At 69.0% G+C, this 57,671-nt stretch carries 39 protein-coding genes and 1 pseudogene (2 of these 40 cut by a window edge); 14 read left to right on the top strand and 26 right to left on the bottom strand.

All coding sequences use genetic code 11. From position 1 onward, the window contains the following. The 3 genes from AC1Q5B_RS05830 to AC1Q5B_RS05820 form a co-directional block, all read right to left on the bottom strand. Positions 1–2,248, bottom strand: the 5' portion of a protein-coding gene (locus tag AC1Q5B_RS05830) for a TonB-dependent receptor (RefSeq protein WP_492630769.1). Its footprint begins 1,163 nt before the window's first position; 2,248 of the gene's 3,411 nt are visible here — the first part of the coding sequence; it begins with the start codon at positions 2,246–2,248; the stop codon falls past the left edge of the window. Then, the gene (locus AC1Q5B_RS05825; protein ID WP_492630768.1) at positions 2,245–11,679 is read right to left on the bottom strand and encodes an SdrD B-like domain-containing protein; all 9,435 of its coding nucleotides are present in this window, start codon (positions 11,677–11,679) and stop codon (positions 2,245–2,247) included. Before AC1Q5B_RS05825 ends, AC1Q5B_RS05830 begins: the two co-directional genes overlap by 4 nt. Before the next feature lie 715 nt (positions 11,680–12,394). Beyond that, positions 12,395–12,565, bottom strand: coding sequence for a VOC family protein (locus tag AC1Q5B_RS05820; RefSeq protein WP_492630767.1), 171 nt, complete (start codon positions 12,563–12,565; stop codon positions 12,395–12,397). Between the two features lie 446 nt (positions 12,566–13,011). Between AC1Q5B_RS05820 and AC1Q5B_RS05815 the strand changes: the two genes are divergently transcribed. The 3 genes from AC1Q5B_RS05815 (at position 13,012) to AC1Q5B_RS05805 (ending at position 17,021) form a co-directional block, all read left to right on the top strand. Further along, complete coding sequence (locus tag AC1Q5B_RS05815; protein WP_492630766.1) at positions 13,012–15,576, top strand: TonB-dependent receptor; 2,565 nt, start codon at positions 13,012–13,014, stop codon at positions 15,574–15,576. An 83-nt stretch (positions 15,577–15,659) separates the two neighbouring features. Then, entirely contained in the window at positions 15,660–15,860 is a 201-nt protein-coding gene (locus AC1Q5B_RS05810) for a hypothetical protein (protein ID WP_492630765.1), read from the top strand. A gap of 3 nt (positions 15,861–15,863) precedes the next feature. Continuing rightward, complete coding sequence (locus AC1Q5B_RS05805; protein WP_492630764.1) at positions 15,864–17,021, top strand: cytochrome-c peroxidase; 1,158 nt, start codon at positions 15,864–15,866, stop codon at positions 17,019–17,021. 4 nt (positions 17,022–17,025) lie between these two features. On the opposite strand, the gene AC1Q5B_RS05800 is transcribed toward AC1Q5B_RS05805, so the two are convergent. Together AC1Q5B_RS05800 and AC1Q5B_RS05795 are read right to left on the bottom strand one after the other, a co-directional pair. Then, a complete protein-coding gene (locus tag AC1Q5B_RS05800) occupies positions 17,026–19,491 on the bottom strand; it encodes a mechanosensitive ion channel domain-containing protein (protein ID WP_492630763.1) in 2,466 nt (821 codons plus the stop codon). A 63-nt stretch (positions 19,492–19,554) separates the two neighbouring features. Beyond that, positions 19,555–20,109 carry a DUF6630 family protein gene (locus AC1Q5B_RS05795; protein WP_492630762.1) on the bottom strand — a complete coding sequence of 185 codons (555 nt, stop codon included), beginning with the start codon at positions 20,107–20,109 and terminating at the stop codon, positions 19,555–19,557. Between the two features lie 152 nt (positions 20,110–20,261). On the opposite strand from AC1Q5B_RS05795, the gene AC1Q5B_RS05790 reads away from it, so the two are divergent. From AC1Q5B_RS05790 to AC1Q5B_RS05780, 3 genes are all read left to right on the top strand, one after another. Then, on the top strand, positions 20,262–20,861 hold the full coding sequence (locus AC1Q5B_RS05790) for a fasciclin domain-containing protein (protein ID WP_492630761.1): 600 nt from the start codon (positions 20,262–20,264) through the stop codon (positions 20,859–20,861). A 352-nt stretch (positions 20,862–21,213) separates the two neighbouring features. Beyond that, entirely contained in the window at positions 21,214–21,462 is a 249-nt protein-coding gene (locus AC1Q5B_RS05785) for a DUF3297 family protein (RefSeq protein ID WP_492630760.1), read from the top strand. 79 nt (positions 21,463–21,541) lie between these two features. Further along, positions 21,542–21,916 carry a YciI family protein gene (locus tag AC1Q5B_RS05780; RefSeq protein WP_492630759.1) on the top strand — a complete coding sequence of 125 codons (375 nt, stop codon included), beginning with the start codon at positions 21,542–21,544 and terminating at the stop codon, positions 21,914–21,916. 1 nt (position 21,917) lies between these two features. On the opposite strand, the gene AC1Q5B_RS05775 is transcribed toward AC1Q5B_RS05780, so the two are convergent. The 10 genes and pseudogenes from AC1Q5B_RS05775 to AC1Q5B_RS05730 form a co-directional block, all read right to left on the bottom strand. After that, the gene (locus AC1Q5B_RS05775) at positions 21,918–23,858 is read right to left on the bottom strand and encodes an alpha/beta hydrolase family protein (protein ID WP_492630758.1); all 1,941 of its coding nucleotides are present in this window, start codon (positions 23,856–23,858) and stop codon (positions 21,918–21,920) included. A gap of 97 nt (positions 23,859–23,955) precedes the next feature. Further along, entirely contained in the window at positions 23,956–25,332 is a 1,377-nt protein-coding gene (locus AC1Q5B_RS05770; RefSeq protein WP_492630757.1) for a phospholipase effector Tle1 domain-containing protein, read from the bottom strand. Between the two features lie 23 nt (positions 25,333–25,355). After that, positions 25,356–26,012: a hypothetical protein gene (locus tag AC1Q5B_RS05765; RefSeq protein WP_492630756.1), complete on the bottom strand. Its 657-nt coding sequence runs from the start codon at positions 26,010–26,012 to the stop codon at positions 25,356–25,358. An 88-nt stretch (positions 26,013–26,100) separates the two neighbouring features. Then, positions 26,101–26,508 (bottom strand): VOC family protein, encoded by a 408-nt coding sequence (locus AC1Q5B_RS05760; protein ID WP_492630755.1) that lies wholly within the window; start codon positions 26,506–26,508, stop codon positions 26,101–26,103. Positions 26,509–26,518: 10 nt separating this feature from the next. Beyond that, positions 26,519–26,944: a YciI family protein gene (locus tag AC1Q5B_RS05755; RefSeq protein ID WP_492630754.1), complete on the bottom strand. Its 426-nt coding sequence runs from the start codon at positions 26,942–26,944 to the stop codon at positions 26,519–26,521. Positions 26,945–27,057: 113 nt separating this feature from the next. Next, on the bottom strand, positions 27,058–29,157 hold the full coding sequence (locus tag AC1Q5B_RS05750; RefSeq protein WP_492630753.1) for an SMP-30/gluconolactonase/LRE family protein: 2,100 nt from the start codon (positions 29,155–29,157) through the stop codon (positions 27,058–27,060). A gap of 68 nt (positions 29,158–29,225) precedes the next feature. Beyond that, positions 29,226–30,962: a prealbumin-like fold domain-containing protein gene (locus AC1Q5B_RS05745; RefSeq protein ID WP_492630752.1), complete on the bottom strand. Its 1,737-nt coding sequence runs from the start codon at positions 30,960–30,962 to the stop codon at positions 29,226–29,228. 318 nt (positions 30,963–31,280) lie between these two features. After that, positions 31,281–32,054: an energy transducer TonB gene (locus AC1Q5B_RS05740; RefSeq protein ID WP_492630751.1), complete on the bottom strand. Its 774-nt coding sequence runs from the start codon at positions 32,052–32,054 to the stop codon at positions 31,281–31,283. Positions 32,055–32,068: 14 nt separating this feature from the next. Continuing rightward, positions 32,069–33,049, bottom strand: coding sequence for an isoaspartyl peptidase/L-asparaginase family protein (locus tag AC1Q5B_RS05735; protein ID WP_492630953.1), 981 nt, complete (start codon positions 33,047–33,049; stop codon positions 32,069–32,071). 201 nt (positions 33,050–33,250) lie between these two features. Further along, a pseudogene (locus AC1Q5B_RS05730) lies at positions 33,251–33,814 on the bottom strand (cyanophycinase); the annotation flags it as partial. 313 nt (positions 33,815–34,127) lie between these two features. Between AC1Q5B_RS05730 and AC1Q5B_RS05725 the strand changes: the two are divergent. The 3 genes from AC1Q5B_RS05725 to AC1Q5B_RS05715 all read left to right on the top strand — a co-directional run bounded on the left by AC1Q5B_RS05725 (position 34,128) and on the right by AC1Q5B_RS05715 (position 38,946). Then, positions 34,128–34,721: an RNA polymerase sigma factor gene (locus AC1Q5B_RS05725; protein ID WP_492630750.1), complete on the top strand. Its 594-nt coding sequence runs from the start codon at positions 34,128–34,130 to the stop codon at positions 34,719–34,721. After that, on the top strand, positions 34,699–35,757 hold the full coding sequence (locus AC1Q5B_RS05720; protein ID WP_492630749.1) for a FecR family protein: 1,059 nt from the start codon (positions 34,699–34,701) through the stop codon (positions 35,755–35,757). The genes AC1Q5B_RS05725 and AC1Q5B_RS05720 overlap by 23 nt, the downstream gene beginning before the upstream one ends. 99 nt (positions 35,758–35,856) lie before the next feature. Further along, positions 35,857–38,946, top strand: a complete 3,090-nt coding sequence (locus tag AC1Q5B_RS05715) for a TonB-dependent receptor domain-containing protein (protein WP_492630748.1) — start codon at positions 35,857–35,859, stop codon at positions 38,944–38,946. Between the two features lie 271 nt (positions 38,947–39,217). Here the strand turns inward: AC1Q5B_RS05715 and AC1Q5B_RS05710 are convergent, their stop codons facing one another. Together AC1Q5B_RS05710 and arfB are read right to left on the bottom strand one after the other, a co-directional pair. Beyond that, positions 39,218–39,778 carry a lysophospholipid acyltransferase family protein gene (locus tag AC1Q5B_RS05710; protein WP_492630952.1) on the bottom strand — a complete coding sequence of 187 codons (561 nt, stop codon included), beginning with the start codon at positions 39,776–39,778 and terminating at the stop codon, positions 39,218–39,220. 40 nt (positions 39,779–39,818) lie between these two features. Continuing rightward, the gene (gene arfB / locus AC1Q5B_RS05705) at positions 39,819–40,253 is read right to left on the bottom strand and encodes an alternative ribosome rescue aminoacyl-tRNA hydrolase ArfB (RefSeq protein WP_492630747.1); all 435 of its coding nucleotides are present in this window, start codon (positions 40,251–40,253) and stop codon (positions 39,819–39,821) included. 124 nt (positions 40,254–40,377) lie between these two features. Between arfB and AC1Q5B_RS05700 the strand changes: the two genes are divergently transcribed. Continuing rightward, a complete protein-coding gene (locus AC1Q5B_RS05700) occupies positions 40,378–40,938 on the top strand; it encodes a DUF2059 domain-containing protein (RefSeq protein ID WP_492630746.1) in 561 nt (186 codons plus the stop codon). Positions 40,939–41,052: 114 nt separating this feature from the next. Here AC1Q5B_RS05700 and ung read toward each other — a convergent pair whose 3' ends face one another. The 5 genes from ung to rhlB all read right to left on the bottom strand — a co-directional run bounded on the left by ung (position 41,053) and on the right by rhlB (position 46,042). After that, positions 41,053–41,760 (bottom strand): uracil-DNA glycosylase, encoded by a 708-nt coding sequence (gene ung, locus AC1Q5B_RS05695; RefSeq protein ID WP_492630745.1) that lies wholly within the window; start codon positions 41,758–41,760, stop codon positions 41,053–41,055. Between the two features lie 4 nt (positions 41,761–41,764). Next, positions 41,765–42,604, bottom strand: a complete 840-nt coding sequence (locus AC1Q5B_RS05690) for a response regulator (protein ID WP_492630744.1) — start codon at positions 42,602–42,604, stop codon at positions 41,765–41,767. Between the two features lie 15 nt (positions 42,605–42,619). Then, positions 42,620–43,564 carry a permease-like cell division protein FtsX gene (ftsX, locus tag AC1Q5B_RS05685; RefSeq protein WP_492630743.1) on the bottom strand — a complete coding sequence of 315 codons (945 nt, stop codon included), beginning with the start codon at positions 43,562–43,564 and terminating at the stop codon, positions 42,620–42,622. Further along, entirely contained in the window at positions 43,561–44,247 is a 687-nt protein-coding gene (gene ftsE, locus AC1Q5B_RS05680; protein ID WP_162111233.1) for a cell division ATP-binding protein FtsE, read from the bottom strand. The genes ftsX and ftsE overlap by 4 nt, the downstream gene beginning before the upstream one ends. 103 nt (positions 44,248–44,350) lie before the next feature. Then, positions 44,351–46,042, bottom strand: coding sequence for an ATP-dependent RNA helicase RhlB (rhlB, locus tag AC1Q5B_RS05675; protein WP_492630742.1), 1,692 nt, complete (start codon positions 46,040–46,042; stop codon positions 44,351–44,353). A gap of 226 nt (positions 46,043–46,268) precedes the next feature. On the opposite strand from rhlB, the gene trxA reads away from it, so the two are divergent. Both trxA and rho read left to right on the top strand, forming a co-directional pair. After that, positions 46,269–46,610 carry a thioredoxin TrxA gene (gene trxA / locus AC1Q5B_RS05670; RefSeq protein ID WP_062350453.1) on the top strand — a complete coding sequence of 114 codons (342 nt, stop codon included), beginning with the start codon at positions 46,269–46,271 and terminating at the stop codon, positions 46,608–46,610. Positions 46,611–46,820: 210 nt separating this feature from the next. After that, positions 46,821–48,518: a transcription termination factor Rho gene (gene rho / locus AC1Q5B_RS05665; protein ID WP_492630741.1), complete on the top strand. Its 1,698-nt coding sequence runs from the start codon at positions 46,821–46,823 to the stop codon at positions 48,516–48,518. 82 nt (positions 48,519–48,600) lie between these two features. Here the strand turns inward: rho and AC1Q5B_RS05660 are convergent, their stop codons facing one another. Beyond that, positions 48,601–49,380, bottom strand: coding sequence for an energy transducer TonB (locus AC1Q5B_RS05660; protein ID WP_492630740.1), 780 nt, complete (start codon positions 49,378–49,380; stop codon positions 48,601–48,603). Between the two features lie 71 nt (positions 49,381–49,451). Next, a complete protein-coding gene (locus AC1Q5B_RS05655) occupies positions 49,452–50,324 on the bottom strand; it encodes an energy transducer TonB (RefSeq protein ID WP_492630739.1) in 873 nt (290 codons plus the stop codon). A gap of 73 nt (positions 50,325–50,397) precedes the next feature. Between AC1Q5B_RS05655 and AC1Q5B_RS05650 the strand changes: the two genes are divergently transcribed. Further along, complete coding sequence (locus AC1Q5B_RS05650) at positions 50,398–52,194, top strand: monovalent cation:proton antiporter-2 (CPA2) family protein (RefSeq protein WP_492630738.1); 1,797 nt, start codon at positions 50,398–50,400, stop codon at positions 52,192–52,194. On the opposite strand, the gene AC1Q5B_RS05645 is transcribed toward AC1Q5B_RS05650, so the two are convergent. Together AC1Q5B_RS05645 and AC1Q5B_RS05640 are read right to left on the bottom strand one after the other, a co-directional pair. Beyond that, positions 52,191–55,487, bottom strand: a complete 3,297-nt coding sequence (locus AC1Q5B_RS05645; RefSeq protein WP_492630737.1) for an ankyrin repeat domain-containing protein — start codon at positions 55,485–55,487, stop codon at positions 52,191–52,193. The two genes, AC1Q5B_RS05650 and AC1Q5B_RS05645, sit on opposite strands and share 4 nt — an antisense overlap. Then, positions 55,480–55,737, bottom strand: a complete 258-nt coding sequence (locus AC1Q5B_RS05640) for a YcgL domain-containing protein (RefSeq protein ID WP_492630736.1) — start codon at positions 55,735–55,737, stop codon at positions 55,480–55,482. The genes AC1Q5B_RS05645 and AC1Q5B_RS05640 overlap by 8 nt, the downstream gene beginning before the upstream one ends. 161 nt (positions 55,738–55,898) lie before the next feature. On the opposite strand from AC1Q5B_RS05640, the gene AC1Q5B_RS05635 reads away from it, so the two are divergent. Then, on the top strand, positions 55,899–57,671 hold the 5' portion of the coding sequence (locus tag AC1Q5B_RS05635) for a S9 family peptidase (protein WP_492630951.1). Its footprint extends 594 nt past the window's final position; 1,773 of the gene's 2,367 nt are visible here — the first part of the coding sequence; it begins with the start codon at positions 55,899–55,901; the stop codon falls past the right edge of the window.

Here is a 57,671-nt window from a genome sequence, read left to right as displayed (position 1 = left end):
TCTCGCCGCCGATGCTGAAGCGGTCGCTGGCGCGGTAGCCCACGCCGAAGCGCAGCATGTCCGACGACAGCTCGGTGCCGATCGGCAGGCCGCTGCCGACGTCGTTCGGATTGCCGGTGCTGATGATCGGCAGGCCGGTCAGCGGATCCAGCGGCTGCTGGCCGTAACCGAGCGCGCCACCGCCCGAACCGGTGGCGTAACCGCCCGACAGGCCGCCGATGTTGCCGTAGCCGCTGCCGGTGGCCCAGGTGTAGTACGCGCCCACGGTCTCGCGGATGGCGCGGTAACCGAAATCCAGCGTCAGCTTGTCGGTGACCTTCACGCGCGTGCCCGCGCTCGCGGCGTCGCGTTCGCCGCCATCGGGATTGCGGTCCTCGCTGCGCAGGCCCTCGGCGTACAGCTCGAAGCGGTCGGTCAGGCGCCAGCGCGTGGTCAGGCTGTACTCGCCACGGCCGCCGTACAGCGGCGACGACGGATTGTTGAACGCGGGATCGGACTGGCCGGCGAACAGCTTCAGGTCCAGCGCCTTGCCGGCGTGCCCCAGTTCGACGCGCCAGGCATCGCCTTCCACCAGCCCGCTCAGGCCCTGCAGGCCCGGCGTGCCGTACTGGTTGACGCTGTTGGTGTTGACCTCGCTGCGCGTGCGCGCGGCTTCCGCCACCAGCCAGGTGTTGGCGCCCAGCTTGTAGCCGACGTTGGCGCTGCCCATCTCGAAGGCGGCGAACGGATTGCGGTCGTCCACGTAGGAGCCGCCGATCTCGCCGCGCTCGCCGACGCGCAACTGCGCATCCGCGCCCAGTACCAGGAACTTCTCGGTGCCCTGGTCCAGTTCGTAGGTGATGCGCAGCGATACCGGATTGAGGTCGCTGTCGAACGAGGGCAGGAAGCTGTTGAGCAGGATGCGGCCGGAGAACGGCTCGAAGCTGTAGTCGATCAGGCGGCCCAGCGGACGCACCGAGACGATGCGCGAGGGCTGGTTGCGGTCGCGCACGACCACTTCCACGCGCTCGCTGCCTTCCAGCACCGCGTTGTTGCGCAGGCCGTACGGGCCGCTGCCGGCGGCCGGCAGTTCCTCGATCACCTGGCGCAGCGAGTCCTCGATGGCGAAGACGTTGCCGCGGACGCGCGCGTTCTCGAAATGCCAGCCCAGGCCGGTCGCGGTGCGGTTGTAGGTGCCCAGCACGCGCTGGCCCGCCTGCGTGCCGAAGTCCACGCCGGTCTGCGTGGCGATGTTGTCGCCGGTCTGGAAGTCGCCGTAGAGCAGGTAGCTGCGGTCCTTGTCCACGCGCACGTACAGGCGTTCGGCCGAGCGCGCGTCGAAACCGCGCAGCGACGCGTCGCCGTAGACCGGATAGAACTCCTCCGGCTGGATGTCGCGCAGCAGGCGCGCCCGCACCTCTTTGTCCGAATCGTAGGCCGCGGTCAGCAGGTACTCGCCCTTGATCGTGCCCTTGACGAAGAACGCGGCGCGCGCGGCGCCGTTCGCCTTGCCGCTGTTGAACTGCTTCTCCCAGCGGCGGATCTCGCGCTCGAAGCCGTCGCCGCGCTGGGTGCCGTTGACGAGGTTCTCGCCCTTGCGGCGGAAGTTGATGACGCCTTCGATCAGGCCGGTGGCGATCAGCTCGCGCATCTCCGGCACGAAGCCAACGACGCCTTCGGCGCTGTGGCTGCCCGAGGTCACGCGCAGCAGCACGTCCTGCGGATCGTGCGGCGCCAGCAGTTCGAACTCGGCACGGCCGTCGCGGACGGCCAGCTGGATGCCGGGCGTCACTTCATCGGCGTCCAGCCGGCCCGGACCGAACTCGTCGGTGCGGCCATCGGCCAGCTTGATGCGGCCGCCGCTGTGCTCGATGGTGGCGAAGGACTCGCCCGCCATCGGCTTGCCGTCGGCGCCGTACAGCTGCACGACCACCTTCACCGGCGACTGGCCGTCGGCCGGCACGCCGTCGCGGTCGACCTCGACCACCACGCGGTCGACGCCGGCGTTGACGCTGTAGTCGACGTTGCCGGGCTGCGCGTACAGCGGTTGCGGCGCGCGGTCCTGCGATTCGGGCGATTGCGGGTACAGCGGCGTGGCCTGGCCGAGTACCGGCGTGAAGCGCTGGTCGCCGGACACGGCCTGCGCGTGCACCAGCACCGGCGTCACCGCCAGGGCCAGCGCCAGCGCGAGGGGATGGAACGAAGGACGCGAAGCACGCATGGCACGGGATTCCAGTGAGGTCGACGGACGCGGGGCGATGCGGCTCATGGCTGCACCTCTCCGTTGCCTGCCTCATCCGTGCCTGTAGGCCTCGGATCGACGATCGGCCGCTGGTTGGCCGAATCGGTGCCCTGTTGCGGCGCGCGCGCGGGCTTGCTCTCGAAGCGCAGCGGTTGCTGGTTGCGCTCGGTCTCCGGCGCGCGGATCTCGCCCTGCGTGCGGCGCGCCTTCACCTGCTCGATCACCGGGTTGGAGCAGCTGCCCTCGATGAAGTCGGCGCGGTGCAGCTCGCCGTTCTTGAGGTCGATGAACAGGCTGTCCGCATCGCCCAAGTTGCGGTTGCTGCTGGTGGTCAGGCGCGAGCCCACGGGCAGGGTCGAGGCATCGACCTTCAGCGTGTGGCTCTTCGGCGGCAGGCCGCAGTAGCTGTACTTGCCTTCCGAATCGCTCACCATCCAGGTGCCGTCCTCGAAGTACATGCGCACGCCGGGGATGCCCAGCTCTTCCTTGTCCTGCACGTGGTTGACGTTGCAGTCCACGAAGATCTTGCCCAGCACGCAGCCTTCGTCGGCGAACACGCCGCCGCTGACGATCACGCGGTACTCGGCCGGGTTGGACGGCACCACGCCGCCGTTCGGGTACGGCGTCAGCGTGGTCGGATCGACGCAGCCGCCGTCGATCGAACAGCCCCAGGCACGCGCCCGGTTGATGCCGTCGCCCTGCTGGCTGCCGACGCCCACGCGCACGCGGTAGGTCAGCACCTTCTGCTGGCCGACGGCGAGGTTGCCCACGTCGAACACCAGCGTCGGGCCGGGTTTGCCCTGCGGATTGGCGATGCCGGCGTTGTCGACGCGTGCGGTGCCATCGATGAAGGTGAAGCCATGCGGCAGGCGGTCGATCACGTTGACCGTGCCCATCGCCGCACCCGCGGTCTGGCGGATGGTGATGGTGTAGACCAGGCTGTCACCCACTTCCACCGTCTTGCGGTCGCCGGTCTTGGTGATGACCAGGCCCGGCGCGATCTGCGGATCCAGCGGGATGTGGTTGTGCACCGGCACCGCCACGCCCGAACCCAGCGTCAGCTCCAGGTAGTAGGTCGTCGACGTGCCCACCGGACCGGTCGGCGCGGTCGCGTTGGTCTGCACCGGATAGCCTTCGCCCGGCGTGGACGGCGGCGTCAGCGGCGAGGTTTCCGCGGGGATCATGCCGGACTGGAACGTGTAGCCGGCCGGCGGCGTCACCGCCAGCTGGAAGCGGCACGAAGCGGGTGCGTTCGGACCCAGCAGGAACTGGTAGAAGCCCTCTGCGCCCACCGTCATCGACACCGACGTGCCCTGCACGGTGTAACCGCCCAGCGTGGCGTTCAGCACGTGCTGCTCGGGCGCATAGCCCGCGCAGGTGCCGATCGGCGTCAGCGTCACGCGCGAACCGGGGACCGGCGAACGCGTCGTCGCGTCGTAGACCACGCCGCCCGGATTCAGCGGCAGGCTCTGCTGCGGCAGGTTGGCGCCCGGCGCCAGCACCACGGCCAGATGCGTGTTGCCGCCGTCGTTGCTGCGGCACGAACTCGCGGTGCCGTTGGCCGCCGCGTTGGTGGCGTCGCAGGGCACCGGCGGACCGGCGACCGTTTCGCCGCTCACCGGCAGGCCCCACACCACGCCCGTCGCCGGATCGCGGAAGCGGATGTTCAACGGCACGCCCGGCACCTGGTCGGCGATGGAGTACGTGCCGTCGGCGCCGGTGGTCGCCGTGCCGACGATCTGGCCGCTGCCGTCGACGACTTCCACCCCCCAGCCGGACAGGCGGCGGTCGCCGCTGTCGATGCGGCCGAAGTCGCTGCCCTGGTCGAACCACACCGTGCCCGACACCGAGGCCGACAACTGCACCGGCGTCGGCAGGCGGCACGCGTTCTGCGTGATCGCCGGGTCGCACACCGGCAGGTCGGCCGGATTGCCTTCGAAGTCGGCGCGTTCGTCCGGCGTCGGCGTGCGGAATTCGTTCTCGCCACCCCCTTCGACGATCACCGCGTTGTTCACCGGCGAAGCGGTCGCGGCCGCCGCGGCGACGCGCACGGACGCCACGATCGTGTCGGCCGAGGTCGCGCCCGCGCCGATCACCGTGCTGCTGGCGCAGCGGAAGCGGTTGTCGCCGACGGCGCCGGTGCAGGTCCAGCCCATGCCCGCCGGCGTGGCGGCCAGCGTCAGGCCGGCCGGCAGGCGGTCTTCCACCACGTACTCGCCGGCGCTGGGCTGCTGCCCGATGTTGCGCACGCGCAGCGTGTAGGTGGCGGTGTTGTTGACGGTGAAGATCGCCGGCGTGGCGGTCTTGCTGACCACCAGGTCGGGCGAATCGCCGATCTCGCCGAAATTGTTGTCGATCGACTCGCCACCCGGCGGCAGCACGATGCCGCTGATCGCCGACGGCGTGGTCGTCACCGGCGTCGCGGTGCCCACGACGGTGCCGTCGATGGTGCCGGCGCTGGTGATGCCGTTGAGCGTCTCCGGCGGCTGCGTCGGTTCGGTCACGGTGTAGGTGCCCGGACGCAGGTCGTCGAAGCGGTAGCGGCCGTCGGCGTCGGTGGTGACGGTGACGTTGACGGCCTGGCCCAGGTCGTCGGTGCCGGTCAGCACCACCTGCACGCCCGCGTAGCCGCCCTCGCCCGCGTCGATGACGCCGTTGTTGTTGCCGTCGTTGTAGACGCGGCCACCGATCGTGCCGGCCGGGACTTCGCCGAAGTCGTTGCCGGTGACGTCCTCGCCCACGCCCAGCGTGATGCCGCTGATGACGGACGGCGTGGCGGTCGGCAGCGTGGCGGTGCCGCCGCCGGTGCCGGCGTTGGTGATGCCGTTCAACGTGCCCGCGGGTTGCTCGGGTTCGGTGATCGTGTAGGTGCCCGGCGGCAGCTCGGTGAAGGCATAGCTGCCGTCCGGCTGCGTGGTCACTTCACGCGTGATGGTGTTGCCCGCCAGGTCGGTGCCGGTCAGGCGCACGACGACGTTGCCGATGCCGGTCTCCGACGGATCGATGACGCCGTCGTTGTCGCTGTCGCGCCACACGCGGCCGCCGATGGAGCTGTTGAGCGGGATCTCGCCGAAGTTGTTGCCGATCGAGTTCGCGCCCGGCGTGGTCAGGTCGATCGCGCTGATGGCGCTGGGCACGGTGGTGATCGGCGTGGCGGTACCCGACGGCGTGCCGCCGACGGTGCCGGCCACGGTCTGGCCGTTGCTCGTGCCGGTCGGCTGCGTCGGTTCGGTCACCGTGTAGGTGCCGGGACGCAGGCCTTCGAACGCATAGTCGCCGTTGGCGTCGGTGGTGGTGCTCAGCGACACGGTCGCGCCGGTGTCGTCGGTACCGGTCAGCGTGATGGTCACGCCGTCGATGCCGGTCTCGGCCGCGCCCGACTGCAGGCCGTCGTTGTCGGCGTCGAAGAACACGCGGCCCGACAGCGACACCGCGAGCGTCTCGCCGAAGTTGTTGTTGATCGACGCGCCGCCTGCGGGCAGCACGATGCCGGCCACCGCGCTGGGCACGGTCGCGACCGGCGTGGCGGTGCCGCTGGCGCTGCCGCCGACGGTGCCGGCCACGGTGATGCCGTTGATCGTGGTCACGCCGCCGACCACCGGCTGTGCCGCCTGCTCGCTGACGGTGTAGGTGCCGGCCAGCAGGTCGTCGAAGCGGTAGTTGCCGTTGGCGTCGGTGACGATCGCCGCCACCGTGTTGCCCAGCGCATCCACGGTGCCCGCGGGCAGCGAGACGCTGACGCCCGCGATGCCGTTCTCGCCCGCGTCGCGCACGCCGTTGTTGTTGGCGTCCAGCCACACGCTGCCGCCCAGCGACGCGGCGCGTTCGCCGAAGTCGTTGCCGCTGGAACCGCTCGCCGGCAGGTTGGTGACGGTGATGGTGTTGGTCGGGTTTTCCTGGCCGTCCGCCAGCCCGGTGGGCTGCGTTTCGACGATGCGGTAGTTCTGGCCGGTGATCGCACCGCCATAGCTGTAGCCGCCGTTGGCATCCGTGGTCAGGGTGACCGGCGGCGGGTCGTCCGGCGTGCCGAACACGCCATCGGGACCTGCGCCCTCGATCACCACGGTGACGCCCGGAATGCCCGGCTCGCCGGCATCCTGGCCGCCGTCGTCGTCGCGATCCAGGTAGACCGTGCCGCTGATGATCGCGTTGGCGAGCTCGCCGAACAGGTAGCCGGTCGCCGCCTGGCCTTCGCTGATGACGATGCCGTCGATGACGTTCGAGGTCGTCGCAGTGCCCGGCGTCGCCGCATTGCCCGGCGTGTGCCGGCCGTCGATGTAGCCGGTGGGCTGCGTCTCGGTGATCGTGTAGCTGCCGGTGGGCGGCAACAGGTCGCGGAAGACGTAGGCGCCGCTGGCATCGGTCTGCACGGTGACGTTGACCGGATTGCCGAGCACGTCGGTGCCCGTCAACGTCAGCGTGACGTTGGCGATCGGATTCTCGCCGGTATCGAAGTTGCCGTTGTCGTTGTTGGCCGGCGTGGCCGAGAAATCCTCGAACACCACACCCGCCAGCGAGCCCAGCGTTTCGCCAAAGTCGCGGCCGGTGACGCCGGCGGACGGCAGCGCGTTGACGTCGATGACGTTGGTCGGGTGCTCGGTACCGTTGCCGTAACCGGCCGGCTGCGTCTCGGTGACGCGGTAGTTCTGGCCGACCACCAGGCCGGTGAACTGGTACGCGCCGTTGGCGTCGGTCTGCAGCGTCACGGGAGCCGGATCGTCGCCGTTGCCGAAGATGCCGTCCGCGCCCGCGCCGGTCAGCGTGACGGTCACGCCCTGCAAGCCGCCGTTCGGGCGCGAATTGACCGTGCCCGCATCGCCGGCGTCGAAATCGCCGTTGCCGTTGCGGTCGACGTAGACGCTGCCGCTGATGGCGGCCACCGCGTCCTCGCCGAAGTTGAACAGCGTGCCGTCCGTGCCGGCACCCAGGTCGATGTTGCTGATGCGGTCGGTCGTCGGCGCGTCTCCGCCGATACCGGTGCCCGGCGTGCAGCCGGTCGCGCATGCCGCGCCGCCGATCAGGCCGGGATTCACCGCGCTCGGACGGTTCTGGTAACTGCCTGCCGGCAGTGCTTCGCGCAGCGTATAGACGATCAGCGGATCGAGGTTGGTGAAGCTGTAGGCGCCGGCCGCATTCGTCGTGGCGGTGGCCACCACCGTGCCGGTGGCGGCATTGAGCAACTCCACCGTCGCGCCGGCGATCGCACCGTCGCCGCCGTTCTGCACGTTGTTGAAGTTGGTATCGACGTAGACGAAGCCCGACAGCGAGGGACGACGCACTTCGGGGAAGTTGTAACGCACGCCGGCGTCGTTGGCGCCGACCGGGATGGCGGCGATCACCGAGTTGGGCGTACCCGCCGAATACGTGCCACCGAGCGACGGCGCACTGCCGCCCGCAGTGGGCGGATCGATCGGACCGTTGACGTAAGCGGCCGGCTGAGTCTGGGTGATGGTGTACCCCGACGCATCGGAAGGCGACAGGTTCTCGAAGCGGTACGCGCCGTCCGCAGCGGTGACCAGGCTGAGGTTCACCGCGTTGCCGTAGAGGTCGGTACCGGTGAGCACGACGGTGACGCCGGGGATGCCAGGTTCGCCCGTGACCGTCTGCTGCGTGCCGCCGTTGCCGGCCGTACGATCACGGTCCTCGAACACCAAGCCCTCCAGCGACGAACGCGTGACGCCGAGCGGCACGGTCGTGGTGTTGTTGCCGGGGATCGGATCGACCTGCTCGGTCGCGATGGTCGCGGTGTTGTTCACCGTGCCGCCGGTCGGATAGATATCCCAGCGCGAGGGCACGACGATGCGCACGCGACCGGTGGCGGTGACGTCGCCGAGGGTGCAGGTGACCGTATTGCCGGCCTGCGCGCAGGTGCCGGTGCCGAGCGGCACTTCGCCGCCGCCCGGGTTCGGGCCCACCTTGCGCCACGTGATCGGCCCGGTGACCACCAGGCCCGCCGGCAGCGTGTCGGTGACGACGGTGCCGGTGCCGTTGAGCGGGCTGTTGCCGGTGCGGTCCAGCGACAGGCTGGCGCCCGGGCCGTTGTTGACGCCTTCCACCACGTAGAAGAACGGCTGGCGCAACGCCACGCTGGTGACGGTCGGCGGCAGCGCGACGCCCGGATCACTGTCGGGCAAGGCGACGACGGTCGTCTTCGTCACGGCCATGTCGGCGCGCGCGCGGATCGTCGTGTCCTGGTCGGCGGTGTTGTTGAGCGGGTTGGTGTCGGTTTCGGCAGAGGTGACGCTGACGGTATTGCCCAGCGTGTCGCCGGCCGCGCCCGGGGCGGTCTCGTACTGGAAGCGCAGGTACAGCCGGCTCGTCGTGCCGCTGGCGACCACGCCCGGCTGGTTGGGGGCGAAGCCCGCGCCCGGCATCAGGCAGCTCAGCGTCAGCGGCGCGCCGGTCGTCGGATTGCTGCCGGTGGTGACGGTGCAGTCGCCCGCGACGAACGTGCCGGTAGGCGTGGCGGACGCGCCGATGTAGCGCACCGTGCGGCCGGGCTGCGGGGTCAGGGTGTCCTCGATGCGGACATCGGTGGCCAGCGACGGACCGTTGTTGTTGACCGTGATGCGGTAGGTGATCAGGTTCTGGCTGAGGTCGTTGGCGTTGAAGCCCAGCGGATCCACGCCGCCGACGAAGCCGACGTCTTCCTTGTTCGCGATCAGGTCCACGGTGCCGCTGTTGAACGGCAGCGTGGCGGCGCGCTGGTCGTCGCCGGCGGAGGTGTCGAGGTTGTAGTCGAAGCTGCCGTTGGCGTCGCTGCCGGTCGCCGGGTCCGGCGTGCCGTCGTTGTTGCGGTCGAAGTAGAAGTCGGCCAGGTTGGTGAAGGTACGGCCGGTGTTGCCGACGTTGACGTTCGGGCGGATCACCACCGTCATGCTTTCGGTCTGGCCGTTGCCCATCGAGAGCGGCGCGCAGGTCAGCGTGACCGTGGCCGTGCCGCCGGTGGGATTGGCGTACGACGTGCCGCCGCTGGCCGGCGCCGTGGTGACGCCCGCGCCCGGCGTGGCGGTGCAGGCGGTGGGCGCGGCGCCCGTGCGCGTGGCCGACACCAGCACGAAGCCGGCATCGTTCGCGGGCAGCGTGAACACGTCGCGGAACACCACGCCCGGCGCGGTCGACGGGCCCTGGTTCTGGTACGACATCACGTAGGTAGTGTTCACGCCGGCCTGGCCGGTCGCGCTCGAGGTGATGTTCTTCGCCGTGGTGCGCACGTTGGCCACGCGGTCGACCTGCAGCCAGTCCGAGGCGCTGTTGTTGGCGGTGTTCACCTCGCCGACGGAACCGGGCACGGCGGCGTCGATGCCGACGCCCGCCGTGTTGCAGAACGCATTGTTGATCGGCACGCCGCCGCAGGTGCTGGCGCCGGTGCCGGCGCTGTCGAACAGCGCGCGCTGCACCGTCAGCACAATGACCGCGCTGGCGCCGCTGGCGAGCGGGTTGGTGCCCGAGCGGCAGATCACCGATGCCCCGGTGGTGCAGGTCCAGCCGGGCGGCACGGTGGTGGCGGTGACGGTGGTGCGGCCACTGACGAAGCCGGGGATCGCGTCGTTGACGACCACGCCGGTGGTGCTGTCGGGACCGTCGTTGGTGACCGTCAGCGTGTAGGTCACCGTGGTCTGGCTGGCGCTCAGCACGTTGTCCGCCGTGCCGGGGCCGTTGGTCTGCTTGGCGATGCGCAGGTCGGCGCGCTCGTTGGTGGTGCGGGTGCCCGCGCCGTTGCAGTCGTTGCTGGCGTCCGGGTCGGTATTGACGCCGTTGCCGGTCAGCGGCTCCAGCGAACCATTGGAGCCGCCCGTACACGCCGTGTTGGTCAGCGAACCGGCGGCGCGCGCACGGCTGATGATCTGCAGCTGCGGCGCGTTGGCGTTCACCGCCAACGGCAGCGAACCGGCGTTGAGGTCGCAGGTGACGCGCTGGCGCGCCGGCGGCACGGCATACGGATTGTCGACGACACAGGTCCACGGGCCGGCGGCGGAGATGAACTCCTCGCCCGCGGCCAGTTCGTCCACCACCTGCACCTGGCCGGTCGCGGCGCGCGGACCGAGGTTGCGCACGACGATGTTCGAGGTCATGCGGCTGTCGGTGTCGCTGCCGATGCCGTCCCAGACGGTGATCAGCGCGGGCGTCTTCGCCTTGGTCAGCGACAGGTCCGCGCCATCGGCGAGCACGGTGAACGTGGTGGTGCCGGTGTTGTTGTTGGTGCCGTTGCCGGGGCTGTTCGGGTCGGCCGTGGCGGAGGTGATGGTGGCGGTGTTGGTGACGTCGCCGCTGCTGTTCGGACCCGTCGACGGGACGGTGGCCACGATGGTGATGGTCGCCACTTCACCCACCGGCATGTCGCCGCCGGTGCGGTTGCAGGTGCGGACGCTGTTGGCGGCGTCACTGCTGCAGGTCCAGGCCGCCGGCGCAGTGCCACCGGTGATGACGAAACCGGCCGGCAGGGCATCGGTGATGCTCGCGCCCTGCGCGGCGCTGGGCCCGGTGTTGCGCGCGGTCAGCGTGAACGTGACGGACTGGCCGGCGATGGCCGGGGCCGGCGCAGCCGACTTGGTGAGCGACAGGTCGGCACCCGGCGTGATGGTGGTGCTGACCTCGGCATCGTTGTTGTCGGGCTCCGGATCGGGCGTACCGATCGCCTCGATCACCGCCGCATTGGTGATGTTGCCGCTGCCGGCATTCACCCGCGCGCGGAAGCTGAAGGTCGCCGTGCCACCCACGGCCAGCGTGCCGGCATGGGTGGCGGTGGTGGTACCGGCATTGAACGTCCAGCCGCTGCCGCTGAAGCTGTTGGCGACGTAGGTCGTCGCGGCCGGCAGCGTGTCGACCACGCGGAAGTTCGTCGACGGACTGGGGCCCGCGTTGGTGACGGTCAGCGTGTAGGTCACTTCGCCGCCGCCGACCACCGGGTTCGGCGTGGCGGTCTTCTGCAGGCGCAGGTCGCCCGACACCGTCAGCGTGGTCGCCTGGCTGCGGATGTTGTTGGCGGTGTTGGTGTCGCCGGCGAAGAACGGGTGGGCGGGCGTGAGGCTGGAGATCGGGGTGCCGGGCGGTGGCGTGTTGGCGCCGAAGCCGACCGCACCGCGCATGGTGACCGTGCCGGGCGACTGTCCGGCGGTGTTCACGCCGATCTGGAACGTCACCGGCGAACCGCCGGCCAGCGTGCCCTGAAGCGCGCCATGGTTGCAGACGATGCGGGTGGGGACGCCCGCATCGGCCGCGCAGAACGCCGGCAGGGTACCGGCGGTGGTGCCCGCCGGCAGGTCGAAGATGCTGACGGTGTTGTTGGCGACGTCGCCTGCGCCGTTCTCCAGCGTGACGCTGTAGACCACGTCGCTGCCGGCGGGAACCGGGTCGTAGCCGCTGTCGGACAGGTCGGTGAGCTGCAGGTCGGCAGCGAAGGCCGGCACCGCCAGCAGGCTGCCTGCCACCATCAGCGCCCGGGCGAGGCCGCGCATGATGGAACCGGTGGAGCGAGAAGAGCACGAGGTTGCGGGCACCGCGCCACACACAACCGTCCAATGGCCATCGGCGACGCGCGCCGATCCGACTTCCTGATTCACTGGCAATCCCCTGTAACAACGCTATCGCCCGGAGGCGTCCCCTACAGCGCGCCGGTCCCCCGACTGCCGCGTCCCCCGACGGGCCGGCAGTCCTGACCGATGTGCTGTTCGAGTCAGATTTGGACGGCGTCCGGCAAGGACGCACGTCACGAATGTGACTCCGTAATGTGAATTATGCCGCACTCTGGCGGCAGGGGAACCCCATGCAAGCCGCATGCCGGCCCCCGGCCCATGCCCGCGAAGGCCGGAAACGCCGGCCGCACAAGGCCTCGGGGGCCCTTGAGGCGGTGCGCCACACGGGTGTCAACGGGGCGGTTCGCCCGGGCTGCGGACCGGCAACAGCGACGCCAGGCCCTGTTCCGACACCGAGCGCACAGGCAGATCCTGCCCCCGGGAAGGGGGATCGCGATGCCCGCCTCCCCCCCCAGCGCGGCACGCAGGCGGCCGATCAGGTCGCTACGGATCGTCGAACGCGCGGGCCCACGCCCGGATCGCGAAGTCGAGCGTGCTGGCGCCGAGGCCGGTGGCCCGCACGCGGGGCGCCGGGTCGTCGGGTCGTCGGCGATGCCGGTCTGGCCCGCCGCAAACGATCGCCACACCTCACGCAGCATCAACCGCCGCCAGCCGGTCCCTTCGGTTCGAGGGTGTTGCCGTCGGGATCCTTGACGTAGAGCGACAGGTCATCGCCTTCCGCCCCGACGTTCATCTCCGCCCGACCGTCCGGCACGATGCCGAAGCCGGCGAAATGCGCGAACAGCGCCGACGCGTCGAACGACGCCATGCGCAGGCAGAGAGGGTCCGCATTGCGACGCTTGCTGCCGGCGGGCGCACCACCTCGCGCACGAGTGTTCCGTCGATGTCGACAAGATCGATCATCAGCGCGCCTGCGCGAAGATGCACGAGCCCCGGATGCTCGCGCCGCCGCTCGACACGGCAGCCGCGCGCGTCGCCGTAGAACGCGACGCTGCACGCGAGGTCACGCACGCGCAGCACGATGTGGTCAAGCCGTTGGGCATCGAAGGGTCGCGTCATCGCAAACGCCTGGAAGGTTGCAGATGCGACGATCCATGCGCGGTGGTTTCGACATCGCATGCAGCATCGGCGGCGTTGACGCAACTGAACCTAGCGCGCACAATCCGCGCCGATCAGCCAGCACCGAGTCGCTTCTCAGAAGTTCTCACCGCCAGCGGAACGTGCCCTCCGGGCCCCACCCGCTCCGAGAACTCGATGAAACTCCTGACTCTGGCGATCCTGTCGGCGTTGTCCGCCGGCGCGCACGCGACCGACCCCGCACCTTCCGATGCTCCCGCCTCGTCTTCCGCCACACCGTTGGCGAGCCCGCCGGAGTACCTCAAGCCCACCACCCTGGACACGCTGAAGGTCGTGGGCAAGCGCCTGTTCCCGTACCAGGAAGGCATGGTGCTCAACGAGCGCTATATCGAGGACCAGGTAAAGGGTAACGGCGACATCGGCACGTTGCTGCGGATCAACCCGAACGTGCAGTTCGACGACTCGGCCTTCGCCTCGTCCAACCGCATGGGTGAGATCCGCCCCGCGAACATCAGCATCAACGGTGGGCAGTACTACCAGAACCTGCTGCAGCTGGACGGCACCAGCTTCAACAACGACATCGATCCGCAGGCGACCAATCCGCACGATCTTGCCGATGTGCCCAGCGCCACCCAGGGCATCGCACTGGACACCGAGCTGATCGGCCGATTGACCGTCTACGACAGCAACGTGCCCGCCAGCTACGGCGGGTTCAGCGGTGGCGTGGTGGATGCCGAGAGCCGCAAAGCTCGCGACGCGTTCGGCGGCAAGATCTCGTTCCGGATGTCGCGTTCGGTATGGAATGAAATGATCCTGCCCGACGGCGATGACATTTCGCAGTCCTCGACGTACACGAACCAGCCGGTGTACGACAAATACCGGGTGTCGGCGATGTTGGAAGGACGCGCCGGAAACGGCCTGGGCTGGATCGCCAACGTGATCCGCACCCGCTCCGACATACCGCTGCGCGGCTACTCGGCCGGAAACGTCAGCGTCAGCGACGAACTGATCAAGGAGCAGCGCCGCGAGAACACCAGCGCCAGCGTGAGGCTGGACTGGGCCGGCGACGGTGTCGCGCTGTCGGGCAGCTTCACCCACGCGCCAACGGACGAGCGCTACTTCACTCAGAACGCCAGGAATTCTTACTTCGACCTCAAGCAGGGCGGGCCCGTCGGCAGCCTGCGGATCGGGCTTGAGGTGGGCGCGTGGGACCTGGACCAGGTCTTGAGTTACAGCGACCTGGACAGCTCGCGCCGCGTGCCGGAGGGCGTGAACTACTGGAAAGCCTGGGCACGTTCGCCGGCGTACGACTGGGGCGTCAACAACAGCAGCTTCGAAGGCAACTGGGGCGACATCGACCAGCGCAACCGGAGCATCGGCTACTCGCTCACTACGCGTCGCGATGCGCTGGCGTGGGGCAGCAGTCGCCACGCGCTGCAGTTCGGCCTGCAGTACCGCGACCGTCTGGGCACCTATCACCGCCTCAATGACCATTACAGCTTCCTCAGCCCCGGCCGCACGACGTCGTGCACGGATGCGAATGGCGTCGTCGATGCCGAGGCCTGCTCGCTGTCGCCGGTCTACACCACCGTCAGCGGCACAGGCGCGGTGGCGGCGGGAAGAGGCCAGTTCTTCCGTACGCGCAACCTCTACAGCGCGGGCTACTTCGAGGCAAAGCTCAGGGAGTGGGGCGTGTTCGCCGAGGACGACATCCGACTGGGCCGCTGGAGCTTCCGGCCCGGCATCCGCGTGGATGGCGACGACATGATGGACAAGACCACCGTGGCGCCGCGCTTCGCGATGTCCTGGGACGTGGCGGGCAACCAGGACACGTTGCTGACTGCCGGTGTGAACCGCTACTACGGCCGCAGCTTCTTCACCTACAAGCTGCGCGAGGGGCGCGACAACCTCCAGACGACCTACACCCGCACCGCGCCGTCGCTGCTCTGGTCGGTCAGCCGACGGTACACGGCGAACAACCGCTTCGAGGAACTGGACATCCCCTACAGCGACGAGTTCAACGTTGGCCTCAACCAACGCTGGGCCGGGCTGGACATCAATCTCAAGCATGTCCGGCGGGACGGACGCGACGAAGTACTTCGTCGCCGCGTACCGAGCGATGATGGCAGCGGCTACTACTCCGCGAATGTCTACGAGTACGTCAACGCCGGCCGCAGCCGCAGTGATACCAGCACCCTGAGCCTGGGCCTGCAGCGTCCCTTCGAATGGCACGGCAGCGAAACGCACCTGCAGTTCGCCTTAGACCACACCGATGTGCGCCGCAATTACGTGGATTACGAGAGCAGCTACACGGACAGCGCCTACAATCGCCTGGTCCGCTACGAGGGCAGCGTGATCCATGCTTACGAATTGCCGCAGGCGAGTTACAACCGCCCCTGGACGGCGCGGCTTTCGACCCAGACGCGCATCCCTGCATGGGGCCTGATGTGGAGCAACTTCCTGCGCTATCGCGCCGGCTTCACCGGCTTCACGGTGACAGGGGCCGAGGACTACCAGGGCGAGACGATCGACGTGATCGAAAGCTACGACGCCCCACGCACCTTCACCTGGGACACGACGCTGGAGTACCGCCTGTCACTTCCGCGCCAGCAGTCAGCCTATGTGCGCGTCGAAGCCATGAACGTCTTCAACCGACGCAACCCGCTGAGCGGGAGCATCGGCGCGACCTCCTACTACGAGCCCGGCCGCAGCTACTGGCTGGAACTCGGCTACCGCTTCTAGGCCGGGCTATGCGGCAACGATCCTTTCTTCCCCACGGGCTCCTGTGGTCGCTGCCCGCCGTGGTGTCGGCGCACGTGGTCCTGATGCTCGCCGCCTCCGGGTCCGACCCGGCATGGCGCGATGGCCGTTTCGCGCTGTTCGCGATGGGTTGTATCGGCATGTCGGCCTGCGCCGGGCTGTGGGCGCTGCGGCGTCTTCGCGCGTGGCCCCTCGCATTGCGCGCGTTCATCGCCCTGGTCCAGGTGCCGCTCGCGATCGGCGGCCTGTTGCTGGCAGGAGCCTGAACGATGCGCGCCTGGTGGCCTTCCACCCTGTTCGTCATCCCGGGCCTGCTGCTGGTCGCCGCGACGGCCGCGCAGTCGCGGACGGAAACGGCGACCGCCGAGCAGTCCCTCGCCGAGTGCCGCCAGCGCATTGCCGTCAGTGCGCCCCGCATCGATGCCGATTGCCTGCGCCGGGTGTATGCGCGGCCCATCGCCGAGTGGCCCGCGCCGACGGTGGATGCGGGCGTGGCCTGGCAGGAACTCGCACCGCTGCCCGACGCGGCGCCGGCACCGGCCGACAATCCGCAGACGCCGGAGAAGGTCGCGCTGGGCAAGCGCCTGTTCGAAGACCCTCGCCTGTCGCGCAGCGGCCAGATCGCCTGCGCCAGTTGCCACGACCGGCAACTGGGCTGGGGTGATGGTCGTAGCGTGTCGTTCGGCCACGATCGCCAGACGGGCAAGCGCAACGCGATGAACGTGGCGATGGCGGGCTTCTCATCCCCGTTGTTCTGGGACGGACGCGCGGCAACGCTGGAAGCGCAGGCGCTGCACCCGATCCAGGACGCCACGGAAATGGCCTTTACGCCACGCGAACTGGAGACGCGCCTCGACCGCGAGACCGACTACCCTGTCGCGTTCGCGCAGGTGTTCGGCGAGCACAGGGTCACGATGGCGCGCGTGGCGCAGGCGCTGGCGAGTTACCAGCGCAGCCTGGTGCCGCGCTTCAACCGCTTCGATCGCTTCCTCGAAGGCAGGCGCGACGCGCTGGACGACCAGCAACTCTGGGGCCTGCACCTGTTCCGCACCCAGGCGCGCTGCATGAACTGCCACAGCGGCCCTGCGCTGACGGACAATCGCTTCCACAATCTGGGCCTGCACTTCTACGGCCGGTCGAAGGAAGACCTGGGACGTTACCGCGTGACCGGCGATCCTGCCGACAGCGGCAAGTTCCGCACGCCGACGTTGCGCAACGTCGGCCGGACCGGCCCGTACATGCACAACGGTGGCTTCATGGAACTGCGCGGCGTCGTGAACATGTACAACGCCGGCATGCCGAGGCCGACGCCCCGGCCCGGCCAGGAAAGCGACCCGCTGTTCCCGCAGACCGATCCACTGCTGCAGCCGCTCGACCTCCACCGCACCGAACTGGAAGCGATCACCGCGTTCCTGCAGACGCTCTGATCGCCTAAGCCCCGGTCCCGCTGCTGTCGCCCGGTCGCGACAGCGCGCGCAGCAGATCCTCGGACACCGAGCGGACGTGGACATCCTGCTGCGGGAACGGAATCTCGATACCGGCGCCGTCGAGCGCAGTATGCAGCCGCATCATCAGGTTGCTGCGGATGGCGGACCAGTCGTCGTAGCGCCGGCTCCAGGCGCGGATGGCGAAATCCAGCGAACTGGCGCCGAAGCCGGTGAACAGCACGGAGGGCGCCGGATCGTCGGCGATGCCGGGCGTGGTGCGCGTGGTCTCCTGCAACAGCTGCATCACCCGCGTCACGTCGGACCCGTACGCCACCCCGAGGTCCACGTCGATGCGACGGTTCTGGTCGACCAGCGTCCAGTTGGTCACCTTGTCCGACAGCAGCAGACCGTTGGGCACGACCACGTCGGCACCCTCGTAGGTCCGCACGGTGGTGGCGCGCATGCCGATGTTGCGCACACGGCCCGCCGTGCCGCTGATGTCGACCGCGTCGCCCGGTTTCACCGGTCGCTCGAACATCAGGATCAGCCCGGACACGAAGTTCTTCACCACGTCCTGCAGGCCCAGACCGATGCCCACGCCGAGCGCGCCGAACATGAAGGCCAGTTGGCCGATCTTGAAACCCGCCGCCGACAGCGCCGCCAGCAGGCCCAGCATCAACAGCACGTAGTAACTGAGCGAGGCGACGCTGTTGTCCACGCCGCGCGGCAGCGACATGCGCGGCAGCACCTCCTCGCGCAGCAGCGCACGCAGCGTGCGCGCCACCCAGACCGCCAGCACCACGCCGATGCAGAACACCAGCACGTGGCCCAGGCTGATCGACAGCTCGCCGTATTCGAACCGGTGCGTCACGATCGCCTTCGCCACGTCGTAGACCGGCCGGAAGATGCGGAAACGGTTCATCGTGTAGACGATCCAGCCGATCACCGCCGCCACGCGCGCCCAGCGCGAGAGCGTGTCGAGCAGGTTGCCGCCATGCCGGCGCATCAGCCACAGCCGACGCACCTCGGGGCGCGCGCCCAGCCGGCGCAACAGAGCGTCCAGCACCGTCACCGCCGCATACAGCACCAGTGCGAAGTAGCCGCTCTCGATGATGCCGGCCGTCAGCATTTCCGCCAGCGACACGTTGCCCAGCACGTTCGCGGCGATCGCCGCCGACAGCACGGCGACGCCGCCCCACGCCAGTCCGTGCACCAGGCGCCCCGCACGACCGGCCACGCCGGCGAAGCGCTCGCCGCGCGAACGCCACAGCAGCCAGCCGGTCGCCAGGAGCGCCAGCGTGGACAGCCCCAGGTAGTAGAGGCGGTACAGGTAGTCGCTGGCCACCAGCAGCACGGCCAGATGCTGCAGCAGGTAGAACGCGGTCGCCAGATACGGCCACGGACCCAGCAGCCGGCGCCCCCGCTGCGGCATCAGGCGCAGCACGGGTATCAGGGCGACCAGCATCGCCAACTGGTGGACGAACAACGGCGCGTTCGGTTCGAACACCAGCACGCCGATCATCGACAGCAGGAGCCAGGTGGAGAAGGGACGCCCCAGCACGCGCGCCTCTGCCTCCGTCGCCAGCACGACGGTCGGATCGACACCGCGACGGCGATGCCGCCACGCGACCCACAGCAGGACCGGCAGCAACAGCAACTGCAGCACATGCAGCAGCCGCTGGTTGCCGACGTCCGCCGCCGCGTATTGCGCGACGAAACTGTTCTCCTGCTGGATCTCCCGCTTCAGGCTGCCGGCCACGTCATGGCGGAGCACGGTGGTGTCCTGCACGCGCCACAAGGGCGGCGCATCGAGACGGAACAGGCGCCGGTCGCTGTAGGCGATGGCGTCGTCCACGGCCTGCTGTCCGGCCTGGATGCGCGCGGCAAGCAGGTTGGCGCGCTGACCCAGGCGGATCTGTTCGGACAGGGGCGAGGACAGCGCCTGCTCGGCCTGCTGGAGTTTCGCCGACACCGCGTCCACGCGCGTACGCAACGCCTCCGGCGTGCTGTCCCCCGGCATGCCCTGCCGGGTGAGTTCCCAGTCGGCGCGCCGCAACGCCAGCTCGGCCGCATCCTGCGCATACGGCGCGACCGATGCCTGCATGTCGCCGCGCCAGCGCGCGTACTGGCGCGCATCGAACTTCCAGTGCCGCTCCATGCTTTCCAGCCGCAGCACGGGCAGCGTGCGCAGTTCCCCGTAGGCGAACAGGCCGTTCTTCTCCGCCACCGACTTCTCGATGGCCGCCAGCCTCGGCACCAGCCGCCCGAGCGGATCGGCGCGCGCCGCACGCAACGACACTTCTTCCGCGTAGCGCTCGTCGGCATCGGCGCGGCCGGGGACGTCGGCCAGCGCGATGGCTTCCGGCGCCTTCGGCTTGGACGGCGACAGCAGCGTCGTGATGTCCTGCGCATGCGCAGCGTTCGCCGCGAACAACGCCAGGCAGGCAAGGCAGGCCAACAGCACACGCATGACGGGCGATCTCGGGAACGGCGACCCGTCGAGTCTAGCGCGCGTACCGTCGACAGGAAGCGATCAGAACGCGTCGCTGCCCGGCCGGATCTCCACGCCCATCACCGCGGCCAGCTGCTGCATGCCGTCGTCGTCGCGGCGCAGCGCCATCCAGCCTGCGTACGCGTCGCTGCCGGTGTTCCAGTTCCACAGCGTGTAGCCGTGTTCGCGCAGGCGGTCGTAGGCGACGGCCATCAGCGTCGGCACGTCGGCGCCGTCGAGGAACTCCTCGTCGCTGCTGTCGCCGCCCCAGTCGATCTCGATGGCGTAGCGCGCGGCCAGCTGGTTGACGCAGTCGATGAAGGATTCGGTGTCCTTCACGTCGACGTAGAAGCCGGACGTCCAGTCGATCGCGTCCTTCAGCGTCCACAGCACCTGGTCCGGCTCGATGCCTTGTTCGCCGCCGGCGTCGCGGTAACTGGCGAACTGCCGCAACGCGGTTTCCTCGTCGCCGGGATTGATCAGCACCAGCAGGTTCCAGACCAGCGCTTCGGTGTCGTCGAGATCCATGTCGTCTTCGTCGTCGAAGGCATGGCGGAAGTTATCGTCGGGATCGAATTCGTGATCGGGCTGGGTCATGGTGGCGTCGTCCGGAAAGGCGTGTCGCGCACGGGGCGCGACGATGTCGAGGTTCGCTGAATATTAAGGCCACGTGATGCATCCGCGTGTGAGGTGGCGGCGTAGATGTTCCTGCGACAACGAACCCACATCCATGCACCCAGGAGTTGCTCATGAACCGTAACGTCCTTTCCGTCGCCCTGCTCGCCGCCTTCACCGCCGTGGCGTGTTCGCCGAAGACCGCCGAAGCCGATGCCGGCGCCGCACCGGCCCCGGTCGCCGAGGCCAGCGATCCCGCCCCTGCCGACGCCGCCATGCCGGCGGTCGAACAGAAGGATGTGGTGGACACCGCGATCGGTTCGCCCGACCACACCACCCTGGTCAGCGCCGTCCAGGCCGCGGGCCTGGTGGACACGTTGAAGGGGACCGGTCCGTTCACCGTGTTCGCGCCGACCAACGCCGCCTTCGACGCACTGCCCGCCGGCACGGTCGACACGCTGTTGAAGCCGGAAAGCAAGGCCGATCTTACGTCGGTGCTGACCTATCACGTGGTACCCGGCGCGGTGGATGCCGCCACGCTCACCCGGCAGATCCAGGCCAACGGCGGCACCGCCACGCTGAAGACGGTCCAGGGCGGCGAACTGAAGGCGCAGGTGGTGGATGGGGGCGTCACCCTGACCGATGCCAAGGGCAATGTCGCCAAGGTCACCAGCGCCGACCTGAAGGCCAGCAACGGCGTGATCCATGTGGTCGACAAGGTGCTGATGCCGTAATTCCTCGACGGCAGCACCGCCGGGGAGGTCGTGGTGGGCCGCCCCGGCGTTTCTGTTTCCGCCGGATGCAGGGTCTATCGTGGCGGCGCCGGTCCGGATGCCCGCCTGTGCGGCGGCCCACCGCGGATTTCCGGCCGACGCCTCCCGCCACGTTTCCGGGCTTGTACCTGCGCATGCCGGAAGAATTCAGGGCGCGGCGGCACGACGTGCTGCGGAACCATGCACGCGAGGCGTGATGCAGCGTCGGCCGGCTGCGCTGCTGGACACGCTCGCCTGCACCGCGACCGCGTGGCGTGGTGAATGTCGTGCTTCGGGTATCCTTGCCCACCCGTTCTCCGTACGCAGCCTTCCCATGTCCGATACGCCGCCAGACCGCCTCTCCTCCGACCCGCGCAGCCCGTTCCATGACGCCGTGGCGATGGACCGGGGCGTAGGCATCCGTTTCAACGGCGTGGAGCGCGACAACGTGGAGGAGTACTGCCTCAGCGAGGGCTGGGTGCGCGTGCCGGTGGGCAAGTCGAAGGATCGCCGCGGCAATCCGATGACGATGAAGGTCAAGGGCACCGTCGAAGCCTGGTACCGCTCGCCCGCCGCGGAGTGATCGGCGCCGCGCCACAGCACATGGCCTGAACATCCCTGCGTGGCACAATCCCGGCCTGCACCGCACGCCGGGAGGGCGCATGAAGTTCCTGCTGATGATCTACACGGACGATGCCCTGCTCGAAGCGCTGCCCGAGGGCGCCTTCGACCAGATGATGCACGGCTGCATCACCCACGCCGACGACCTGAAGGCGCAGGGTACGCTGCTCGAATCGCAGCAGCTGGAACACGGCGCCACCGCGCGTACCGTGCGCGTGCGCAACGGCAATACCAGCATCGTGGACGGGCCGTTCGCCGAGACGAAGGAAATCCTCGGCGGCTACAACCTGATCGAAGCCGACAGCCTCGACGAGGCGGTGAAGATCGCGCAGGAGTTCCCCTGGATCGGCACCGGCAGCATCGAGGTGCGGCCGGTGCGCGACTTCGACGAAGTGCGCCGGCGCGTCGGCGCCTGAGCTACTTCGCCTTCGCGCCGCCGAGGTGGCGCGAGAGGAAATCGAGCAGGCGCGTGTAGTACGTCCGCTGGTTGGCTTCGGTGTAGAAACCATGGCCTTCGGTGCGCACGTACAAGGTCTCCACCGGCACGCCCGCAGCCTTCAACGCCTTCTCCATGCGCTCGCTGTGCGCCTGCGGGGCGATCTCGTCCTTGCCGCCCGCCGCCAGGAACACCGGCACGCGGATCTGCGCCGCCAGCGTGGTGGGCGAGATCCCGGCCAGCGCGGCCCGGTCGTCGCCGACCCAGTCGTTCATGAAGTTGCCGATCCACTTGGCGCTGCGCGACTTCTGCCGATGCATCAGCTCCAGGTCGTACACGCCGACGTAACCGGCAGCGCATCGGTACAGCGACGGCTCCTTCGCCACGCCCATCAGCGCGGCATAGCCGCCGTAGCTGGCTCCATACAGGCAGATCCGCTGCGGGTCGGCGATCTTCCGCTCGATCGCCCAGCGCGTCGCATCGGTCAGGTCGTCCTGCATCGCCCTGCCCCATTCGCGCGCGGCGGCGTGCATGTGGGCACGCCCGTAGTTGCCGGAGCCTCGGAAGTTCAAGCGCAGCACGGCATAGCCGGCGCGCGCCAGCATCTGCGCTTCGTCGTCGACCTCCCACCGGTCGAAGATCCCGATCGGACCGCCATGCGGCATGACCACCAGCGGCAACGGCGCCTGGCTGCCGACCGGACGCGTCAGGTAGCCGTGCAGGGGCAGGCCGTCGCGCGCCTTCAGCGACACCAGTTCGCTCGGCGCCAGCGTCGCCGGATCCAGCCAGCTACGGCGACTGAAAATGAGGTCGGCGGCGTTGCTGGTGGTATCGAACAGGTAGAAGTCGCCCGGGCTGGTGTCGTTCCAGATCCTCACGATCTTCAGCTTGCCGTCGCGCGTGCCCGAGGTGACCGAAATCGCGTGGCCGGGAAATGCCCGTTCCAGTTTGCGATACAGCCGCGCGGTCTCCGACTTCTCATCGAAGAACACCGTGCGCAAGTTCTCGTGCATGAAGTAGCTGCCCACCGGTGAGCGGTCGCCGGCCGCGCGGATGATCCGATAGGGATCGACCACCGCATCGCGCAACACCTGCTTGCGATCGCCGGTGAGGGTATCGAGCGCGACGATCGCGTCCGGTCCCGTACGCTGGTCGACCTGGAGGTAGGCGGTACGGCCGTCGGGGGCGAACCCCAGGGGAAGCTCGGTGCGGCGGCTCGCGTTGTAGTCGTTGATCAGCTCCCACGGCGCCTTGTCGCTGGCCCGGTGGTACAGCTTGCTGGCGTTGTCGTCGCCCGCACCGATCGCGAACCTTACCTGGCCGGCGGCATCCACCACGAACTCCGCGCGCCGCACGGGCGCGGTAGCGAGCGTGTCCAGCTTGCCGTTGTAGGTGTCGAGTGCCATCAACCGCGTGTTGGGCATCGAGGTATCCAGCGCATACATGCTGATCAGCACCTTGCGCGGATCGTCCGGCATCGGATCGACGAGCTCGGCCGCGCGCGGCTGCAGATCGGTACCCTCGAGTCCGTAGCGCGCGAAGATCTGGCGGCGCATGGTGCCGTCGGCGTTGGTGGCGTACAGCTCACCGGACGCGTAGGGCTCGTCCCGGGAGCCGTACTTCTTGGCCACCGACACGACCACGCGGTCGTCGCTGACCCACCAGGCGTCATCGATGACGCTGTCGCTGCCGGCGGTGATCTTGGCGGTGACCTGCTTGTCGCTGCGTCGCTGCACGACGAGGATGGTCTGGTCCTCGAGCGGCACCGTCAACGCGTAGTACTCGCCCGTCGGCGAGATCTTCAGGGTCTCCAGCACGTCCTTCTTCAGGAACGGCTGCAGATCCACCGGTGCCTGCGCCACCGCCAGCGGTGCCAGCAGGCATCCCAGCAGGATGCCCGCACTCCGTGTTCCCCACCCCATGGACGCCTCCCGTGGCATCGCGTGTCCCCGCGCGGATTAAAGCGCAGCGGCACGGCGACGGACAAGCGCAGGCGGTCACGCCATCGCGATCACGGTGTCAGCGCGCCAGCGCGGCCGGCTCCTGCTGCCGTTCGACCGGCGGCACCTGTACGACGGGAGCGGGCTCCAGCCGCTGCCGGCCGCCCTGCAGCCATGCCTGACCCGCCTCTCCCTGCAACTGGTCACGCGAGATCCGTTCGATCGCGCCACCATCGCCCCGCTTCGCCGCGTCGAGCAGCCGCTCGACCATGCTGCCTTCGCGGACCGCCTCTGCCGGGACCGCAGGCGTCGCCGGTACCGGACCGATCTCTACCTGCCGCCATGCCAGCGCCGAGGCCATCGTCTCGTTGCGCGGCTGCGCATCCAGACAGTCGATCCTGCACAGCGAGGCGGGCGCGAGCTCTTCCTGTACACCGCGTGTTCCGGCCTTGTCGTAGACCGAGGTACGGTAGAAGAACTGATGCTCTTCCGAGCGGTGGATGACGTTGCGGGCGGGATCGGTCGGCTCTTCGCGCTTCTCCAGGTAGGGCCGGTCGCTGAGTCCGTTGAGGTAGTCGATCATCACGTTGCCGCTGCGGATGCCTACGCCGTCCTGCGTGTAGCCACCCCCGATGTCACTGTGCGCGCCGGCCACGGTGACGTTGAGGAAGCGCCCGCCGTCGGTCACGCCGGGATCGAGCACGCGCGTGGACTGGAACAGGTTGCGCCGCTCGTCGTCCGCGGTGATCTGGAAACCCGATACCACCGACGGCGGCAGCCGGCGGTCGTGATCGCGCGGCTCGCCGGTACCGACCGGATCGAAAAGGCCGACGGCCTGGATGACGGTGCCGGGTTCGCGGAGGTTCGGGCGCGCAGGCTCGAGCCGTTCGATGTGGCCGTTACGATCGCGCACGATGTCCATACCCCTCGGGTCCTGGATGCCGCGCTCTTCCACCATGCGTGTGAAGCCTGCCGCCTGCTCGGCACCGCGACTGAATCCGATGGCGGCGATGCGGATGTCGGCATTGGGATTGTCCCGCAGCCACGTCGATGCCTGCTGGATGAACTGGAGATACATCTCCTCCATGCGCGCTTCGTAAGTGCCGCCCGTCGCCAAGTCGATGCCGCCTCGCCACCCTCCCTGTGTGCCAGGACCTTCGACGTACCCGCCCGCGATCGTGCTGCTTCCGTGCTCTTCCACGGCACGCTGTTCGAGCGCCTTCACCTGTGCGTGGATGAACGCCACATTGGTGTGGTTCTCCGGCGCGTCCTTGAGCATGCTGTTGCCGGTGCCGTCGAAGGACGCGACGAACAGGCGATCGTTCGCCCGGTTGCTGTCATGCAGTACGGGGGCGGAAAACGCCGCGAGCTGCCTGCTGGCTTCGGGAAAGCTGGCCAGGTCCGCTTCTGTCGCCGGTATCGTGCTGACACCGTCCGGATGTCGTTCTCCTCCCATGCTCCTCTCCTTGGATGAGGGTGTCAGTAGGTCTTGCTCCACGCCAGGATCAGGTCATCGCGGAATCCGCTGTACCTGTTGCCCGGAATCTGCAATTCGCGCGTCGGCACGAACGCTCGCATGTAGACATTGATGGTTCTGTCATTCACTTCCAGAATGATGTCGGGATTGCCGAGATCCCCCAAAACCTCTTCCTTCGGCACGTTATGCAGGACCTTCTGGTCCTTGAATATCTCACCGATATCCACTTCCGCTTGGTGAGCAACGCCGTCTGACGATCGCCACGTCACCTTCGCGGGTTCGGGGAAATTCCTGACGCTCAGGTAGCCGGCGGACAGCTTCTTGAGCGCATCCGGATGCGCGCGCGCCGAGGAGATCCGCAACACATCGTCATCGTCCGATAGGTGCAGGAAACCGTTGTAGAGAACCTTGCACCCGTACGTCGAGTAGCTCACGGCACCGAAGTTATGCCTGACAAACGTCAGCGGCCAGTCGGCGACCGTGTTGTCGATCCTGCCCGCGGTCTTTGCGTTTCCCGATTCCTGCGTCATCGACATGCCCTGGCATCCTGCGGTTGAAAGGATCATCGCCGAGACCAGCGCCAGCGAGCGCGCGTGGCGTTGGGAACGTACGGAGGGTGGCGGCTTCCTGCCCTGCATGGGATAGGCCTCTCGCGTCATGCGTGACGTCTTCTGTACGACAGAAGCGCCACGCGCGCAAGCTTTCACACTCTAAGCACCGCAGATGCGACGCGTACATTCATGTACGTCAATCCGCCGGCATCGCACCTTCGTCCATGTGCACGACTTCCCACTGGTGACCATCGAGGTCCTGGAAGCTGCGCTGGTACATGAAGCCGTAGTCCTTGGCCTTGAGCGTCTCGCTGCCGCCGGCGGCGATCGCCTTGTCCGCCAGCGCGTCGACGCCGGCGCGCGTGTCGGCCGACAGGCACAGGATCACTTCGGTTTGCGTGCGCGCATCGGCGATCGTCTTGCGCGTGAAGCCCTGGAAGAACGGCTCCACCAGCAGCATCACATAGATGGCATCGCTGATGACGACGCAGGCGGCGTTGTCGTCGGTGAACTGCGGGTTGGTCGCATAGCCGAGGGCGGCGAAGAAGGCCTTGGACTTTTCCAGGTCGCGGACCGGCAGGTTGACGAAGATCTGGGTGCTCATGATCGACTCCTCAAGCATGGGTCTGCGACTGGATCTGCGCGGCGAGGCGCGCTTCCTGCTCGCGCAGTTCCGGCGTCAGTTCGTCGCCGAAGTCGTCGGCCTCGAATACGGGGCGCAGCTCGATCTCTTCGCCGCCGTCGAACGGCGCGCGCTTGATCCACTCGATCGCTTCGTCGAAGCTGCGCACCTGCCACAGCCAGAAACCCGCGATCAGCTCCTTCGCCTCGCCGAACGGGCCGTCGATGACGGTACGCTGCTTGCCCTCGAAGCGCACGCGTGCACCGCGCGCGGTCGGATGCAGGCCCTCGCCGGCCAGCATGATGCCGGCCTTGACCAGCGCTTCGTTGAACTCGCCCATCGCCGCCAGCTGTCCGGTGCTGGGCATCCGCCCGGCTTCCGTATCGGCGTTCGCTTTCACGATGACCATGACGCGCATTGCTGTCTCCTGTCGTGCGGACCGGACATCCCGGCCGCTTTCAGGACAGCGACGAACGGGCATGGCACGGATCGACACGGTCCCGCGCGATGGACGCCCGCGGCGCGCCAGCCCTACTGCAGGCGCAGCTTCAGGTCGCGGCGACCCTGCGCCTCGTTGCCGCTGTAATCCCGCGCGGTGATCCGCAGAAGGTAGTCGCCGGGCGGCAACTCGCCCGCCTGCCATGCGCCTTCCGCCCACATGCCATCGCGGACGGTGTTGGTGACGCTGTACTTGAACCGGGTGACCGCGCTGCCGTGCACGGTGATGCCGCTGCCAGGCGCATAGGCGACCTGCACGGCGTCGTCGGAAGGCAAGCGGTGGAAATCGAGGGTCATGCGCGGCGTTTCGAAACCGGCGACCGGCGTGCCGTCGTCGTGCAGCAGTTGGTAACCCAATGCATACAGGCCAAGGCGGCGGCGCGGCAGGTTGCGGTCCACCTGATCCCATGCATCCACGACGATGCGCACGCCCTGCAGCTCGCGCGGCACCAGCACGCGCCCGTCCTGGCGCTGGTCGATCGGCTGGTCCAGCGTGTCGAACAGGGCGACCTCGTCGATCCGCGGCGGATATGTATCGGTGAACCCGGTGAAGCCGAGCGCGATCGCGTTGCGTTCGTAGCCCGAGGGTCCGATCGACAGGTGCACGTGCGCCATGCGGTTGATCGTGCCCAAGGCGTCCCCCGCGGCGAAGCGCGTGCCGCGGCGCACGCGGATGCGACGGGGATCGCCACTGAAGTCGCGCAGCAGCTGGAAACGGACGGGATCGAGCAGATCGCCGCGCGGCGTGCGACCGACGCGCATGTGGATATAGTCGAGCGGCCCGACGCCCAATCCTTCGCCCAGGCCGTCGAAATTCCACGCCGCCGAGGGACTGCCGACCTTGCCGTCGGCGATGGCGAGCACGGTGGCGCCGACATCGCCGCGGATGTCGAGGCCGCCATGCAGGTGATGGCGGCTCTCCCCCTGATAGTCGCCGCGCACCTCGCCCAGCGTGCCCACCACTTCGTGCCATCCGTCCTGCGGCTGCAACGGCCAGCGACCGGCGGTAGCGGGCAGCGGATCGTCCTTCGAAGGACCGACGATCGCCGCGGCCGGCGCCGCGCCCGCCGCCAGCGGCGCGATCAGGTGCACGCGATGGCTTCCTGCATCGGCGACATGCAGCCGGCCCGCGGCATCGACCGCCACGCCTGCCGGCCGCGACAGGCGCTGGCCCGGGAGATGGCCCGCCAGCGCATGCCATCGACCATCCCGCATCACCTGCATCACCTGGCCGCTGAACAACTCGCCGACATACAGATGGCCGTCGTGCGTCAGCGCCAGCGACAACGGGCGGCGCGGCGCCGCCTGCGCCGGCAGGTCCGGCTGCATCGGCAGCGTGCTGACACTGCCCTGCGGCGTGATGCGGCGGAGCGCGTCGTTACGCAGATCGGCCACCCAGACCACGCCCGTCGCATCCACGGCCACGCCCGTGGGCGTGTCGAAGCGCGCCTCGCCACCGGTGCCATCGGCGAATCCCGGCGAGTCGCCGCCGGCCAGCGTGGTGACCTGTCCATCGCGGTCGATCAGGCGGATGCGGTCGTTGTAGGTATCCGCCACGAAGACACGCCCGCGGCCATCGACGCTGACGCCGATCGGGCCGTTGAATTGCGCCTGCGCCGCCGGACCGTCGCGGAAGCCGGCCTCGCCGGTGCCGGCGACGGTGCTCACGACACCCTGCGGCGTCACCTTGCGGATCGCATGGTTGCCGGTGTCGGCGACGTAGAGGTTGCCTTCGGCATCACGGGCCAGCGCGGACGGCGTGTGGAAGGCGGCGGCCGGACCCGTACCATCGGCGAAGCCTTCGCGACTGCCGGCCAGCGTCGTGACCGCGCCCTCGCGCGTGATGCGGCGGATGCGGTTGGTGTCGCCCGCATCGGCGACGTAGCGCGTGCCGTCCTCCATCACGACGATGCCCCACGGGTCGTCGAAGCGGGCCTGCGCCCCGACGCCCTCCTGCGCACCGCGTACGCCATCGCCGGCGACCAGCGACAGCTGTCCCGTCCAGCCGAACGGGGTGACCGGCGGACCTGCATCGGGGACGGGAACGGGAAAGCGCGGCGTGACCAGGAAGGTCGCGGCCAGGGCGACGGCGGTCAGGACCACCACCGCCCACAGCCAGACGGTACGGCTCATTGCATCAGTGCGGCCAGGAACGGAGCCGCATCATGGAGACTCGGCACGCGCTTGGGAAGCCGCGCCGCTCAGAATCCGCTCGCGGTCACCTGGCAGGGCACGGTGAAGGTCACCACGCCGCCCACGGGCAGCGCCGGCACCGCCACACCACCGCCGACGAGGGTCGGCAGTGCCGCCGCACCCGGACAGGTGGCGCCGCCACTGGCGACACAGCTGATCGGATTGCCGGACACGGGGCAGGTCAGGCCCGCGCCGGGCGCGTCGCTGACCACGGCGCCATCGGCGGCGGCAGGACCCGCATTCGAGACGACCACGGTGAACGTCCGCACCTGTCCGCTGGGTGCGGCGCCCGCAGGCGTCGACTTCACCACCGACACGTCGGCCACGCGTGCGCTGTTGGTGATCGTGCAGACGATGGCCTGACCCGCATGCGCACTGGTCAGCGTCAGCGTATTGCCGCCGAGGGTGCCGCCGCTGCACGACCAGGCGCTGGCGGTGTAGGTACGCGCATTGCCCGCGCCCAGCGTCTCCGCAAGCGTGATGACGTTGCCCGGCGCGACCTGCACGGCGGCGCCGGTGTCGGTCTCCGAGGCGCTGTTGGCGATGGAAGACAGGGTGGCGTTGTTCGTGCCGCCCGTCGCCGACAGCACGGCGGTGTCGTTGATGGCCGCATTCACCCACGTCTTGGCCAGCGCCAGCGTGGCGGTCGCGCTGTTGCTCAACGTGCAGGTGATGGTCTGGTTGGTGCGGTAGTCGGCCGCCGCAATGCTCAGCTGGCGTGTGCTCGTGTTGACGGTCGCGGCGATGCTGGCGTTGTTCTGGTCGGTACACGCGGCGCCGGTCAGCACGTAACCCGCCGGCACCGTGGATTCGGTCAGCGTGATCGCGGCGGCGTGGTTGGTCACCGGATAGGTGGCGGAGGCGACGGGCGTGTTCTGGGCGGTGGTGGTCAGGTTGAACGTCTGCGACAACGCGTTGCCGGCGGTGAAGCCGAACGTGCCCGTGCCGCCGCTGGATTGCTTGCGCACGATGACGTTGCTGCCCGGGAAGCTCCAGCGCAGTTCCACTTCGTCGCCGCCCGACGGACCCACCTGGGTCACGGTGAACGTCAGGCTGGTGATGCCGGTCCCGTTGAAGCGGACCGAACCGCAGGCCGTTCCGCTGGCGACCGTCGCCGCGCTGCCCGAGAGGCACTCCGCGTTCGCCGTGCCCGAGAACGCAGTGCCGGTCGCGCGCACGAACGTGCTGCCCGTCACCAGGAACTGCGCATTGCCGCTCAGGCGCGTCAGCGTCACCGCGCCGCCCTGTGATGCCGAACCACTGAGCGTCCACCGCGAGCTGTTGGGATCGTTGCCCAACGCGCCGCCCAGGCGATCGACATGCAGCACCGGGTTGTCCACCGCCTTGTTGAAGGTGATGGTGTAGTTGCGGCTGGAGGTTTCGTGCAGCAGCGTCAGCGACCGGCCGCCGGCGACCGTCTCCCCATAGGGATCGCTCCAGCGGCTGTCGTTCGTCGTGTTGAACGTACCGTTGGCGTAGGCCTGGTCGGAGGTGCCTGTCCAGGTCACCGCGACCCCGTTGAGGGTGATGTTCGCCGAGGCGGCGCCGTTGAGCGTCCAGACCCCGGTGATCAACGCCATCGCCGAACCCGCGGCCAGCAGGGCGGCCAGCAGCAGGCCGGCCTGCAGGACGCGGCGTCGCCGGCCGCGCGATGTCGCGGCGTCGCTGAAGGAAGGACGGGAAGACGGCGGACGAACGGGACGTGCACCCTGCGGGCGCAAGGCATCAATAGCGCGGTACGACATCGACGAACGGATCCCCTGACGCTTCTGTGGAAGAGGCGCTCCCCAGGTCCCTCCCGACAACGGACCCCTATCGCTTGCCCCCTGTGGCAAGCCGACCCAAGACGCCTTCCAGGCAAGGAGGGGCCGACCGCAAATGTGAGCCGCATCTTAGCTTACGAGGGTCGTATTTGCGACACGAGTCACACTGAAAACCGGACGCTCACCCTGCCCGGTCGTCGTCGCAGACCGGCCGATCATGCCGGCCGGGTCAAGGGCCGGGGCGACCTTGCTGACCCGCCGCCCCTTCACGCCACCGAGCGTGTCGCCGGCGACCTGCCGTCAACTCGTCGTGACGGGCTTGAAAGGCGAGTCGAGTACGACGGGGGCGCGCGGATCGGCCCCGCCACCGGCCGCGGCCCGGCATGGCATCGACTGCCGGTCTTTTTCGCGCGCCTTCTGCACCGCCTGCCGCAGCGTGCCGTGCCCCAGTTCGAAATCCACCAGCATCGACATCTGGGTCGCGATGGGCGCCGCGTCCACCTCCTCCGGCACATAGCGCATCGCGCCGACCCACTCGCGCAGGGCCGGCTCGAAAGGTTTCACCGCACCCGCCACCGGCTCGATACGCTCGATCGACGCGCGCCCGTCGGGCCCGATGCGCATAAAGACATTGAAGCTGCCCTCCCGACCGCTGCGCGCCGCCTCCACCGGATACCTCGGCGGCGCGACCCGCACTGCGCTGCCGGCGAGGCCGGGACCGTTGGAACGGTAGCCCATGGCGAGCGTCATCTCGCCTTCCGATGCCGGCATCGCGCAGGCATCCAGGAACACGTGCGTTACGCCCGGCTTCGCGACACCGCCGACCGTCGCCGGCTCGAAGCGCCACTGCATCACGCGCTGCTCGACGGCGGCGCGCACGGCAGGCGGCAGCTTTTCGTTCGCCTGCACCTGCTGCGGCACGCCGTGCGCATCCAGCACCACTCGCGCACTGGCCTGGAACCTGACAGGATCGGCCGCCTTGTCCGCCGCCATCGCGCCGGACGCCACGGACAATAGCCCCAACACCATCCATCGCGTCATGCCGTTGCTCCCCGTTGTCGACGCGGGGAGCATAGCGCCATCCCGCTTCAGCGCGCGGGCAGCGGGTCGTCCTTGTAGATCGCCACGTGCGGCACGCCGTCGGCGCCGATCCAGCCGCGATACATGCCCTCGGTGTTGAACGGGAACGCCATGCTGCCGTCGGCACCGAGTGCGATGGCGCCGCCGTCGCCGCCGGCCTTGGGGATGTCGCGGTTGATCACGCCTTCCGACGCGCGCGCGATGCTGTACCCGGCCAGGCGCACGCGCGCGCAGACCTCGTGCGCGGCCGCGGCGCGGATGTAGTACTCGCCCCAGCCTGTGCCGGAGAACGCACAGCGGTCGTCGGCCCAGGTGCCGGCACCGATGATCGGCGAGTCGCCGACGCGACCGTAGCGCTTGTTGGTCATGCCGCCGGTCGAGGTGCCCGCGGCCAACTGGCCCTTCGCGTCGAGCGCGAGCGCGCCGACCGTGCCGAAGTAGGCCTTGCCCGGCAGGTCCCGCGGCGTGTTGCTCGCCTGCGCCTGCTTCTCTTCCTTCAGCGCGTTCTGCAGCTGCTGCCAGCGCTTTTCGGTGCGGAAGTAGGAAGGATTGACGAGGGTGACGCCTTGCTCCTTCGCGAAGGCTTCCGCGCCGTCGCCGACCATCATCACGTGGCGCGACTTCTCCATCACCGCGCGCGCCAGCGTGATCGGGTTCTTGACCCGGTGCACGCCGGCCACCGCACCGGCCCTGCCGGTAGCGCCTTCCATGATCGACGAATCGAGTTCGTTCTTGCCGTCGTGGGTGAACACCGCGCCGCGGCCGGCGTTGAACTGCGGCGCATCCTCCAGCACCGTGATCGCGGCGGTCACCGCCTCCAACGCGGGCTTGCCGGCGGTGAGCTGCGCATGGCCGGCGCGCAGCGCGGCTTCCAGCGCCTTGCGCGCCGCGTCCTCGTCGGCCGGCGTCATGCCGGCGCGTTCGACGCCGGCACCGCCGTGGATCACCAGCACCGGCGAATCCAGCGCCACCAGCACGCCGTTGCGCACGGCATAGTGGCGTTCGGCGGCGGGCTTTTCGACGCGGCCACTCGGCAGGTAAAGCACCGACGCGACGCCGGCGACGACGGTGTCCACGCGATCCAGGTTCATCGCTTCGTCTTCGACCTGCTTCTGCGCGAAGCCGCCCTTCACCACCGTGGCCCCGGCACCCGGCGCGGTGGCGTAGACGCGTGCGCTGCCATCGCCTTCCACCGCGACCGCCGCGTCCTCATCCACGCCCAGTCCGAGGATCGGGCGGCCGGCCATCGACTCGGCCTTGGCGACGAACGCGATCAGGCGGCCGAGGCGATTGCGTTCGCTGAAGTGTGTATCCGTCAGCACGCCTTTCAACAGGGCCAGCTTTAGGAAATCCGTCTCGATGGTGTTGTCCGCACCGAGCGGATCGGCCAGCGCGCGCGGGCTGATCTGGCTGCCGCCGTCCATCGCGCCGTAGAGATACTCGCCCTGCATCGCCAGACCGGCACTGGTGCCGCCGAGCGGCTTGCCGGCGCGCACGTGCGCATCCAGCGCGTCGCCGACCGGCGTACCGCGCCAGTAGCGCACGTAGCGCGACTGGTCGCCACCGGCCAGGAAGATGCCGTCGGCGCGCTTCAGGCTGCGCAGCACGTCGGGATCGCTGGCGCTTTCGCGGTCGCTGAACACCCACGTTTCGACCGAGGCGATGCCGCCGACCTCGTTGAAGAACTCTTCGCCGATCTCGCCTGCCTGCGACGCGCGCAGCACGACGATATGGCCGTTGCCGGCCTTCTTCATGAACCAGCGCATCGCATCGAAGTTGCGGTCGCCACCGCCCATCAGCAGCAGGCCGGGCTGCACCTGTCCGGGCGTTTTCGCCGCGGGGTCGCCGATGACGTAGTGCGCGGGTCTGGCGGCGAACGCCGGCAATGACAAGGCGAGCGCCACCACGCAGACCGCGCCGCGCCGCAACATGCCGAAGACAGACACCATGCCGTACTCCCAGGGTCGAAGGTCGCGGCAGGATGCCACGCACCGATGCAGTGTGGAGACGAAGCGGCGGCGCGCTTCCCCCATGCGGGACACGCGGACGATGGGCTAGAGTGCGGCCATGCCCACCGACTTCGACGCCTGGTTCGTCAGCGAGATCCTCGTCCACGAGCGCGCGCTCGCGCTGTTCCTGCAGCGCAGCTGGCCGCACCGCGACGAATGGCACGACCTGCGGCAGGAGGTCTACGCACGGGTGTACGAAGCGGCAGGGCGGGTGCGGCCGGATGCGCCCAAGGCGTTCCTGTTCGCCACCGCGCGGCACCTGATGACCGACCGCCTGCGCCGCAGCCGGGTGGTGTCGATCGAGCCAGTGGGTGATTTCGAGTCCTCGAACGTCTACCTGATCGACGAGGTGTCGCCCGAGCGGTGGACCGGGACCCGCCAGGCGCTCAAGCGCGTGGTCGAGGCCCTGGACCGGCTTCCCGACCGTTGCCGCGAAGTGGTGTGGCTGCGGCGCGTGGAGGAACTGCCGCAGAAGGATGTCGCCCGCCAACTGGGCATCAGCGAGAAGACCGTGGAAAAGCATTTGGCCAAAGGGATGCGCCTGATCGCCGACCACCTGTACGGCGGCGACGCCGTGCCTGCGCTGGACGGGCGACGTGCCCGGCCCGTCATGGACGAGGACGACGCGCATGGCCGACAGCAGACAGATTGAAGCGCTCGCGGCGGACTGGCTGGCCCGCTGCGACGCGGAACGCTGGACGACGGACGACCAGCAGGCGCTGGATGCCTGGCTGTCCGCGTCCGCCCGGCACAAGGTCGCGTTCCTGCGGCTGCAGTCCGCGTGGGCCGAAGCCGGTCGCCTGCAGGCCTTGGCCGCCGGCCTGCCCGCCGGCACGCTGCCGCCCCGCAGCGGCGCGGTGATCGATGCGGACGACACGCAGGCCGGCGCCCGGCCCGACCTGCGCGGCATCACCTTCGCCCCGCGCGATCGCCGCGGCCCTCGCCGCCGGGGCTGGCAGCACGGCCTGGCGGCGGCGCTGGCCCTGCTGGCGCTCGGCTCGGTCGCATGGGGCAGCTGGCAACTGACCGGCCGCGAACAGGCGAGCTATGCCAGCACCGTCGGCCAGATCCAGACCGTCACCCTGCCGGACGGCTCCACCGCCACGCTGAGCAGCGACAGCCGTGTGGACGTAAGCCTCAGCCGCGGCGAGCGGCACGTGGCACTGACGAAGGGAGAAGCGTTCTTCGACGTCGCCCACGACACGCGACGCCCGTTCGTGGTCGAGACCGAGGGCCGCCGCGTGGCCGCGGTGGGGACGCGTTTCTCGGTAAGGCGCGACCCGGAGGAGATCCGCGTGGTGGTGACCGAAGGCAAGGTGCGGCTTGAGAGCCGCGCGGGCGCCGACGGCGCCGCGCAACCGGTGTCGCTGCTGCCCGCCGGCAGCGTGGCGACGGCCGGACGCAACGGCGTGCTGGTGCGTTCGCTGCCGGTGGCCGACGCCGAACGCTATCTGGAATGGCGCGACGGCTTCCTGACCTTCGACGACACCTCGCTGGCGGACGCCGCCGCCGAGTTCAACCGGTTCAATACGCGCAAGCTGGAACTGGGCGACGCTACCGTCGCCGGCCTGCGCGTGGGCGGCAATTTCCGCTGGTCCAATGCCGAAGGCTTCGCGTCCCTGCTCGAGCAGGGATTCCCGGTGCGCGCCGAGCGGCACGCGGACCGCATCGTGCTGCACACGCGGTAGGCCGCGCACGCCACGACGAAGGTCATGGGGGGATTTGCGCGGCTCGTTCGTCCTGATAGCCAACAGGCGCCATTCCGAGCGCCCCCGGGGAGAAAGTCGATGCGGTATCCAGTGCGCGTCCTGCTGTTGAGCATGGCCTGTAGTGCGGCGCTGGCCGCGCAAGCCCAGGCGGCCCCCGGCCGCATCGACCTGCCTGCGGGCGAACTGACCACGGCGCTCAATACGCTCGCGAAGCAGTCGGGCACGCAGCTGGTCTATCGCGCCGACCAGTTGAAGGGCCGACGCACCAGCGGGGTGCAGGGCGCCGCGAACACCGACCAGGCGCTGGACCGCCTGCTGCAGGGCAGCGGCTTCCAGGCCAGGCGCGACGCCTCCGGCGCGGTGCTGATCGTGCAGGCCGACGCGACCCCGCGTCGCGCACCGGCGCCGCGTCCCGCGCCCCAGGAGGCGCCTCCCGGTGGCGGTGCCGCGCAAGCCGAAGAACCCGTAACCCAGCTGGAAACCCTGCAGGTCACCGGCTCGCGCATCCCGCGCGCGCAGATCGAAGGCCCGGCGCCGATCACGGTGGTGACGGCCGAACAGATCCAGGCCGCCGGCTTCACCTCCGTGCCCGACGTGCTGCGCTCGCTGAGCCAGAACAGCGGCACGGTGCAAGGCCAGCAGAACACCACCAGCGCCCAGTCCACGCCGGGTGCGCAGGCGGTCGACCTGCGTGGCCTCGGCCCGAACCACACGCTGGTCCTGATCAACGGCCGCCGCATCGCCGACTTCCCGCTGCCGCTCAACGGCCGCAGCAACTTCACCGACATCGGCAACATCCCACTCGGCATGATCGACCGCGTGGAAGTGCTGACCGGCAGCGCCTCGGCGGTCTACGGTTCCGACGCGATGGCCGGCGTGATCAATTTCATCCTCAAGAAGTCGGTCGATGGGACCATCTTCGACTACCGCTACGGCGACACCGAACGCGGCGGCGGCGAGTCGCACCGGCTGACCGTGACCACCGGCTTCGAACGCGGCGATTTCAGCGGCATCGTCGGTGTGGAGTTGCTCGACAAGCGTCCGCTGTGGGGCTACGAGCGCCGCAACCAGGATTCCACGCTGGACTCCCCGCTGGCGCGCCGCCAGCTGCCGCGCCTGACCGCGCAGATCCTCAACTGGGAAGACGACACCAACATCGCGCCGGCCGACGGATGCGCGGCCATGGCGGGCTTGAACGAGGGCACGACCGTGCTGGCCGACGACCGTTTCGGCGAGCCTTACTGCGGCAGCGAGCGCGCCATCGCGTATCGCACGATCACCAACGAGCGCAAGGGCGGCAACGTCTTCGGTGCGTTCGAGTACCGCATTTCCGACACGCTCTCCTGGTTCGCCGATACGCAGTTCGGCCACCAGACGGTCCGGCTGCTGACCGGCACCAACGGCAACGACGTGGCGAGCGACCACATGGGCTGGGAATTCCACGACCCGGCGTCGACCAACAACTACCGCGACAAGGTGTTCTACAACGCGCTCACCGATCAGCGCGAGATCTGGACGCGCCAGTTCACGCCCGAGGAAATCGGCGGCCTGCGCAACCGCATGAACACCACCGTGCAGAAGACATTCGCGCTGTCCACCGGCTTCAAGGGCCAGTTCGGCGAGGACTGGAACTGGGAAGGCGCCTACAACCACTCGCAGTACAAGGCCGACGTGGAGATGCCGCGCATCAAGGCCGACGCGGCCAATCGCCTGTTCCTCGGCGAACGGCTGGGCTACACCAGCCGGGGCTATGCGATCTACGCGCCCGACCCGACCCGCCTGTTCACCCCACTGACACCGGCCGAATTCGCGTCCATCTCGACCATGTCCACGTTCCGTCCCGTGGCCAAGAACGACAACCTCAGTTTCACCGTCGACACGACGTCGCTGTTCACGCTGCCGGCCGGCGACGTGGGCTTCGCCGGCGCGATCGAATACGGCAGCCAGTCCTATCGCATCAATCCCGATCCGCTGGCGCTGACCGAGGACGCCTATTACGGCCCGCGCTACGGCGACGGCCGCGGCGACCGCGACCGCTGGAGCGTGGCCGGCGAGGTGCGCCTGCCGCTGCTGTCGACGCTGGAGGCCAGCCTGGCCAGCCGTTACGACCGCTACGAATACGGCAACAAGAATCCCGGCAAGTTCACCTACAGCGCGGGCCTGGAATGGCGCCCGCTGGACACGCTGCTGGTGCGTGGTTCGTACGGCACCGGCTTCCGCGCGCCGGACATGCATTACCTCTTCGCTGGCAACGACTACTACCGCACGCGCTTCGCGACCGACTACTACGATTGCCGCACCGCCGAACCGGACGCCACCAACGACTACTGCTACGACGACGGCAGCTACGACGTCAGCACGTTTGACGTCTACAGCGGCAACATGGACCTCAACGTAGAGACCAGCAAGTCGTTCTCCGCCGGCTTCGTGTGGTCGCCGTTCAGCGGCTTCGACCTGTCGATGGACTACTACAAGATCAAGGTGATGAACCAGGTGCAGACGCAGGATCGCGAGCGCATCCGTCGCGATGAGGCGAACTGCCGCCTGGGCGTCACCGACAGCGGCACGCCGGTCGACATCAACTCGGCCACCTGCCAGGACGCGATCGCCCGCGTCATCCGCGACAGCGATGGCGTGATCACCAGCGTGCGCTTCAGCCCGATCAACATCGCCAGCGAAGAGACCTCGGGCATCGACACCAGCGTCAGCTACCGCCTGCAGACGGCGCAGGCCGGCGACTTCCGCTTCACCGGCAGCTACACCTGGGTGCATCGCCACGAGAGCCAGCAGTACCCGGGCGACCCGACGCTCGACATGCTGAACTACGAGACCTACAGCCCCGCCCTGCCGCGCCGGAAGGGCAACCTGGGCGTGAGCTGGGACAAGGATGCGTTCGGCGCCAGCCTGTTCGGCAACTACCTGGGGCGCGTGCCGAACTACGCCGACGATGCCTGGATGCCCGAGTCGTGGCGCTTCAATGCCGGCGCGCGCTACGACATCAACGATCACCTGCGCATCTCGCTGACCGTCAACAACCTGCTCGACAAGATGCCGCCGAAGGATCCGACCTGGTCGAACTATCCGTATTACGACACGGCGTGGTTCGACAGCGTGGGGCGTGCCTACTTCCTGCAGGTGACGTGGAAGCTGGGCGGCGAAGCGCTCTGAGCCTCGGATCGCTGCGTTCCGGGAAAAGCCCGCCTTAAGGCGGGCTTTTTTCTTCCGGGTGCGCTGCGGGCGCGGGCAACGTGGACACCATTCCCGTCATGCCGCCGCAGGCCGGGATCCATTCCGCCTTCGGTCCGGCGCGGCAGGAGCCTCCTCTGCGATACACGCGTGCGAACGAGGCAGGATCAAGATGGATCCCCATCCCCGCGCGTTCGCGGGGACGACGGCGCTTCGGTTCAGGCGTGCCGGATGCGCGGCATCGACCCGCACCTCACACCGTGCCGCGATTCTTCCCCTGCCACGGCCGGTACCATGCACGGATCGCGGCCATGTCGGTCTCCATGTCGCCGGTCGGGTAGTACACGTCGCCGATGCCGATGATCTTCTCGGGATAATGGAAGTACGCCATCAGGATCGGCACCTGCGCCTGCTGCGCGATCTTCAGGAAGCCGCCCTTCCACTTGTCCACGCGCTTGCGCGTACCTTCCGGCGTCAGCGCGAACCACATCCTGTCCGACGTGCGGATCATGCGGACCGCCTGCTCGACCGTGCCCTGTGGCGAGCTGCGGTCGACCGGCACCACGCCCAGTTTGCGCAGCAGCGGAGACAATGGCCACCAGAACAACTGCGCCTTGCCGAGCACGCGCACCTGGAAGCCCATCGCGATCTTCGCCGCCATGCCCCAGATGCCGTCCCAGTTGGACGAATGCGGCGCGACGATCATCACCAGCTTGGGCAGATCCGGCAGCGTGCCCTCGATCCGCCAGCCGAATGTCCGCAGGAAGGTGCGCCCCATCCAGCGGGTGAAGCGGTTGGGGGGCACCTGCGGCATATTGGGCGGGATGCGCGGAACGATGTCGTGGCTCAAACGGTTACTCCCATTGGTTCTTCTGCGAACGGCCACGCTTGACCTGGCTGCGCTCGCGCTTGGCATCCAGACGACGCGCCTTGGCCGCACGCGATGGCTTGGTGGCGACGCGCTTCTTCGGCACGACCAGGGCGGCGGCGATGATCGCGGCCAGGCGTTCGCGCGCGTCCTGGCGATTGCGGTCCTGGGTGCGGAAGCGCTGCGCATCGATAACCAGCACGCCCTGGTCGGTCAGGCGGCGATCGCGCTTGGCCAGCAGGCGCTCGCGCAGCGGCTCCGGCAGCGACGGCGACCCGGCCACGTCGAAGCGCAGTTCCACCGCCGTCGCCACCTTGTTGACGTTCTGGCCGCCCGCGCCGCTCGCGCGCACGAAGCGCTCGACCAGTTCGTCGTCCGGAATCGCCAGCGTGGGCGTGATCTCGAGTGCGGTACTCCCCATGCGGCGGATTGTAGTCAGGATGCGCGGCCGTTCGTAGCGCAGCGCCGCAGGATAGGCGCCAGTTAACGCCAGATTTACTCCCCGGCAGGCACCCTGTGCCCCCGTTCCACGCCACCCGCACCGCATGATTCCTGCTTCGCTGACCGCGGCCCGCCGGCTTTGCCGCCTCGTCCTCGTCACCGCCGCGCTGGCCTGCGCCAGCCCTGCATTCGCGGCCGAGCCCACCGACGCCGACATCGACCGCCTGTTGAAGGCGTCGCGCGCCGAGAGCCTCCTGGCCGGCGTGGTGCCGCAGATGGAAGCCGTGCAGCAGCAGGAGTTCGACAAGCATTTCGCCGGCCAGACGATGACCGAGGAACAGAAGGCCGAAGTCGCCCGCATCCAGGCCAAGACCCAGGAAATCGTGCGCAAGGCGCTGTCGTGGGAACAGATGCGCCCGGTCTACCTGGACGTCTACAAGAAGACATACACTCGCGAAGACGTGCGTGCGATCACCAAGTTCTACGAGAGCGCGGCCGGCCAGCGCATGCTCGACAAGAACCCGGCGCTGATGCAGAACATCATGAGTGCGGTGCAACAGAAGATGGTGCCGATGCTGGAAGAACTGCAGGGCGAGATCAAGAACATCCCGGTCACCCCGCCCCCGCCGGTCTCGCCGCCACAGAAGCGGCGCCGTACGCGCTGAACCCTGGCACGTCTTTATGGTGTGGGAGCGACGTAAGTCGCGATGATCCACCGGTAACGCTTCATCGCGACTTACGTCGCTCCCCATCAGACTGCGCGACAGCTCACGCTCGCCTCAGAGCACCAGCTGGTCTCGCGGCGGCAAGCGCCAGTCGATGGGCGCCTGACCGCGTTGCGCGAGGTACTGGTTGGTCGCGCTGAAATGCCCGCATCCCAGGAAGCCGCGATGCGCCGACAACGGCGACGGATGCGGCGCGCGCAGCACGCGGTGGCGGCGCGTGTCGATCACCTTGCCCTTGGCCTGCGCATAGCTGCCCCACAGCAGGAACACCAGCCCTTCGCGCTCGCGCGCGAGCGTCTCGATGGCGTGGTCGGTGAAGCCTTCCCAGCCCTTGCCCTGGTGCGCGCCCGCGCGACCGTCCTCGACCGTCAGCACGGCGTTGAGCAGCAGCACGCCCTGTCGCGCCCACGGCAGAAGGCAGCCGTGGTCCGGCGGCGCGATCCCGAGATCGGCGTTGATTTCCTTGTAGATGTTGAGCAGCGATGGCGGCACCGGCACGCCCGGCAGCACCGAGAAGCACAGGCCATGCGCCTGGCCCGGCCCGTGGTACGGGTCCTGGCCGAGGATCACCACCTTCACGTCATCGAACGGCGTGGCGTCGAACGCCGCGAAGATCTGCGGCCCGGGCGGATAGATCCGCGCGCCGGCGGCCTTGCGCTGGCGCAGGAACGCCGACAGCTCGCGCATGTCCGGCCGCTGCAGCCAGTCGCCGATGCGCGCTTTCCACGAAGGTTCCAGCCTGACGCGGTCGTCGTCCGTCATGCGCTCAGACCAGACTGCGCGTTTCGTCCATGCGCGCCAGGCGCAACTGGAACAGCACCTTGGTCACCAGCAGGCGCTCGGCGATCGGCTTCAGCACCAGATCGTTGGCGCCGGCCTGGAGCAACTCGGCCTGGTTGTCGCGGTTGCTGTCGCCGGTCATCACCAGGATCGGCAAGCGTCGCTTGCCGTAGGCGAAATCCACGCGGATGCGCTGCACGATGTCGCGCCCACTCAGCTCGCCCTTCAGGATCACGTCGGTCAGCACCAGGTCGAACTTGTGCGTGGACAGGCCCAGCGACTCGGCGGTGAGCAGCGCGAACGCGTCCTCGGCCTTCATCACATGCACCACGTTGAGCGCCTGCCGCTCCAGCATGCGCTTGGTGGTCTCGGCGACGACGCGGCTGTCCTCGATGTAGAGGATGGTGGCGCCGACCACCGGCTCGGGCTGCACGTAGCCGCGGATGAAGGTCGCCAGGGCTTCGTGGCCCAGCGCCTTGTCGAAATAGTCGGTGACGAATTCGGTGAAGCGGCGCTCTTCCAGGTGCTGCTGCGCATCGCCGGACACGACGATCACCGGCACGTACGCCTGCCCCGCCGCTTCGCGCACGCTGCGCGCGATCTCCATGCCGTCGCCGTCGGGCAGTGCCAGCGCGGTGGTGACCAGATGCACTTCGCCGGCCACCAATGCGTCGCGCGCTTCGGCGATGCTGGCGCAGCCGATCACCTGCACCCCCGGCAACTCGCGCTGCAGGACATCGGCAATCAGCTTGCGGACCAGCTTCGACCCGTCCACCACCATCACGCGGGGCGCGTCGCTGATCAGATGCCGGAGCTCTTGGGCCATGAAGATGCAGGGTCGTCAGGTGGCAGTCGGGCGAGTCTGACGCAAGAAGTGGCCGGTCACCAGCCATGCGCCCAGCCAGCCGACCACCGTGGCCGCCAGCACGACGGCCGCGGCGGCGACGGGGTCCAGCCCCACCAGCGAGAACGGACTGCCGTAGCTGCGCGCAAGCGCGGCCAGCGGCGCGCGCAACGCCATCGCCGCCAGCGTCAGCAGGCCGAGCGCCAGCGCACCTGCGGCCAGGCCGTACCACGCGCCGAGATAGATGAAGGGCTGGCGGATGAAGCCGTCGCTCGCACCCAGCAACTGCAGCACGCCGATTTCCTCGCGCCGCGACTGGATGTCCAGGCGTACGGTGTTGCCGACCACCAGCAGCGCGCCCAGCCCGAACAGTACCGCGAGCACCCAGACCAGCCGTTTGCCGAAGCCCATCCAGCCGGCCAGGCGTTCGCGCCAGGCGGCGTCGTGCTGCAGCAGGTCGGTTTCCGGCAGCGCCTCGAGCGCGGCGATCAGCCCTACTTCGTCGCCGTCCGGCACCACCACCAGCAGGCTGGGCAGCGGATTGCCGTCCAGCAGATCCAGCGAACCCGCCAGGCCGCTGCGTTCGCGGAATTCGGCCAGCCCCTGCTCGGGCGTGCGCAGTTCGACGCGCGCGACGTCGCTGCGGGCGCGCAACGATTCCGCCAGCGCCTGCGCGCGCGCGACCGGCGTGTCCGGCGTCAGGAACAGATCGATCTCGCGCGACTGCTGCACGTCGCCGGCGAAATGGCCGACGTTCTGCAACGCCAGCCAAAGCCCCAGCGGCAGCACGAAGGCCACCGCCATCACGCCGATCGTCAGCAGCGTGGCCCATGGGCGACGCACCGTGCGGCCGAGGCTGGAAACGAAACTGTAGAGATGCTGGTCCAGCCAGATGCCGAACCCGGAGCGCGCCTGCGCGCGGCTGTTCTTCGCGTCGCTCATTCGGCCAGGTCCGCCGGGGAAATGTCGTCGACCAGCTTGCCGTGGTCGAGGATCAGCACGCGCTTCTTCATGCGCTTGAGCAGCGACAGGTCGTGGCTGACCACCAGCACGCTGGTGCCGCGCTCGGGCATGGACGCGAACAGCGACATGATCTCCGCCGCCAGCGTCGGATCGAGGTTGCCGGTCGGCTCGTCCGCCACCAGCAGGCGCGGTTCGGCGACGATGGCGCGCGCGATGCCGACGCGCTGCTGCTCGCCGGCGGACAGTTGCGTGGGCAGTGCGTTCTCGCGATGGCCCAAACCCAGGCGCGCCAGCACTTCGCGCACGCGCTTGCCGATGTCGCCGCGACGGTCGCCGCGCAGGATCAGCGGCAGCGAGACGTTCTCCATCACCGTGCGGTCGGTGAGCAGGCGATGGTCCTGGTAAACCGCGCCCACCTCGCGGCGATGCAGCGGGATGCGTCCTCCGCGCACTTTCAGCAGGTTCCGCCCCCCGAACACCACCGCGCCGCGGCTGGGTCGCTCGCTCAGGTGGATCAGTTTCAGCAGCGTGCTCTTGCCGGCGCCGGAGTGGCCGGTGACGAACAGCATTTCGCCCTCGGCCACCTCGAAGCTGACGTCCTCCAGCGCCGCGTGGCCGCCGGGGTACTGCTTGCTGACGTTTTCGAATCGAAGGACGCTCATGTGCGTCGATTATGCCGGAGCGGTCGAGACGCTGGCGATGGCGCGCGGCAAAGAAAAAGCCGGGACAGGCCCGGCTTCTCCTCGGTTACCGCGACGGCGCGGCTCAGCCGCCGGACACCAGCGAGCGGATCTTGCGGCCCAGCCTGGTCAGGAAGCCCGCGTTGTCGTCGACGGGCTTCGGCGCAGCCGCCGGTTTCGCGGCGACCGGCGCGGCGTTCGCCACGGCGCCCTCCGCACTCTCCAGCGGACGGCCATGGCGACGGCGACGGCGCTTGCGTGGCTTGCGCTCGCCATCCGGCAGCGCTGCGGCGACGTCCGTGCGCGCTTCCTCGCTCGCCGGGCGCGGCGCCTGCGGCTTGGGGGCCTCGCCTTCGGGGCGAGGCGCACGCGGCGGACGCGGCTTGCCGTCGGCCGAACGTGGCCCTTCGCGACGACCACCCTCACGGCGTCCGCCGTCGCGACGACCGGCACCGCTGGAGCCGCCGGGCTTGCGGCCACCGCCACGACGTTCTTCGTCGGCGGCTTTCTGCTCGCGCGCCTCGCGGAAGATCTGGCTGACGCTTTCTTCTTCGTCGTCGCCCTCGCCCACTGCAGGCTTCGGACGTTCCGGACGCGGCAGCGCCGTCAGCAGTTCCGCGGTGACCGGCTCGGACGGGATCTTCTGCTCGATGTAGGCCTCGATGTCGGGCAGCGACATCGCATAGCGCTCGCAAGCGAAGCTGATCGCATCGCCCTCGGCGCCGAGGCGCGCGGTACGGCCGATGCGGTGCACGTAGTCCTCGGCATCGAACGGCAGGTCGTAGTTGAACACGTGCGACACGCCATCGATGTGCAGGCCGCGTGCGGCCACGTCGGTGGCCACCAGCAGTTCCAGCTGGCCGGCCTGGAAGCGCTTCAGCAACGATTCGCGCTTCTTCTGAGGCACGTCGCCGGACAGCACGCCGACGCGATAGCCGGCGCGTTCAAGCGCGCGCGCGACGCGTTCGACGAACGCCTTGGTGTTGACGAACACCATCGTGCGCGCGCCTTCGCTGCGCGACAGCAGGCCGATCAGCAGCGGGATCTTCTCTTCGTCGGCCGGGTAGTACAGCTTCTGCCGCACCTTGGCCGCGGTGATGAACTCGGTCTCCACGACGAGCTTTTCCGGCTCGTTCATGTGCTCGTAGGCCAGCTCCAGCACGCGGTGCGACAGCGTGGCCGAGAACAGCAGCGTCTGCCGGGTGGTGCGCTCGGGCATGCGGCGCAGCAGGAAGCGGATGTCCTTGATGAAGCCGAGGTCGAACATGCGGTCGGCTTCGTCCAGCACGCACATCTCGCACGCATGCAGGCTGACCACCTTGTGCTGCTTGACGTAGTCGATCAGGCGGCCCGGGGTGGCGATGATGACGTCGACGCCCTTCTGCAGGATCTCGCGCTGCTTGTCGTAGTCCACGCCGCCGTAGACCAGGGCGAAGCGCAGGCCGAGGTCGGCGCCGAACTTCACGGCGTCCTTGTGGATCTGGATGGCCAGCTCGCGGGTGGGCGCCAGGATCAGCGCACGCGGATCCTCGGGCTTGCGCTCGGCCAGCGCCGGGCGGCTCAGCAGGCGGTTCATCACCGCGACCAGGAAGGCCAGCGTCTTGCCGGTGCCGGTCTGCGCCTGGCCGGCGACGTCGCGGCCCGCCAGGGCGACCGGCAGCGTCATCGCCTGGATCGGCGTACAACGGGAGAAACCTGCGCCTTCCAGCCCGGCGAGCAGCGCCGGATGCAGATCGAACGAGGAGAACGTGATGTCGGTTAACGGTTTGTCGCTCATGCCTTCTTCTTTGCGTCGCTGTGTTCCGCGCGCGTCTCTTATGAATGCGGTGGGTGTGCTTGCAACGGCCTGACCGGCGTCGCACACTGCGCCCCCTGTGCCGGGTTGCGCGACCACCTGGGAACCCTTGAATAAGGTCGCGGAACGCCCCAGTTTACCCCAATCGTGGTGGCCGTCCCGGCCCGAACCCGTCCGCGCCCTTCCGCGGACCCCGCAGGAGATCCCCGTGAGCGACAAAGTGACCCACGTCGGCGATGCCGATTTCGATGCTGCCGTGCTGCAGTCCGGCGAGCCGGTGCTGGTGGACTTCTGGGCCGAATGGTGCGGCCCCTGCAAGATGATTTCGCCGGTCCTCGACGAACTGGCCGAGACCTACGGCGGCAAGCTGAAGGTCGCCAAGGTCAACGTGGACGAGAACCGCGCCACCGCCATCAAGTACCACGTGCGTTCGATCCCGATGCTGCTGCTGTTCAAGGACGGCCAGATCCAGGCCACCCAGATCGGTGCCGTCGGCAAGGGCCAGCTGACCCAGATGATCGACAAGGCCCTGGGCTCCCAGGCCGCCTGATTCCCTCGCCCCGCCCCCGCCGACGCGGGGGCGCAGGCTGAATCCGCTTGAACCCGCCGCTCCCAGCGGCTTGCCGCCACCCCGGACCCGGTGATAGTGTCGGCCCCGAAATCCGGCGCAGGGGATGCGCCGCACCCATCTGAATACCCACTCTTCACTTCACCCCGCCGCCGCAACGCCGGCGCTCGCCACCTAGCGAGGATTCGCACCTTGTCCGACAGCAGCAACGAAACCGGCGCTCCCGCCGAGAAGCGCGTGCGCAAAGCCCGTGTACCGAAAACCCCGTCCGCCGACGCCGGCGCACCGGCCGAGCGCGCGCCCGACGTGGCACCGCAGCTCCCGCTGCCGCCCCCCGTCGCCGCCGAACGCCCCCCCGCCCCGGCCCCCGCGGCGCCCGCACCCTCCCATGAGGGCGGCGGCGCCGACACGCCCGCCCCTCAGGCGCAGGGCGGCGGACAGCAGCAGGACGGCGGCGAGCGCGACGGCAACCGCTTCAATAACAACAACCGCCGCGACCGCTTCCGCAATCGCCGCGAGCGCAACCGCGATCGGCAGGGCCACGACGGCATGCCGCAGGACGGCAATGGCGGCGGTCAGGAAAACTTCGCGCCGCGCGTGATGCCGAACGTGCCGGAAGGCTTCCCGCAGTACTCGCTGGGCGACCTCAAGCGCATGCCCGCGCCCAAGCTGCTGGACATCGCCGAGCAGCTGAACATCCAGGAAGGCGTGGCCCGCGCGCGCAAGCAGGATGTGATCTTCGCGTTGCTGAAGGTGCTGACCCGCCACGGTGAAGGCGTCGCCGCCGACGGCGTGCTGGAAATCCTGCCGGACGGCTTCGGCTTCCTCCGCGCGGCCGAGGCCAGCTATCTGGCCGGTCCGGACGACGTGTACATCAGCCCCAGCCAGATTCGCCGCTTCAACCTGCGCACCGGCGACCACCTGGCCGGCCGCATCCGCTGGCCGAAGGACGGCGAACGCTACTTCGCGCTGTCGACCATCGACACCATCAATGGCGAGCCGCTGGAAGCGTCGAAGAACAAGGTGCTGTTCGAGAACCTGACACCCCTGTTCCCGCGCCGCCGCTTCACCCTGGAGCGCGGCAACGGTTCGTCGGAAGACATCGCCGGCCGCATCCTCGACCTGATGGCGCCGCAGGGCAAGGGCCAGCGCGCCCTGATTGTGTCGCCGCCTAAGGCCGGCAAGACGATCATGATGCAGCAGATCGCCACCGCCATCACGACCAACCACCCCGACGTGCACCTGATCGTGCTGCTGGTGGACGAGCGTCCGGAAGAAGTGACCGAAATGCAGCGCACCGTGCGCGGCGAGGTGGTCAGCTCAACCTTCGACGAGCCCGCCGCGCGCCACGTGCAGGTTGCCGAGATGGTGATCGAGCGCGCCAAGCGCCTGGTCGAGCACAAGAAGGACGTGGTGATCATGCTGGACTCGATCACCCGCCTGGCCCGCGCCTACAACAACGTCGTGCCCAGTTCCGGCAAGGTGCTGACCGGCGGCGTGGACGCCAACGCCCTGCACCGTCCGAAGCGCTTCTTCGGCGCCGCACGCAACGTGGAGGAAGGCGGCTCGCTGACCATCATCGCCACCGCGCTGGTCGAGACCGGCAGCAAGATGGACGAGGTGATCTACGAAGAGTTCAAGGGCACCGGCAACAGCGAAGTGCACCTCAACCGTCGCATCACCGAGAAGCGCGTCTACCCGGCCATCGACATCAACCGCTCCGGCACGCGCCGCGAGGACCTGCTGATCGAGCCGGAGCTGCTGCAGAAGATCTGGATCCTCCGCAAGCTGCTGCACCCGATGGACGAGATCGCGGCGATGGAGTTCCTGCTGGACAAGATGAAGAACACCAAGTCGAACGACGAGTTCTTCAGTTCGATGAAGCGCTGATCCGGCGAAGGAAAGAAAAACGCCCGGCATTGCGGGGCGTTTTTCTTGTTCCGCTGCGCGGGGATCCACAGGAATCGGTGGGTCAAAGCAGCTTGCCCACCACGTCCTCCTTCAGCGCCAGGGTGGAGTCCAACGGCAGCACGCGCGGATCGACCTGCACGGTGCCGGGCGGCAACGTCGTCTGGTTCTGGATCGACCATGGTCGCGTCGCCATGGGCCAGCCCATGTGCCGATATTCCGTGTCGCCACCGCGGACATCGCGCGGCCAGAACGTCACAAGCACATGGACATCGCGCGGATATCGGGCAACGCCGCCCTGCCGCGAGCCGGCAACGAATGTCCAGCGCCGCGCCGCCTCCAGGCTGGCCTGCCCGAAACGCTCGCGCCACTTGCCACGGATCTGTTCATCCTTGATGTGGGTCAGCAAGGCCGCTTCTTTGACGGTGGCCTTCGCCACGCCGCCGTTCCCGTCCATCTCCAGCTCAAGCAGCACGCGTGCGCCCGCGCGGGCCTCGAGCAGGACACGTGGATACTCCGGAGATGCCGCGCCCGGCGTGAGCATGGGTGCGCCGAACCAGGCTTCGGTCAGGCGCAAGCCATAACCTTGCCCGAGGGGAACCGCCTCCAGCGTCAGCCTCGCATGCGTATCCCCTTCGATCGGCCGGGCCTCAGCGTCAGGTGCCGCGAACTGCCATCTGCTGACGCTGGTCGCAACCTGGGTGGCGACGGCAGCGCTTACCCCGGGGTCGGGCTTGAACTGCGTCACTTTCCCATCGGCGGTGAGGTGCAGCGTGCCCGCAACTTCCAAGCGCACGGCAGCCTCTTTCTGCTGGCCGATCGCCTGGCTGCCCAGACAGGCCAACGCCGCCCCCAAAACTACGCCTCTCAACATGCCCGCCCTTGTGTGTGGTGTGTACGAAAGAGGCGCATACGTCAGACACCGTCCAGCGGCGTCAACAGCTTCGGGCCGCTGCTCGCACCGGCCAGGTGTATGCCGCCTTCGGCCAGCGTATCCGGGGAGAAGCCGGGACGGTCTTCGTCCGGCGCCCAGGCCGGGCGCGTACGCGGTCCTGGAATGTAAACCTCCCATTTTCCATAGCGCAGCCGCTCACTGCCCTGGAACGAGAAGTCCACGGGAACACGCACCAGCCAGTGAGGCTGGCCCGCCTGCTCGCCAGCGGTGGGCGGGACGAACGTCCACTTGCGTGCTGCCTGCATCGCCGCATCCGCGAACCGCTGGCGGTAATGCGACATCTGCTCCTCGCTGCCGATGATGCGCAGGTTGACCTGCTCGGTGGCCACGTCGCCCACGGTGCCGTCACGCTCTACCCGGACCAGCAGGTACGCGATGCCTTGCGCACCACTTTGCGCAGGACCGACCGGGTAGCGTGGCGGGGTCATTACGTTGCCGCTGACCTGTTCGTTGGCGGGTACCGCCTTGCCGTCGCTGAAATCCGCACCCCGGATTGACACGCGCATCTGGCCATCGCCGATCGACGTGCCGACCAGCCGCGCGCTCATCTGCGTCACCGCCCGTCGTGCGACACCATCGACCAACGTCGGCTCGAACTGCCAGGCCATGACATTGCGGTCGACAAAGTCCGCGATGCCCTTGGGCAGTTTGTCCCGCTCATCCAGCACCACCTTCTCGACGCCGCCATCGGTGGCGATATGGATGGTTCCGGTCACCCGGAGGCTCGCCTCGGTCTGCTTGCGGACGGCCCCTGGCCCCTGCGCACCCGCGCCTTGCGTCACGACCAGGGCGGCCAGCAAGGCCAGCGCACGCCATACGATTCCCTGCTTCATCACGCTCTCCCTTTTCCATGGAAGCGGCCCATGCCGGGCGCGTCGCCCGCATACTATCGCCACGAGGTGATGCATGCACGGTAGTGGTCTGGAGTTGGCGCTGGTGTTCCTGCTGGCCGCGGTGATCGCGGTGCCGGTGTTCAAGCGCTTCGGGTTGGGCGCGGTGCTGGCCTATCTGGTGGCCGGCGTGGTGCTGGGGCCGGACGGGCTGGCGCTGGTGCGGGACGCGGACCGCATCCTCAATGCGGCCGAGATCGGCGTGGTGATGATGCTGTTCGTCATCGGCCTGGAACTGTCGCCATCGCGATTGCGGGTGATGCGCAAGCCCGTGTTCGGCGCCGGCGGCCTGCAGGTGCTGTTGAGTGCGCTGGCGCTGGGCGGGATCGCACTGGCGTTCGATCACCATTGGAAGACCGCGCTGGTGATCGGCCTGGGACTGGCGTTGTCGTCCACCGCCGTCAGCCTGCAGCTCCTGTCCGAGCACAAGGAGCTGACCAGCGAGCACGGCCGGCTCGGCTTCGCGATCCTGCTGTTCCAGGATCTGGTGGCGATTCCGTTGCTCGCCGCCATCCCGCTGCTCGGCGGTGCCAAGAACGAAACGCTGACCTGGACGATGGTGCTGCATGCCGTCGGCGCCATCGCGATCGTGATCCTCGGTGGCCGGCTGGTGCTGCGGCAACTGTTCCGCATCGTGGCGCGCACGCGCATGCCGGAGGTGTTCACCGCCACTGCGCTGCTGGTGGTGCTGGGCATCGCCTGGTTCATGCAACTGGCGGGACTGAGCGCCGGTCTCGGTGCGTTCCTGGCCGGCGTGCTGCTGTCCGACTCGGAGTTCCGCCACGAACTGGAATCCCAGATCGATCCGTTCAAGGGCCTGCTGCTGGGCCTGTTCTTCATCGCCGTCGGCATGGACATCGATCTGGATGCGGTGGTGAAGGCGCCGGAACTGGTCGCGACGGGCGTCGCGGCGTTGCTGGCGGTGAAGTTCGCGCTGCTGTTCGGCATCGGTCGCTGGCCGGGGCGACTGGATCCGCGCGGCGCGCTGATGCTGGCGGGGACGTTGTGGCTGGGCGGCGAATTCGCCTTCGTCGTCTTCAGCGAAGCCGCACGCGTCAACCTGATGGACGCCGAACTGCGCAACCAGTTGAGCGCCATCGTCGGCGTGTCGATGGCGCTGACGCCGTTGCTGCTGCTGGGCCTGCACCGCCTGCTGGCGGACGTGAAGCACACGCCTGCCGTGGCGCCGCGCGCGTTCGACGATATCCCGGACGAGCAACCGCAGGTGCTGATCGCCGGCATGGGCCGGTTCGGCCAGATCGTCGCGCGCCTGCTTACCGCGCAGCGCATTTCCTTCGTCGCGCTGGAGCACAGCCCGGACACCGTCGACACGCTGCGGCGGTTCGGCAACATCCGGTTGTACTACGGCGACCCGACGCGACCGGACCTGCTGCGATCGGCCGGCGCGCAGCATGTGAAGGTGTTCGTGATCGCGATGGACGATCCCGACACCAACATCAAGGCGACGCGCCTGATCCGCCGCATGTATCCGGAGGCGCGCGTGCTGGCGCGCGCGCGCAACCGCCAGCATGCGTGGCGGCTGATGGACCTGAGTGCGGAGGCCTATCGCGAGACGCTGGGCTCGAGCCTGGAGATGGCGCAACAGGTACTCGTGGAACTCGGCCTGCCCCCGGAAACCGCGGCGGAACACACCCGACGCTTCCGCCAGCACGACGAGAAGCTGTTGCGTGCGCAGTACCTGGTGTACGACGACGATGGCGCGGTCATCCAGACCGCACGCGCCGCCGTCAGCGACCTGGAAAAACTGTTCGAAGCCGACGCGACCGGCGAGGACGTGCCGCCGGCGCGTTAACCGCGGTCGCGCAGGAAGCGCGCCATCGAGGCACCGGCACCCGGCGTGGCGGGCACGAATTCCGCCGCCACGTCGATGAAGCCGCGCATCACCGCGATCTCGCGCGGCGTGCGGTTGAGCGTATCGCGCAGCTCCGGATCCGCACCCGCCCGCAGCAGCCGGCTGACCACGCGCAGCAGGCCGTGCAGCGCCGCCAGGTGCAGCGGACCGAAGCCGCGCGGATCCTGCACGTCCAGCGAAACGCCTTCGTCGAGCAGACGCTCCAGGCCCGCCAGCACGACGTCCTCGTCGCAGGCGGTGCCCGGCTCGGCGCGTGCGCCGAGCAGCAGCAGGACCGGCGTCACCGCACCGGCGGCGACCTGCTCGGATTCCGCACCGGACAGCAACAGCGTGTCGAGCAACGCCACCAGCCGCGGCTTCTCGCGGGCAGTGAATCCGTAGAGCGCGGCGCAGTGCAACGGCGTGAGTCCCTGCGCATCGCCGGCATGCACGTTGGCGCCCGCGGTGATCAGCCGTGCGGCGATCTCGGGCAGGCCGAGCGCAGCCGCCAGCATCAGCACGGTGACGCCTCCGGGCAGGCGATGTTCGATGTCCGCACCTGCGGCGAGCAGGGCGCCGACGATCTCGACCTGGCGCATGCTCACCGCCGCCGACAGCGGCGTGGCGCCGGTGTTGGCCGCGCGCTGCGGATCGGCGCCGCGCGCCAGCAACAGTTCGACGGTGGTGGCGGAGCCGCCACCCGCCGCGCGCAGCAGGGCCGTGCAACCCTGGGCATCGGGGGAATCGACATCGAAGCCGAGATCCAGCAGCCGGCGCACCGCATCGCGATCGCCGGCCATGGCCGCCGCCGGCAGATCGGCCGGACGCAGCGCGCGGCGCGGCAGCGACCAGATGCGCCAGTCGAGCCAGTCGGCGAGGTCGCGCCGGCCGCAGGCCAGCGCCACGCCCAGCGGCGTCTGGCCGTCGGCGGCGCGCGCGTCGGGCGAGGCGCCTTTCGCGATCAGCTGCTTCAGCGCCGTCTCGCGACCGAGCACCGCCGCCAGGTGCAGCGCCGTCATGCCATGACTGTCGCGCGCTTCGCGGTCCACGCCGATGTCGAGCAGGCGGTCGAGCACGCGCTGCCATCCCAGCCGGACCGCCAGCGACAATGCCGGATCGCCTTGCGGCGAGGATGCGAACGGATCGGCGCCTCGCTCCAGCAGGTCCAGCGCGCAGGATTCCAGCGCGCGCGCGGCTTGGTCGTCCGCCGCACAGGCGGCCATGAAACGCGCCAGCCCGCCCGCGCCCGCCGGGGCGACGCCGCGCGCCAGCAGGGTCGCCAGGGCCGGCTGTCCGGCCGGGCCCTGCGCGAGCAGGGCGAACAGCAGGGTGTCGCCGGCCGCATTGCGGCTCTCCGCGTCGGCCCCGTGGCGCAGCAACCACGACAACCGCGCCGGACGATGCATGTCGGTGTCGTGCAGCAGCGCACCGAGTTCCTCGCGCGAGCTCAGGCGCGCGAGCGCATCCAGCCCGTCGAACTGTCCGCTGGCCAATCCGTCGCGCAGCAGTGCGACGGGCGCGCGGTCGGGCGGGGTCTCGTCGTCCGCCGCCGCCACGGCCGTCGGCAGCGCGTAACCGGGATCGAGGGCGGAGACCAGCGCCCAGCGCCCGGCTTCCGCGGCCACGTCGACCGCACGGCGGTCCTGCGCGTCGGCCAGGGCGGGATCCACGCCCCAGTCCAGCAGCCGGCGCACCAGCGCGGGCGACGCGTGCTCCGCCGTACAGGCCAGCCCGAGCGCACTGCGGCGCTCGGCATCCACCGCATGACGGTCGGCACCGGCATCGGCCAGTTTCTCCAGCACGGACAGGTGCGCGCCGCGCGCCGCCTCCAGCCACGGCGTGCGTTGCTGGGCGTCGCGCGCATGCACGTCGGCGCCGGCGGACAGCAGGGTGGTGGCGATCTCCGCGTGGCCGGCGAACGCGGCCTCGTGCAGCGCACTGCGGCGCTGCGCGTCGCGTGCATCGACCTTGGCCTTGTGCTTGAGCAGCAGCTGGACGCCGGCGGGATCGTCTTCTTCCGTCGACGCGGCCGCCAGCAGTACCGGCTGCCCGCCCTGCGGATCGGGCCGCGCGCCGCGCTCGAGCAGGAACTTCGCCAGCCGCCAGTTGCCGGCCACACAGGCGACGCCCAGCGGGGTCAGGCCGTCGTGGTTCAGCGCGTCCAGTTCCGCCGCGGCATCGCGCAGCAGCGCGACCACGCCGGGATCGGAGCTGCGGGCGGCGTGGTGAAGCGGCGTGTTGCCATCGGCATCCGTGATGCGCGGATCGGCGCCATTGGCCAGCAGCGTGGTGACGGCATCGGGCCGGCCGTGCCAGCTGTCGCGCGTCGCGGCGAGCAGCGGCGTGACGCCGGCATGCGCATGGTTGAGATCGACCCCGTGCGCGATCAGCGTGCGCAGCAGGCGCAGGTCGGGCAACACGGCCGCCAGCGCGCCCAGGCTGCGCTGGTCGCGCGCGCCCTCGGCAGGCAGGGCGTGCGCGTCCGCGCCGGCTTCGATCAGCTCCAGTGCACGGTCCACGCGACCACTGCGCGCCGCGTCGAACAGCGCCTGCTCCAGATCCACGATCTGCGCCGGATATTCCTCGCCATGCGCAGTGGCGACATCATCGCCTTCGCTGTCCGGCATCTCGACCACCGGCAATACGCCGGCGCCGTCCAGGCGCTGGACGCCCCAGTGCAGTACCGGCAGCAGCAGTGCGTAAGCCACCGCGGCGCCGGCCCGCGCCGCGTCCGGCACCAGCCCGGGCCAGGCCAGGCACAGCCCGCCGCCGACGGCGAGCGCCAGCAGCGTCGCCACGGCCAGACCGCGCCAGGCATGGAAGTCGCGCTCGACGAGTCCGCGCCAGTGCGCGGCGAGCGCGCCGCCATCGCGTTCCAGCCCATGCCAGAGCGGCCAGGTCCGCCACAATCCCACGATCACCGCGCCCACCACCGCACTGACACCCAGCGCGGCGGGCAGGCTGCCGCTGTCGTGCAGCGAGGCCAGCGGCCAGGCGAGCAGGGCGGCGCTGCCGGCGAACGCGACCGCCCACGCCAGCAGCAGGGCAGGCAGATCCTCGCGCCACGCGCGGGCGGGCGCCAGCACGCGCGTGCCGCGCAACCAGGACACGCCCAGTGCGATCACCGGCTGCGCCACGCAGGCGGCGATCGCGGCGACCACGCCGCCGGCCCAGCCGCCAACGCCGGCCAGCAGCAGGCCCGCCAGCAAGGCGCCCACGGCGGCAGGACGGGTCTGCAGACGCGACTCAGGCATCGGTACGGACGCGCAGATCGGGCTGTGGCGGAAACTGGATATGGAAGCCGCGCGCCGACAGGTTCCCGCGGACGACGTCGGCGTCCTCGCGCGCCAGGGTGCGATCCGGGGTCAGGGCCACTTCCAGCACGAACGACAGATCGCCCAACTGGGAGCGCAGCGGTTCCGGCACGAGGGAGAAATCGTCGCGCTTCGCCAGGTAGACGAAGGTGTCGGCCTTGCGCTGGCTTTTGTAGACGTAGGCTTGCATCCGCGCGTATCGCGCCCCGCGTGTGGACAAGCGGGGATTGTGCGTGAAATGCCCCATGCGCGAAACCCGCACGCGTTCACGCCCGGCATGACCATCGGCTGCCGGAACGCCATGGCCGGACTGGTACTCTTGGCGTCTTCACCTCGCAATAACGGATGCCTATGCGCCCCGCCCTGCTCGCCCTGCTCCTGCCGCTTGCCCTTGCGCCTTCAGCGCACGCCCAGACATCCGCGCCGCTCACGATCGAACAGGCGATGGCGGAGCCGGACTGGATCGGCCCGCCGGTCGAACGCGCGTGGTGGACCTGGGACGGCAAGCAGGTGCAGTACGAACTCAAGCGCGACGCCAGCGTCGTGCGCGACACCTTCGAGCAGGATCTGGACGGCCATGCCGCGCGCCGCGTCGGCGACGACCAGCGCGCGGGCCTGGACGCGGCGGATCCGGTCTACGACGCCCATCGCCAGCGCATGCTGCTGTCGCGCAACGGCGACCTGTTCGTGCGCGACCTGCGCAGTGGAGCGCTGACCCAGATCACCCGCACCAACGAGGCGGAGCAGCAGGCGCGCTTCGCACAGGATGGCGCGGTGATCTGGCGTACCGGCGCCACGTGGTACCGCTGGACGGCGGGCACCGGCACGTCGACGGTCGCCGAACTCAGGGCCGAACGCGATCCGCTGGCGCCGCCGAAGGCCGACGCCCTGCGCGAACAGCAGCTGCGCACGCTCCGCACGCTCGCCGACGACCGCGCCCAGCGGGAAGCCGCGCAGAAGCAGGCACAGGCCTGGCGCAAGGCGGATCCCACCCGCGCGCCCGCTCCGATCTACCTGGGCAGCGAGGTGGAGATCGAGTCCAGCTCGTTGTCGCCGAATGGCCGCTGGCTGCTGGTGGTGACGCGCAAGAAGGGCGCCGATGCCGGACAGGGCGGCAAGATGCCGATGTACGTCACCGAATCCGGTTACGAGGAATTCCAGGACGTGCGCACGCGCGTTGGTCGCAATGCGCCGTTGCCGCACGCGCTGTGGCGCGTCGACCTGGCCGACGGCAGCGTGAAGCCGCTCGCGTTCGACCCGCTGCCCGGCATCGACAAGGATCCGCTCGCCTCGTTGCGCAAGACCGCCGGCAAGGAGCCGCTGAAGGGACATCGCGACGTGCGGGTGGAAGGCGGCCGCGGTGGCGATGCGGTGGCCTGGACGAACGATGGCGCGCAGGTCGCCGTGCAAATCCATGCGGTGGACAACAAGGATCGCTGGATCGCCACGATCGACCTGGCGGGTGCGCGCCTGCAGCCCCGCCATCGCCTGACCGACGACGCGTGGATCAACTGGGGCTTCAACGAATTCGGCTGGCTGCCCGACAATCGCACGCTGTGGCTGCTGTCGGAAGAGTCGGGTTACTCGCATCTCTACACCGCGACCGGCACGGAGAAGTTCCGTGCACGCACGACGGGCAAGTGGGAGGTCTCCGAGCCGGAGATCACACCGGATGGCAACGGCTTCCTGTTCCTGTGCAACCGCGACTGGCCAGGCGACTACGAAGTCTGCCGCCTCGACCTGGCCAGCAACCAGCTGCGTGAAGTCACCGCGTTGGACGGCGTGGAAAGCTTCAGCGCGTCGCCGGACGGACGCCAGCTCCTGGTCCGCCACTCGCGCAGCTATACGCCGGCGCAGCTGTCGGTGGTCGGCATCGATGGCGGCCAGGCCACGCCGCTGACGGACACCCGCACGGCCGCCTTCAAGGCACGCGCGTGGATCGAACCGCAGTACGTGCAGGTGCCGTCGAAGCACGGCGCCGGCGTGGTGTGGGGCAAGTACTACGGCCCGAAGACGATGGAGCCCGGCAAGCGCTATCCCATCGTGATGTTCGTGCACGGCGCGGGCTACCTGCAGAACGTCACCGCGCGCTATCCCAACTACTTCCGCGAGCAGATGTTCCAC

It is taken from the genome of Pseudoxanthomonas sp. GW835-FHT14C01 (genome assembly GCF_058793715.1).
Note: the sequence above shows the minus strand (reverse complement) of the source record. Positions and strands in the feature narration are given on the sequence as shown.

Bases quoted from the DNA above. Each gene is read 5' to 3' on its own strand.
- AC1Q5B_RS05810 (WP_492630765.1), top strand. From the start codon at position 15,660: ATGCTCGCCGCCTCCGGGTCCGACCCGGCATGGCGCGATGGCCGTTTC.
- ftsE (WP_162111233.1), bottom strand. From the start codon at position 44,247: ATGAGCGTCCTTCGATTCGAAAACGTCAGCAAGCAGTACCCCGGCGGC.
- AC1Q5B_RS05780 (WP_492630759.1), top strand. From the start codon at position 21,542: ATGAAGTTCCTGCTGATGATCTACACGGACGATGCCCTGCTCGAAGCG.
- AC1Q5B_RS05790 (WP_492630761.1), top strand. From the start codon at position 20,262: ATGAACCGTAACGTCCTTTCCGTCGCCCTGCTCGCCGCCTTCACCGCC.
- AC1Q5B_RS05690 (WP_492630744.1), bottom strand. From the start codon at position 42,604: ATGGCCCAAGAGCTCCGGCATCTGATCAGCGACGCGCCCCGCGTGATG.
- AC1Q5B_RS05805 (WP_492630764.1), top strand. From the start codon at position 15,864: ATGCGCGCCTGGTGGCCTTCCACCCTGTTCGTCATCCCGGGCCTGCTG.
- AC1Q5B_RS05725 (WP_492630750.1), top strand. From the start codon at position 34,128: ATGCCCACCGACTTCGACGCCTGGTTCGTCAGCGAGATCCTCGTCCAC.
- AC1Q5B_RS05785 (WP_492630760.1), top strand. From the start codon at position 21,214: ATGTCCGATACGCCGCCAGACCGCCTCTCCTCCGACCCGCGCAGCCCG.
- arfB (WP_492630747.1), bottom strand. From the start codon at position 40,253: ATGGGGAGTACCGCACTCGAGATCACGCCCACGCTGGCGATTCCGGAC.
- AC1Q5B_RS05750 (WP_492630753.1), bottom strand. From the start codon at position 29,157: ATGAGCCGTACCGTCTGGCTGTGGGCGGTGGTGGTCCTGACCGCCGTC.
- ung (WP_492630745.1), bottom strand. From the start codon at position 41,760: ATGACGGACGACGACCGCGTCAGGCTGGAACCTTCGTGGAAAGCGCGC.
- AC1Q5B_RS05710 (WP_492630952.1), bottom strand. From the start codon at position 39,778: ATGCCGCAGGTGCCCCCCAACCGCTTCACCCGCTGGATGGGGCGCACC.
- AC1Q5B_RS05745 (WP_492630752.1), bottom strand. From the start codon at position 30,962: ATGTCGTACCGCGCTATTGATGCCTTGCGCCCGCAGGGTGCACGTCCC.
- AC1Q5B_RS05655 (WP_492630739.1), bottom strand. From the start codon at position 50,324: ATGAAGCAGGGAATCGTATGGCGTGCGCTGGCCTTGCTGGCCGCCCTG.
- AC1Q5B_RS05775 (WP_492630758.1), bottom strand. From the start codon at position 23,858: ATGGGGTGGGGAACACGGAGTGCGGGCATCCTGCTGGGATGCCTGCTG.
- AC1Q5B_RS05650 (WP_492630738.1), top strand. From the start codon at position 50,398: ATGCACGGTAGTGGTCTGGAGTTGGCGCTGGTGTTCCTGCTGGCCGCG.
- AC1Q5B_RS05800 (WP_492630763.1), bottom strand. From the start codon at position 19,491: ATGCGTGTGCTGTTGGCCTGCCTTGCCTGCCTGGCGTTGTTCGCGGCG.
- rhlB (WP_492630742.1), bottom strand. From the start codon at position 46,042: ATGAGCGACAAACCGTTAACCGACATCACGTTCTCCTCGTTCGATCTG.
- AC1Q5B_RS05760 (WP_492630755.1), bottom strand. From the start codon at position 26,508: ATGAGCACCCAGATCTTCGTCAACCTGCCGGTCCGCGACCTGGAAAAG.
- AC1Q5B_RS05815 (WP_492630766.1), top strand. From the start codon at position 13,012: ATGAAACTCCTGACTCTGGCGATCCTGTCGGCGTTGTCCGCCGGCGCG.
- AC1Q5B_RS05715 (WP_492630748.1), top strand. From the start codon at position 35,857: ATGCGGTATCCAGTGCGCGTCCTGCTGTTGAGCATGGCCTGTAGTGCG.
- AC1Q5B_RS05720 (WP_492630749.1), top strand. From the start codon at position 34,699: ATGGCCGACAGCAGACAGATTGAAGCGCTCGCGGCGGACTGGCTGGCC.
- ftsX (WP_492630743.1), bottom strand. From the start codon at position 43,564: ATGAGCGACGCGAAGAACAGCCGCGCGCAGGCGCGCTCCGGGTTCGGC.
- AC1Q5B_RS05700 (WP_492630746.1), top strand. From the start codon at position 40,378: ATGATTCCTGCTTCGCTGACCGCGGCCCGCCGGCTTTGCCGCCTCGTC.
- AC1Q5B_RS05640 (WP_492630736.1), bottom strand. From the start codon at position 55,737: ATGCAAGCCTACGTCTACAAAAGCCAGCGCAAGGCCGACACCTTCGTC.
- AC1Q5B_RS05755 (WP_492630754.1), bottom strand. From the start codon at position 26,944: ATGCGCGTCATGGTCATCGTGAAAGCGAACGCCGATACGGAAGCCGGG.
- AC1Q5B_RS05765 (WP_492630756.1), bottom strand. From the start codon at position 26,012: ATGACGCGAGAGGCCTATCCCATGCAGGGCAGGAAGCCGCCACCCTCC.
- AC1Q5B_RS05795 (WP_492630762.1), bottom strand. From the start codon at position 20,109: ATGACCCAGCCCGATCACGAATTCGATCCCGACGATAACTTCCGCCAT.
- AC1Q5B_RS05820 (WP_492630767.1), bottom strand. From the start codon at position 12,565: ATGGCGTCGTTCGACGCGTCGGCGCTGTTCGCGCATTTCGCCGGCTTC.
- AC1Q5B_RS05825 (WP_492630768.1), bottom strand. From the start codon at position 11,679: ATGCGCGGCCTCGCCCGGGCGCTGATGGTGGCAGGCAGCCTGCTGGCG.
- AC1Q5B_RS05770 (WP_492630757.1), bottom strand. From the start codon at position 25,332: ATGGGAGGAGAACGACATCCGGACGGTGTCAGCACGATACCGGCGACA.
- AC1Q5B_RS05740 (WP_492630751.1), bottom strand. From the start codon at position 32,054: ATGCTCCCCGCGTCGACAACGGGGAGCAACGGCATGACGCGATGGATG.
- AC1Q5B_RS05645 (WP_492630737.1), bottom strand. From the start codon at position 55,487: ATGCCTGAGTCGCGTCTGCAGACCCGTCCTGCCGCCGTGGGCGCCTTG.